The organism is Streptomyces sp. BV286 (genome assembly GCF_019090165.1).
In the GTDB taxonomy this organism is placed as follows: Bacteria; Actinomycetota; Actinomycetes; order Streptomycetales; family Streptomycetaceae; genus Streptomyces.
The window spans coordinates 1-56,728 of sequence record NZ_JAHRIB010000048.1 but is presented as its reverse complement, the minus strand read 5'-3'; the positions used below and the strand labels follow the sequence as shown (position 1 = coordinate 56,728).

53 protein-coding genes and 1 pseudogene (1 of these 54 cut by a window edge) are annotated in these 56,728 nt (G+C 69.6%); 24 read left to right on the top strand and 30 right to left on the bottom strand.

The annotated features are described in order from the left end of the window. The 8 genes from KUF83_RS06775 to KUF83_RS06740 all read right to left on the bottom strand — a co-directional run. Positions 1-180, bottom strand: partial view of a hypothetical protein gene (locus KUF83_RS06775; protein ID WP_217453643.1) — the start only. It extends 450 nt beyond the left edge of the window; only the first 180 of its 630 coding nucleotides appear in the window; it begins with the start codon at positions 178-180; the stop codon falls past the left edge of the window. Positions 181-379: 199 nt separating this feature from the next. Continuing rightward, positions 380-1,780 (bottom strand): S41 family peptidase, encoded by a 1,401-nt coding sequence (locus tag KUF83_RS06770; protein ID WP_217453642.1) that lies wholly within the window; start codon positions 1,778-1,780, stop codon positions 380-382. 298 nt (positions 1,781-2,078) lie between these two features. Then, positions 2,079-3,644: an alpha/beta hydrolase gene (locus KUF83_RS06765; RefSeq protein WP_254643467.1), complete on the bottom strand. Its 1,566-nt coding sequence runs from the start codon at positions 3,642-3,644 to the stop codon at positions 2,079-2,081. Positions 3,645-4,001: 357 nt separating this feature from the next. Then, positions 4,002-4,709, bottom strand: a complete 708-nt coding sequence (locus KUF83_RS06760) for a cation transporter (protein WP_217453641.1) — start codon at positions 4,707-4,709, stop codon at positions 4,002-4,004. Then, entirely contained in the window at positions 4,710-5,045 is a 336-nt protein-coding gene (locus KUF83_RS06755; protein WP_217453640.1) for a helix-turn-helix transcriptional regulator, read from the bottom strand. 412 nt (positions 5,046-5,457) lie between these two features. Beyond that, positions 5,458-7,098, bottom strand: a complete 1,641-nt coding sequence (pgm, locus tag KUF83_RS06750; RefSeq protein WP_217453639.1) for a phosphoglucomutase (alpha-D-glucose-1,6-bisphosphate-dependent) — start codon at positions 7,096-7,098, stop codon at positions 5,458-5,460. Positions 7,099-7,378: 280 nt separating this feature from the next. Beyond that, positions 7,379-9,019 (bottom strand): cellulase family glycosylhydrolase, encoded by a 1,641-nt coding sequence (locus tag KUF83_RS06745; protein ID WP_217453638.1) that lies wholly within the window; start codon positions 9,017-9,019, stop codon positions 7,379-7,381. Positions 9,020-9,052: 33 nt separating this feature from the next. Next, positions 9,053-10,135: a GDSL-type esterase/lipase family protein gene (locus KUF83_RS06740; protein WP_217453637.1), complete on the bottom strand. Its 1,083-nt coding sequence runs from the start codon at positions 10,133-10,135 to the stop codon at positions 9,053-9,055. Positions 10,136-10,514: 379 nt separating this feature from the next. Between KUF83_RS06740 and KUF83_RS06735 the strand changes: the two genes are divergently transcribed. The 5 genes from KUF83_RS06735 to KUF83_RS42545 all read left to right on the top strand — a co-directional run bounded on the left by KUF83_RS06735 (position 10,515) and on the right by KUF83_RS42545 (position 13,186). Next, positions 10,515-10,889 (top strand): WhiB family transcriptional regulator, encoded by a 375-nt coding sequence (locus tag KUF83_RS06735; protein ID WP_302828499.1) that lies wholly within the window; start codon positions 10,515-10,517, stop codon positions 10,887-10,889. A gap of 682 nt (positions 10,890-11,571) precedes the next feature. Beyond that, positions 11,572-12,201: an RNA polymerase sigma factor gene (locus KUF83_RS06730; protein WP_217453635.1), complete on the top strand. Its 630-nt coding sequence runs from the start codon at positions 11,572-11,574 to the stop codon at positions 12,199-12,201. Continuing rightward, positions 12,198-12,761: a hypothetical protein gene (locus tag KUF83_RS06725; protein ID WP_217453634.1), complete on the top strand. Its 564-nt coding sequence runs from the start codon at positions 12,198-12,200 to the stop codon at positions 12,759-12,761. Before KUF83_RS06730 ends, KUF83_RS06725 begins: the two co-directional genes overlap by 4 nt. Positions 12,762-12,882: 121 nt before the next feature. Then, positions 12,883-13,005 (top strand): hypothetical protein, encoded by a 123-nt coding sequence (locus KUF83_RS42550; RefSeq protein ID WP_302828498.1) that lies wholly within the window; start codon positions 12,883-12,885, stop codon positions 13,003-13,005. Between the two features lie 58 nt (positions 13,006-13,063). Continuing rightward, positions 13,064-13,186, top strand: coding sequence for a hypothetical protein (locus KUF83_RS42545; protein WP_302828497.1), 123 nt, complete (start codon positions 13,064-13,066; stop codon positions 13,184-13,186). Positions 13,187-13,387: 201 nt separating this feature from the next. On the opposite strand, the pseudogene KUF83_RS42940 reads toward KUF83_RS42545, so the two are convergent. Further along, positions 13,388-13,573, bottom strand: a pseudogene (locus KUF83_RS42940) (transposase); the annotation flags it as partial. Between KUF83_RS42940 and KUF83_RS06715 the strand changes: the two are divergent. Further along, positions 13,572-13,907 (top strand): NIPSNAP family protein, encoded by a 336-nt coding sequence (locus KUF83_RS06715; protein ID WP_217453633.1) that lies wholly within the window; start codon positions 13,572-13,574, stop codon positions 13,905-13,907. The pseudogene KUF83_RS42940 and the gene KUF83_RS06715 overlap by 2 nt on opposite strands. A gap of 78 nt (positions 13,908-13,985) precedes the next feature. Here KUF83_RS06715 and KUF83_RS06710 read toward each other — a convergent pair whose 3' ends face one another. Then, the gene (locus tag KUF83_RS06710) at positions 13,986-14,846 is read right to left on the bottom strand and encodes a helix-turn-helix transcriptional regulator (protein WP_217453632.1); all 861 of its coding nucleotides are present in this window, start codon (positions 14,844-14,846) and stop codon (positions 13,986-13,988) included. A 171-nt stretch (positions 14,847-15,017) separates the two neighbouring features. On the opposite strand from KUF83_RS06710, the gene KUF83_RS06705 reads away from it, so the two are divergent. Next, positions 15,018-15,800 carry an SDR family oxidoreductase gene (locus tag KUF83_RS06705; RefSeq protein WP_217453631.1) on the top strand — a complete coding sequence of 261 codons (783 nt, stop codon included), beginning with the start codon at positions 15,018-15,020 and terminating at the stop codon, positions 15,798-15,800. 52 nt (positions 15,801-15,852) lie between these two features. Then, on the top strand, positions 15,853-16,068 hold the full coding sequence (locus KUF83_RS06700; RefSeq protein ID WP_217453630.1) for a tautomerase family protein: 216 nt from the start codon (positions 15,853-15,855) through the stop codon (positions 16,066-16,068). A gap of 61 nt (positions 16,069-16,129) precedes the next feature. On the opposite strand, the gene KUF83_RS06695 is transcribed toward KUF83_RS06700, so the two are convergent. The 4 genes from KUF83_RS06695 to KUF83_RS06680 all read right to left on the bottom strand — a co-directional run bounded on the left by KUF83_RS06695 (position 16,130) and on the right by KUF83_RS06680 (position 20,316). Beyond that, the gene (locus tag KUF83_RS06695; protein ID WP_254643465.1) at positions 16,130-16,465 is read right to left on the bottom strand and encodes an inner-membrane translocator; all 336 of its coding nucleotides are present in this window, start codon (positions 16,463-16,465) and stop codon (positions 16,130-16,132) included. A gap of 158 nt (positions 16,466-16,623) precedes the next feature. After that, positions 16,624-17,505: a PaaX family transcriptional regulator C-terminal domain-containing protein gene (locus KUF83_RS06690; protein WP_374105998.1), complete on the bottom strand. Its 882-nt coding sequence runs from the start codon at positions 17,503-17,505 to the stop codon at positions 16,624-16,626. A 52-nt stretch (positions 17,506-17,557) separates the two neighbouring features. Then, positions 17,558-18,967 carry an alpha/beta fold hydrolase gene (locus KUF83_RS06685; protein WP_217453629.1) on the bottom strand — a complete coding sequence of 470 codons (1,410 nt, stop codon included), beginning with the start codon at positions 18,965-18,967 and terminating at the stop codon, positions 17,558-17,560. Then, complete coding sequence (locus KUF83_RS06680; RefSeq protein ID WP_217453628.1) at positions 18,964-20,316, bottom strand: MFS transporter; 1,353 nt, start codon at positions 20,314-20,316, stop codon at positions 18,964-18,966. The genes KUF83_RS06685 and KUF83_RS06680 overlap by 4 nt, the downstream gene beginning before the upstream one ends. 160 nt (positions 20,317-20,476) lie before the next feature. Between KUF83_RS06680 and KUF83_RS06675 the strand changes: the two genes are divergently transcribed. Then, positions 20,477-20,911 carry a VOC family protein gene (locus tag KUF83_RS06675; RefSeq protein ID WP_217453627.1) on the top strand — a complete coding sequence of 145 codons (435 nt, stop codon included), beginning with the start codon at positions 20,477-20,479 and terminating at the stop codon, positions 20,909-20,911. A gap of 80 nt (positions 20,912-20,991) precedes the next feature. On the opposite strand, the gene KUF83_RS06670 is transcribed toward KUF83_RS06675, so the two are convergent. Beyond that, the gene (locus KUF83_RS06670) at positions 20,992-22,113 is read right to left on the bottom strand and encodes a HAMP domain-containing sensor histidine kinase (RefSeq protein WP_217453626.1); all 1,122 of its coding nucleotides are present in this window, start codon (positions 22,111-22,113) and stop codon (positions 20,992-20,994) included. Next, entirely contained in the window at positions 22,106-22,837 is a 732-nt protein-coding gene (locus tag KUF83_RS06665) for a response regulator transcription factor (RefSeq protein ID WP_217453625.1), read from the bottom strand. The genes KUF83_RS06670 and KUF83_RS06665 overlap by 8 nt, the downstream gene beginning before the upstream one ends. 87 nt (positions 22,838-22,924) lie before the next feature. On the opposite strand from KUF83_RS06665, the gene KUF83_RS06660 reads away from it, so the two are divergent. After that, positions 22,925-23,611 (top strand): M15 family metallopeptidase, encoded by a 687-nt coding sequence (locus KUF83_RS06660; RefSeq protein WP_217453624.1) that lies wholly within the window; start codon positions 22,925-22,927, stop codon positions 23,609-23,611. A 23-nt stretch (positions 23,612-23,634) separates the two neighbouring features. Further along, positions 23,635-24,714, top strand: a complete 1,080-nt coding sequence (locus tag KUF83_RS06655) for an endonuclease/exonuclease/phosphatase family protein (RefSeq protein WP_217453623.1) — start codon at positions 23,635-23,637, stop codon at positions 24,712-24,714. Between the two features lie 28 nt (positions 24,715-24,742). On the opposite strand, the gene KUF83_RS06650 is transcribed toward KUF83_RS06655, so the two are convergent. Next, positions 24,743-25,900 carry a nuclear transport factor 2 family protein gene (locus tag KUF83_RS06650; RefSeq protein WP_217453622.1) on the bottom strand — a complete coding sequence of 386 codons (1,158 nt, stop codon included), beginning with the start codon at positions 25,898-25,900 and terminating at the stop codon, positions 24,743-24,745. Positions 25,901-25,995: 95 nt separating this feature from the next. Here KUF83_RS06650 and KUF83_RS06645 point away from each other — a divergent pair, with 95 nt between their 5' ends. Beyond that, positions 25,996-26,916, top strand: a complete 921-nt coding sequence (locus tag KUF83_RS06645; protein ID WP_217453621.1) for a LysR family transcriptional regulator — start codon at positions 25,996-25,998, stop codon at positions 26,914-26,916. 198 nt (positions 26,917-27,114) lie between these two features. Further along, positions 27,115-29,052, top strand: a complete 1,938-nt coding sequence (locus tag KUF83_RS06640) for a glycoside hydrolase family 5 protein (RefSeq protein WP_217453620.1) — start codon at positions 27,115-27,117, stop codon at positions 29,050-29,052. Between the two features lie 180 nt (positions 29,053-29,232). Here KUF83_RS06640 and KUF83_RS06635 read toward each other — a convergent pair whose 3' ends face one another. The 5 genes from KUF83_RS06635 to KUF83_RS06615 all read right to left on the bottom strand — a co-directional run bounded on the left by KUF83_RS06635 (position 29,233) and on the right by KUF83_RS06615 (position 34,512). Next, a complete protein-coding gene (locus KUF83_RS06635; RefSeq protein ID WP_217453619.1) occupies positions 29,233-30,396 on the bottom strand; it encodes an oxygenase MpaB family protein in 1,164 nt (387 codons plus the stop codon). Between the two features lie 25 nt (positions 30,397-30,421). Next, positions 30,422-31,474 (bottom strand): polyprenyl synthetase family protein, encoded by a 1,053-nt coding sequence (locus KUF83_RS06630; protein ID WP_217453618.1) that lies wholly within the window; start codon positions 31,472-31,474, stop codon positions 30,422-30,424. Then, the gene (locus KUF83_RS06625) at positions 31,467-31,751 is read right to left on the bottom strand and encodes a polyprenyl synthetase (protein ID WP_217453617.1); all 285 of its coding nucleotides are present in this window, start codon (positions 31,749-31,751) and stop codon (positions 31,467-31,469) included. Before KUF83_RS06625 ends, KUF83_RS06630 begins: the two co-directional genes overlap by 8 nt. Positions 31,752-31,964: 213 nt before the next feature. Continuing rightward, positions 31,965-32,708: a spermidine synthase gene (locus tag KUF83_RS06620; protein WP_217453616.1), complete on the bottom strand. Its 744-nt coding sequence runs from the start codon at positions 32,706-32,708 to the stop codon at positions 31,965-31,967. A 118-nt stretch (positions 32,709-32,826) separates the two neighbouring features. Beyond that, positions 32,827-34,512 (bottom strand): ribonuclease J, encoded by a 1,686-nt coding sequence (locus tag KUF83_RS06615; protein WP_217453615.1) that lies wholly within the window; start codon positions 34,510-34,512, stop codon positions 32,827-32,829. Positions 34,513-34,760: 248 nt separating this feature from the next. Here KUF83_RS06615 and KUF83_RS06610 point away from each other — a divergent pair, with 248 nt between their 5' ends. After that, complete coding sequence (locus KUF83_RS06610) at positions 34,761-35,522, top strand: ZIP family metal transporter (RefSeq protein WP_217453614.1); 762 nt, start codon at positions 34,761-34,763, stop codon at positions 35,520-35,522. A 33-nt stretch (positions 35,523-35,555) separates the two neighbouring features. On the opposite strand, the gene KUF83_RS06605 is transcribed toward KUF83_RS06610, so the two are convergent. Genes KUF83_RS06605 through KUF83_RS06595 form a run of 3 tightly spaced genes read right to left on the bottom strand, consistent with a single transcriptional unit; the run spans position 35,556 to position 38,019 of the window. Next, positions 35,556-36,326: a class I SAM-dependent methyltransferase gene (locus KUF83_RS06605; protein WP_254643464.1), complete on the bottom strand. Its 771-nt coding sequence runs from the start codon at positions 36,324-36,326 to the stop codon at positions 35,556-35,558. Positions 36,327-36,331: 5 nt separating this feature from the next. Then, positions 36,332-37,168, bottom strand: a complete 837-nt coding sequence (locus KUF83_RS06600) for an LLM class flavin-dependent oxidoreductase (RefSeq protein ID WP_217453612.1) — start codon at positions 37,166-37,168, stop codon at positions 36,332-36,334. After that, the gene (locus tag KUF83_RS06595) at positions 37,165-38,019 is read right to left on the bottom strand and encodes an alpha/beta fold hydrolase (RefSeq protein WP_217453611.1); all 855 of its coding nucleotides are present in this window, start codon (positions 38,017-38,019) and stop codon (positions 37,165-37,167) included. Before KUF83_RS06595 ends, KUF83_RS06600 begins: the two co-directional genes overlap by 4 nt. A gap of 94 nt (positions 38,020-38,113) precedes the next feature. Here KUF83_RS06595 and KUF83_RS06590 point away from each other — a divergent pair, with 94 nt between their 5' ends. After that, positions 38,114-39,010, top strand: coding sequence for a LysR family transcriptional regulator (locus tag KUF83_RS06590; RefSeq protein ID WP_217453610.1), 897 nt, complete (start codon positions 38,114-38,116; stop codon positions 39,008-39,010). Positions 39,011-39,135: 125 nt separating this feature from the next. Next, positions 39,136-40,158 (top strand): D-erythronate dehydrogenase, encoded by a 1,023-nt coding sequence (gene denD, locus KUF83_RS06585; protein ID WP_217453609.1) that lies wholly within the window; start codon positions 39,136-39,138, stop codon positions 40,156-40,158. A 191-nt stretch (positions 40,159-40,349) separates the two neighbouring features. Here the strand turns inward: denD and KUF83_RS06580 are convergent, their stop codons facing one another. After that, a complete protein-coding gene (locus KUF83_RS06580) occupies positions 40,350-41,984 on the bottom strand; it encodes an alpha/beta hydrolase (protein ID WP_217453608.1) in 1,635 nt (544 codons plus the stop codon). A 610-nt stretch (positions 41,985-42,594) separates the two neighbouring features. On the opposite strand from KUF83_RS06580, the gene KUF83_RS06575 reads away from it, so the two are divergent. Further along, positions 42,595-43,266, top strand: coding sequence for a glycoside hydrolase family 11 protein (locus KUF83_RS06575; RefSeq protein WP_217453607.1), 672 nt, complete (start codon positions 42,595-42,597; stop codon positions 43,264-43,266). Next, positions 43,263-43,949, top strand: a complete 687-nt coding sequence (locus KUF83_RS06570; protein WP_217453606.1) for a polysaccharide deacetylase family protein — start codon at positions 43,263-43,265, stop codon at positions 43,947-43,949. Before KUF83_RS06575 ends, KUF83_RS06570 begins: the two co-directional genes overlap by 4 nt. Positions 43,950-44,009: 60 nt before the next feature. Here the strand turns inward: KUF83_RS06570 and KUF83_RS06565 are convergent, their stop codons facing one another. Together KUF83_RS06565 and KUF83_RS06560 are read right to left on the bottom strand one after the other, a co-directional pair. Beyond that, positions 44,010-44,429, bottom strand: a complete 420-nt coding sequence (locus KUF83_RS06565; RefSeq protein ID WP_217453605.1) for a VOC family protein — start codon at positions 44,427-44,429, stop codon at positions 44,010-44,012. Positions 44,430-44,715: 286 nt separating this feature from the next. Further along, positions 44,716-45,000 carry a DUF4190 domain-containing protein gene (locus KUF83_RS06560; RefSeq protein ID WP_217453604.1) on the bottom strand — a complete coding sequence of 95 codons (285 nt, stop codon included), beginning with the start codon at positions 44,998-45,000 and terminating at the stop codon, positions 44,716-44,718. A gap of 560 nt (positions 45,001-45,560) precedes the next feature. Here KUF83_RS06560 and KUF83_RS06555 point away from each other — a divergent pair. Continuing rightward, positions 45,561-45,764 carry a cold-shock protein gene (locus KUF83_RS06555; RefSeq protein WP_217453603.1) on the top strand — a complete coding sequence of 68 codons (204 nt, stop codon included), beginning with the start codon at positions 45,561-45,563 and terminating at the stop codon, positions 45,762-45,764. Between the two features lie 494 nt (positions 45,765-46,258). Continuing rightward, positions 46,259-47,410, top strand: a complete 1,152-nt coding sequence (locus KUF83_RS42540; RefSeq protein WP_217453602.1) for an amidase domain-containing protein — start codon at positions 46,259-46,261, stop codon at positions 47,408-47,410. Between the two features lie 51 nt (positions 47,411-47,461). On the opposite strand, the gene KUF83_RS06545 is transcribed toward KUF83_RS42540, so the two are convergent. Then, positions 47,462-48,112 (bottom strand): hypothetical protein, encoded by a 651-nt coding sequence (locus KUF83_RS06545; protein ID WP_217453601.1) that lies wholly within the window; start codon positions 48,110-48,112, stop codon positions 47,462-47,464. Next, positions 48,105-48,608: a SigE family RNA polymerase sigma factor gene (locus KUF83_RS06540; RefSeq protein ID WP_217453600.1), complete on the bottom strand. Its 504-nt coding sequence runs from the start codon at positions 48,606-48,608 to the stop codon at positions 48,105-48,107. Before KUF83_RS06540 ends, KUF83_RS06545 begins: the two co-directional genes overlap by 8 nt. Positions 48,609-49,240: 632 nt before the next feature. Between KUF83_RS06540 and KUF83_RS06535 the strand changes: the two genes are divergently transcribed. The 4 genes from KUF83_RS06535 to KUF83_RS06520 form a co-directional block, all read left to right on the top strand. Further along, complete coding sequence (locus KUF83_RS06535; protein ID WP_217453599.1) at positions 49,241-51,478, top strand: MMPL family transporter; 2,238 nt, start codon at positions 49,241-49,243, stop codon at positions 51,476-51,478. Between the two features lie 262 nt (positions 51,479-51,740). Beyond that, the gene (locus KUF83_RS06530; RefSeq protein ID WP_374105995.1) at positions 51,741-53,513 is read left to right on the top strand and encodes a SpoIIE family protein phosphatase; all 1,773 of its coding nucleotides are present in this window, start codon (positions 51,741-51,743) and stop codon (positions 53,511-53,513) included. Positions 53,514-53,745: 232 nt separating this feature from the next. Further along, complete coding sequence (locus KUF83_RS06525) at positions 53,746-56,361, top strand: Tat pathway signal protein (protein WP_217453598.1); 2,616 nt, start codon at positions 53,746-53,748, stop codon at positions 56,359-56,361. Between the two features lie 228 nt (positions 56,362-56,589). Beyond that, a partial coding sequence (locus tag KUF83_RS06520) for a GlsB/YeaQ/YmgE family stress response membrane protein (protein WP_374105978.1) occupies positions 56,590-56,728 on the top strand: 139 nt, incomplete at its 3' end.

Below are 56,728 nucleotides of genomic sequence, written 5' to 3'. Positions count from 1 at the left end.
CGACGCGTCCTTCTCCTTCTCGTCCGCCGGCTTGTCCGCGCCGGCCGCGGGCGAGTTGCTCGCCGACGGCTCCTTGTCCGCGCCCGAGTCCGTATCGCTGGAGCATCCCGTGAGGCCGAAGACCGCCACTGCCAGCGCGCCCCCTGCGACCCGGCCGATGCTCTTCCTGCTGTGACTCACTAACACCGTTCCCGGAGTCCTTCCATAGACATCCATGCGCGTGATGACACTTCGAGGCGTCCCGCGTCGAAGTGCCGCTTCGACCTTGGAGACGGGAGGGACCACGGAACGGTTCCTTGCGAAGCGAACGTGCGTGTGAATCCATCAATTACCGTACGAGTAGCGGTAGTTGTGGCTTTTCGACGTGCTTGCCCCGTGGTCAGCCGGTGCTGCCGCGCCGCAGGAGTTCGCGTGCCTTCTTCAGCGCGCTGTCGTGGCCCTGTGAGAGTTCCTCCTCGGTGAAGACCGGGGTGCGGTGGTGCGGTGGGATGCCCGGGCCGTCGAAGGTGGTGCCCTCGGCCGTCCGGAACTCCTCGTTGGGCAGGCTGAAGGTCCAGCCGTTCGGCAGCGCCCGTTCCAGGGTGTCGGAGAAGACGCCCTGGGTGTTCTGTCCGATCCGCACTGGTGCCGGGGTGCGTGCCATCAGCGCCTGGGTGAAGGTCTCGGCCGCGCTGACCGACAGCGGGCCGGTGAGGACGGCGACCGGTCCGTCGAAGCGCGGCCCGTGGTGCGGACGTACGGTGCTGGGCTGCCCCTGGGTGAACCGGGTCGGGTCCGTGGGGTCGTTGCGGGCGTACTTGGAGTACGCGGTGTACGGACGGTCCGTCAGCCGTGCGGCGACGCGCAGGCCCAGCGGGTCGGCCCCGCCGCCGTTCACCCGTACGTCCAGGACGAGACCGGTCAGACTCCTCCACGGGATGCTGGCGAGTGCGGCCTCCAGTTCCGCCTCCCACTTCGCGTACGACGCCTCGGCCGTGTACCCCACGAAGCGGGTGATGCGCAGGTAGCCGGTGCCCTCCGGGAGCCGGGCGAACGACAGCGCCCCGCTCGCGTACTGCCGCAGCGGCACACCGACGGCCCGGCCGACCGCCGTGTCGATCCGGGCCAGGTCCTCGGGGCTGTGCGGTGGGGTGTCGGGGCGCAGTCCGCCGTACTCCCGCTCCTTTCCGTCGGACAGGCCGGTGTGCGCGTCGTGGAGGGGCTCGATCATCTCCCGCAGGACGGCGAAGAGTTCGTCGTCGCCGGTGTCCTTGCCGAGGCGCGGCCGGAAGCGGTCGCGGACCTTTTCCCAGTCGACGTGCTTGGCCGCGAAGAAGGGGTAGTTCTCGGCGTAGGTCTGCCAGAAGACGTCGAAGACCGCCCGTGGATCGGCGGTCGGCTTCTTCGCACACGCGGTGGGGAGCGCGGCGATGCGGTGCAGGATGCGGGTTCCGGTGCTGGAGGCGATGTGCAGACGTGCGCTGCCGCTCTTCCGTGGAGTGACCGTGACGCGGACCGCTCCCCCGTGGACGAGGAAGCGGCGGCTGCCGTCCGGACCGGTGCGCCCTTGCTGTTCTCCCTTCAGACTGCCCGGCAGACAGCTGACCGCCGTGGTGTCGTACGTCGTCATGCGGCGCCCGCTCACGGTGACCGCGGTGCCGTAACCATCCATCTGCCACAGCCCTTCCACCGACGCGTCGGTCCTCCCTGCGGAGGTACCGCTCGCGGGCGCGGCGAGCCCGGTCAGGGTGAGCACGGCGGACGCCGTGACGGCGGCGGACAGGATGATGCGTGAGTGCATGGTCGTTCGGCCCCCTGCTTGTATGGGTCGTACCTGCGCGGCTGCGGTGGAAGCGCGGGTCACACACACGGTCCTGCCCCCGTCCCGCCGCCCTGCCGTTCCAGGATGTCGGCGGCGTGGCGTCCGTCGCGATGGGGCGGGCTGCCGGGCCGGTGGTGGGGTCAGCCCCCGCACACGACACGGTCGGGGCCGGCGTGGCGTCCGGGCGCAGGGTGAGGGGTACGCGCCGTCCCGGAAGTCGACGAAGGCGCCGGGCCTCGAAGGGCCCGGCGCCTCAGGTGCCGTTGGTGCGGGTGGGTCAGCGCGTGACTGTCCCGATACGGTCGAGGCGTTCGTTGACGCCGTTGCGCAGTTCTTCGAGCGTCGTGCCGGGCGGGGCCACCTTCGGCGTCACGGACGGCGGCTGGGCCTCGTCGGCGCAGGTCGTGCCCGAGGCGGGGGTCTTCAGGTCCACCAGGTAGGCCGTCACGGCGTCCGTCGCGCAGGCACTGCGGCCGAAGGCGGTGTGCCCCTCGGCCTTGAACGTGAGCAGCCTGCCGTTCTGGAGCTGACGGGTCAGGGCCACCGCGTCCTGGTAGGGGGTGTCCGGGTCGCCGGTGGTGCCGACGACGAGGATGGGCGCCGAGCCCTTCGCACGGAAGGAACCGTCGTAGCGGCTGACCCGCTCGACGGGCCACTGGGTGCAGGCCGTGGCGTGCTGGTGGTCGTAGGTCGGCGGTCCGAAGGCCATCGCCGGGCCGAGCAGCGGCGCCGCCTCGGCGAAGGACTTGACGTTCCGCTCGAGCCGGCGCGGGTCGCGCGGGTAGTCCTTGTCCACGCACTCGACGACCACGTTCGGGCCCAGGAAGTCGAAGCTGGCCGGGGACGGCGGCCGGAGCAGGAAGGAGGTGGTGTCGCGCTGCTGCGCCTTGCGCAGGGCCTCGCCGAACGAGGGCCAGATGACCTTGCCCGAGTTGATGTTGAACATCAGGCGGTAGACGAGGGTGTAGCCGTTCGCCTGGCCGCCGTTGGCGGTCGGCACGGGGTTGGCGTCCAGATCGCGCTTGAGCTTCTCGAACGCGGCCCGGGGGTCACCGTCACCGAACCCGCAGGTGGCCTGGTCGGCCTTGCACCAGTCGAGGAAGCGGCTCATCGCGCCGTCCAGGGCCAGGTACTGGGACTTGTCGTAGGCGTACGGCTGGTTGGCGTAGTGCTCCGGGTCGTACGCGCCGTCGAGCGCCAGGGCACGCACCCGCTTCGGGAACATGGCGGCGTAGACGGTACCGATGTACGAGCCGAACGACCGGCCGTAGTAGGTCAGTTGGTTCTCGCCCAGCGCCTGGCGCAGCAGGTCGATGTCGCGGGCGACGTACTCGGTGCCCACGTACGGCAGCAGGTCGCCCGAGTTGTCCAGACAGGCCTGGTTGAACTCCGCGGCCTCGCGCACGGCCGGGCCGAACGCCTCCGGGCCCGGGGCGCCCTTGGCGTCGGTGACGGCCTTGGTGTACCGCTGGTCGTCGAAGCACTGGAGCGGTGAGCTGCGTCCGACGCCGCGGACGTCGTAGCCGAAGACGTCGAACGAGTCGCGCAGGGCGGCCGGCAGGTCCGCGTAGTTGCCGCGGACGAAGTCCACGCCGGAGTTGCCGGGGCCGCCGGGCTGCAGGAAGAGGGTGCCCTTGCGCTTCGTCTGGTCCGCGGCCTTCTTGCGGATCACCGCCAGGGTGATGGTGCGGCCCTGCGGGTCACGGTAGTCGAGCGGCACGTCGGCGTTCGCGCACTCGAAGCCGCCCTGGCAGTCGGACCAGGCGAGCGAGGGCACCGGCGGAGCTTCCTCCCGCGAAGCCGCCGGGTTCGCCCGGGACGCGCCGGTCGTCTGGACCGCCATCGCCTGGGAACCTGTCCCGGCGACGACGAGAGCGGTCAGCGCGGCTCCGACGATCCTCAGACGCGTAAGGCCTCCGCGCGCCGGCGAACCGGACCGGCGCCCGAACCGGCGCGTCGGTCTGTTGCCCTGGTCGGGCGAGTCATGTTGTGACGTTGTCACTGAGTGTTTTCCCCTCAGGCTGATGTGCCGCCAAGAACTCACTGGTCAAGGTGAGTCGAGGAATGTTTAGCTCACCCGGCATGCAAATGACAAAAACCGGGGTGGGTCGTGACGGTCCGCGGATGATGCCGCGGCACGGGTTCTCCGTCGGTACCGGTACCGGTCCTGGGGGTCTGCCGTCTGCCGTCGGCGGTCGGGTCAGCAGCAGGTGCAGCCCGCAGCGCAACCACAGGTGTCCGCTTCGACGTGGACAGGTGCGTGGCCGACGGATGGGACGCAGCAGCCCTTGCCCTGCCACGCGTCGCGCCCCTCCTTGGCGGCGATGGCGGCGATGACGAGAGCGGCGATCGGATCGGCCCAGGACCAGCCGAACAGCAGGTTGGCGAGCAGGCCGATGAGGAGGACCGCGGAGAGGTAGGTGCAGAGCAGGGTCTGCTTGGAGTCGGCGACGGCGGAGGCCGAGCCGAGTTCACGCCCGGCCCTTCGTTGGGCGGCGGACAGGAAGGGCATCACGGCCAGCGAGAGAGCGGCGAGGACGATGCCGGTCACCGACTGCCCGGCTTCACCGGCACCGCCCGTCAGCGCGCGTACCGAGTCAATGGTGACGTAGAGCGCGAGGGCGAAGAAGGAGACGGCGATGATCCGCAGCGTCCGCTTCTCCCGGGCTTCGCGCACCGCGTGCTCACCGGCTGAGAACTGCCAGGCGACCGCCGCGGCGGAGGAGACCTCGATCACGGAGTCGAGGCCGAAGCCGACCAGCGCGGTGGAGGAGGCGATGGTTCCCGCGGTGATGGCAACGATCGCCTCGACGACGTTGTAGGTGATGGTCACTGCGACCAACAGGCGTATGCGTCGGGTCAGTTCGTCACGGCGGGCCGGGCTGGGGCCGAGGGATGTCGCGGCCACTCAGCAGCACCCCTTCTCCCCGGCGTCGGGGCAGTTGCGGTCCGCGTCCACGGCGACCACCGCGTTGCGCAAGTCGTCCAGAGCGTGTCCGAGCCGCTCGTCAGCGAGCTCGTAGCGGGTGCGTCGGCCGTCGGGGACGGTGACGACCAGTCCACAGTCACGCAGACACGCGAGGTGGTTGGACAGCCGGGTGCGGGAGATCTGCAGGGTGTCCGCGAGGGCGGCGGGATACGCCGGGGCCTCGCTCAGGGCGAGAAGGATGCGGCAGCGGATCGGGTCGGCGAGCGCGCGGCCGAACCGCGCCAGCACCTCGATGTCGGCAGCGAGAGTCAGCACGGCACGAGAGTACATCGAATCCTGAATTCACGAAATCGTGAACCCTCAGGTGCGACGTCAGTGAGCATCCGGCCCGGCCCGGTGGCGCGCAGGTCGCGGCCGGTCGACACCCGTGCTCTCAGGACGTGCAGCGACAACAGCGAAGGAGGGTAAATCTGCGGCTGCGCGCATATGGACCGCGCCGTGCCCGGGGCCGATCCGAAGTGCGCCGCTCGGGGCCGCCCGCCGAGGTGCACGGCTGCGGCCCCGGTTTCGGTCTCACCTTCCTTCACCCCGGGCGCCCGGTCCGGTGCGCGAGAAGCGGCAGATGACGCCGGGCGGGAGTCCGGGCACCTTCCGCTCCGCCGTCACCTGAATCCCGACCGTCGTCTTCATCCCGACCGTCGCCCGAATCCCGCTCGCGTCCCGGCGGTCAGCCGCCGAGGGCGGCCGTCACCACGTCCTTGGCCTCTTCCTGGACCCGCCGCAGGTGGTCGGGCCCCTGGAACGACTCGGCGTAGATCTTGTAGACGTCCTCGGTGCCCGAAGGGCGGGCAGCGAACCAGGCGTTCTCGGTGGTCACCTTGATGCCCCCGATGGCCGCGCCGTTGCCGGGGGCCTCGGTGAGGACACCGGTGACCGCCTCGCCGGCCAGCGTGTCCGCGGTGACCTGCGCGGGCGAGAGCTTGGCGAGCAGCGCCTTCTCCTCGCGGGTCGCCGGGGCGTCGATGCGGGCATAGGCGGGATCGCCGAAGCGTGTGGTCAGGGCCGCGTAGTGCTCGGAGGGCGTCTTCCCGGTGACGGCGGTGATCTCGGAGGCGAGCAGCGCCAGGATGATGCCGTCCTTGTCGGTGGTCCACACCGAGCCGTCGTGACGCAGGAAGGAAGCGCCTGCCGATTCCTCGCCGCCGAAGCCGAGCGAGCCGTCGACCAGCCCGTCCACGAACCACTTGAAGCCGACGGGCACCTCGACGAGGCGCCGGCCGAGGTCGGCGGCGACACGGTCGATCATGGAGGACGACACCAGTGTCTTGCCGATGCCCGTGTGGGAGGACCACTGCTCGCGGTGCGCGTACAGGTAGGCGATGGCGGCGGCCAGGTAGTGGTTGGGGTTCATCAGACCCCCGTCCGGGGTGACGATGCCGTGCCGGTCGGCGTCGGCGTCATTGCCCGTGGCGATCTGGAAGCGGTCGCGCTGCTCGATGAGGGAGGCCATCGCGTACGGCGACGAGCAGTCCATGCGGATCTTGCCGTCCCAGTCCAGCGTCATGAAACGCCAGGTGGGGTCGGCGAGCGGGTTGACCACGGTCAGGTCGAGCCGGTGCTCCTCGGCGATCCGGCCCCAGTAGGCGACGGAGGCCCCGCCGAGCGGGTCGGCGCCGATGCGCACGCCGGCGGATCGGATGGCGTCCAGGTCCAGGACGGCGGGCAGGTCGGCGACATAGCTTCCGAGGAAGTCGTGACGGCCGGTGCCAGGGGCGTTGAGGGCCCGGGCGTGGGGGATGCGGCGTACGTCCTTGAGTCCCGCCGCGATGATCTCGTTGGCGCGGTCCTGGATCCAGGAGGTCGCATCGGAGCCGGCGGGACCGCCGTTGGGCGGGTTGTACTTGAAGCCGCCGTCCGCGGGCGGATTGTGCGACGGGGTGACGACCACCCCGTCCGCCAGGCCGGTCGTGCGGCCGCGGTTGTGGGCGAGGATGGCGTGCGAGACGGCCGGGGTGGGCGTGTAACCGTCGGCGGCATCGATGAGCACGCTCACGTCGTTGGCGGCGAACACCTCCAGCGCGGTGACGCGGGCGGGTTCGGACAGGGCGTGGGTGTCGGCGCCGAGGAAGAGGGGCCCGTCGGTGCCCTGCCCGCTGCGGTACTCGCAGATCGCCTGGCTGGTCGCGGCGATGTGGTCCTCGTTGAACGCCGTGTTCAGGGACGATCCCCGGTGCCCTGACGTCCCGAACGCCACGCGCTGCGCCGGATCGGCCGGGTCGGGGTGCAGCGAGTAGTACGCGGTGACAAGCCGCGCGATGTCGACGAGGTCTTCCGGATCGGCTGGCCGACCCGCTCGTTCATGCTGCATGTCCGTTCCTCCGCATGGCTCGGTCCGACGCTCAACACCCCATCTTTCCTCGTCGTGGCGCAGACATGCGAGGGACCTCGGCGCTCGGGGCCGGCGGACCGGCCCCGAGCCGGGTGACGGCGTGCGCCGGACCAGAGCGGCCTGCTGCGTTCGGTCGACCAGGCGGATGACGCCGCCGCTGGTGAGCGTGAGGTCGTCGGCGAGCCGGCGCTGCGAGACCCGGCTGTTCCCGCGGACGCGGCGCCCGTCGGCTGCACGCACCACCTTCCCGGCTCAGTGGTCAGGCCACGGAGCAGTTCGCCGCGTTGAGGGTGAAAGCGGTGGGACTTGGGTTCGTCGTCCCGCTGGAAGCCGTGAAGCCGAGGGTGACCGAGCCCGCCGCGGGGATCGCCGCCGTGTACGACACGGAGGTCACGGTGGCCTCGGCTCCGCTCTGCGCCGCCGTTCCACCCCAGAGGTTGCTGATGCGCTGGCTGTCGGGGAAGGTCCAGCGCAGCGTCCAGCCGTTGATCGCCGAGGTGCCGGTGTTGCGGATCACGATCTCGCCCTGGAAGCCGCCGGCCCACTGGCTCGTCACCTTGTACCCGATGCCGCAGGACGCCGGGGAGCCGCCGGAGGACGTCGTGACCGTCACCGTGCCGGAGCGCGGCGATCGGTTGCCGGCGGCGTCGCGGGCGTAGACGGCCCAGGTGTAGGCCGTCGCCGGTGCGAGTCCGGTGAGGGTGACGGAGGTGCCGGTCGTGGAGGTCACGACGGTCTCCGTGCCGCCGGTCCGCACCACGTCATAGCCCGTGACCCCGGTCGTGTCGGTGGCGGCCGCCCAGGTCAGCCTGGCCGACGACGAGGTCACGTCCGAGGCGGTCGGTGTTCCCGGAGCGGTCGGGGGTGTGGTGTCCCCTCCGCCGCCGCCGGAGTAGACCGCGGCCTCCTTGGAAGTGGCGGCGATGCCGTTCGCGCCGTCGAAGAGGCGCCGCCCCCAACTGGTGAGCTGGTTGGGGTCGAAGCCGGTGACCATGTCCAGGTATCCGACATCGCTGCTGTTGCCGCTCCACGACCAGCCGAGATAGCCGAGGCCCAACTGCTGCGTGGTGGCCAGGATGGCATCCTCGTCAGGATTTCCGTCGGAGTGGTCGTGACCGAACTCGCCCACCACGATGGGGAGTTTCGCGGCGACGAACCGGTTCAGGTAGTCGTTGACCTTCGCGGCCGTGTTGAAGACGCCGTACATGTGGACGGAGAAGACCGTGTTGCGGTCCGGGTCGGCGGCGAACACCGAGGCCGCGTTGTCCCGCATGGTGAACGCCCAGTCCTGGCCCCAGTTGGGCGCGTCCACCATGAGCGTGTGGTTGAACCCGCCGTTGCGCAGCTTCTGGATGGCGGCCTTGGTGTCGGCCGTCCACGCCGCGTAGTTGGAGTTTCCGTACGGCTCGTTGCCGATGTTGACGATGACGTGGTTCTCCTGGCCGGTCAGGGCACTCTTCACGCTGATCCAGTAGTCGGCCGCGCGGGCGAGGGTGGCCGCGCCGCTCTGCTCGCCGTAGCCCGTGGTGTCGTGGACCTCCAGCACGCAGATGAGCCGGTTCTGCTTGCACTGGGAGACGACGTTCGCCACGTCGGCGGTGTCGTTGCGGGTCCAGCGGTCACCGCTGGCGAGCACCACACGGACGGTGTTGGCCCCCTTGGCCTTGATGTGGGCGAAGGAGCTGATGCGGTCCGGGTACCAGGTGTGGGCGTGGTTGACGCCCCGCATCACGAAGTCGTTCCCGGAGGCCTCCAGCAGGCGGCCGTTCTGGACGCGGAAGCCGGTGGGCGCGGCCTGGGCCGGGGTGCTGAGGCCGAGCAGGGGGACGAGGAGGCCCAGCAGGGCGGCCACCACGGCTGCCACGCGCAAGTTGGTGCGGGTGCGGGTGCGGGATCTCATGGCGACTCCAGGAGGTGGGGGGTGCCGAAGCGTTCAGGAGGCCGTGGCCCGCGCCGTGCAGGTGACGGTGGCCGCGGGGGCGCCGGCCGAGGCGGGGCTCGTGGCGATGTAGCCGAAGGTGGCGCTCGCGCCGGGGGCCAGGGTGGCGTTCCACGCCGCGTTGGTGACGGTGGCCCTGCCGTCGGCGGCCGTGGTGAGGCTGCCGTTCCAGACCTGGGTGAGGCGTACGCCCTCGGGCGGTACGACGGTCGCGGTCCAGCCCGAGACACGGGAGGCGGAGGCGTTGGTCACCGTCACCTCGCCCTGGTGACCACCCTGCCAGGACGAGACGGCCCGGAAGGTGGCCACGCAGGCAGGGTCCTCGCCACCCGGGTCACCCGGGTCGCCGGGCCCACTCTGGTCGAGAGCAGCGGTCAGGGCCGGGTACCAGCGGGCGGCGATCTTCTCGTCACCGGTGGCGGAGGGGTGCACGCCGTCGTAGGTGTCGGCGGCTGTGCTGAAGCCGGTCCACTGGTCGACGACTGTCACGGGAGAGCGGCTCGTGTTCGTCGCCCGGGCCCAGTCGGGGATCCGTGCGTTGAAGTCGACGACCCGCTGGGTGCAGCCGGTGCAGTTGGTGGGGTTCATCGGGATGAGCTGCGCGACGAGGATCTTCATGTCCGGTTTGGACGCCCGCATCTGCTGCACCAGTGTGGTGTAGGCGGCGAGGATGCGGTCGGGCGCGATGCTGCTCCACACATCGTTTGTGCCGAAGTGCATGACAACGATGTCCGGACGCGTCGCCGAGAGCCGGGCGGGGAGCAGGTTCTGATCCGCCACATTGGTCACCAACTCGCCGCCGTGGCCTTCGTTGTCGCCGTCGTGCGCCTGGGCGCAGCCCTGATGACCGAGGGTGCCCACGAAGTCGGTGTTCGTGTAGCCGGTGCTCTGTAGCCGGTTCCACAACAGGGCCCGCCAGCAGCCCGGCGAGCCGGTGATCGAGTCACCCAGCGGCATGACGCGTACAGGGGCCGCCGCGGAGGCCGATGCGGCAGGCGGTGCGAGTGCCACGCCGAGAGCCAGCAGAAGTGCGGCCAGAAGGATACGTAAGGACGACACGTGCCGGGTGCTGCGCATGATGATCCCTTCTCGAGTAGGTGGGAGCGCTCCCATAACATCAGGCCAGCTTGTCAGTAGCACGTCAAGAGTGGGTCGAGGGCTTTCTGGAACTCCCAGGTCAACGGCGTGTTCTGGGCAAGGAAATCCGGTACGCCGCCTCGTCTGCTGCGATCGCACGCAGGACTACTCAACTCCGTATGCCGGTCCCGGGTCCCGAACGCGCTCGTCGGTCGCCGTGCACGACAAGCACTTGCCCTTGCTCCCCGGCTCGACCAGTAGCGCCTTGTCTCCCCCGTGGCAAGCCCGAGCCACTCGAAGGTGTGGCAGATCAGTCTGCTGCTGAACGCGCCGGGTTCCGCTGCCGTACTGTCAGATGCCTGCCATATGGAGCCAATGCTTGGCAGCAGGCCGGATCTGGGGAGAGGACGGCACCGAGGTGATATCGGAAACCGCCTGGAGCGAGCGCGGACTGTGCAGGAGTGCCGAGCCGGAAGAGCTGTTCGTCGAGGGCGCCGCGCAGAATCGCGCGAAGATCGTGTGCAACGGCTGCGTCGTACGCACGGAATGCCTGGCCTACGCTCTGGACAACCGTATCGAGCACGGCGTCTGGGGCGGGACGACCGAGCGCGAGCGTCGCGCACTCCTGCGCCGCCGTCCGACCGTGACGTCGTGGCATCGCCTTCTGGAAACCGCCCGCCTTGAGCACGAGCAGCAGGCCCGCGCTGCTATCGAGGCCAGTGGTGCGGCCCGGGTGCTGCACGAGGCCTGCTGACCTGTGGTCACGACCGCCTGGCCTTGCGGCCAGGCGGTGTCCTCTCCTTGGCGCGACGTAACGCCCACGCACCCGGTCGACGCATTCATTCCCGCAGGTCGGCCGTACTCTCCGGCGGGCGGCGACGCGCTCTTCCCTGAAGGTGTCCGAACAGGCGATCAAGGAAGTCCACGACACCGGCCGGCGCGATCTCGTCGTCCGGTTCGGAGGCAGTCCCGGCCCCCGCGACAGGCGTGGCTCGGAGCCGATTCCCTATCCTCGTGGTCGCCGTCCGCCTCGGTCTCATGGCCCGGAGGCAACTCGCCCCTTTGCTCGTAGTGACCACCGTGCCGATGACGCTGCTCGGCCGCTACGAAGCGCCGAGCTGCCTCACGTACCGGGAACGCTTCGCACTCCACGTCGCCCAAGCCCGCCCGCCCCGCATCGTGACGCAGGGCGGGTCCACACGCTCGTCCACACCCATTTCGCACCCGCCGTCGCCCCGGGGCAGCCGTCGGCCACTCCGTCAGTCCGTCAGGACCGTGCTCGGACAACTGACAAGTACCCCACGAACACCACCCGTCGAGCCCGTCCTGTAACGCTTTCCCCGTGCCTGACCAAGTAGGAGTGACAGCACGACCGACGACGAGAGGTGCGCACCTTGGAACCGGACAGGACAAGCCGGGGCGGTCCGCCGGGAGGAATGTACGATCCCGCGGCGTTCGAGATCTTCTATCGCCGCCATGTCGACGCCGTCACACGGTTCATGGCCCGGCGGGTCACCGATCCGCACACCGTCGCGGATCTGACCGCCGAGACCTTTCTCTCCGTGATCGACTCGGCCCGTGCCTATCGACCCGAGCTCGGGACCGAGACGGCCTGGCTGTACGGCATCGCACGCAACGTGGTGGCGGCGGAGGCCCGGCGAAGTGCGCGCCAGAACATGCTCGGCAGCCGTGTCGCCGGCCGACGGCTGCTGGACGGCGACGACATCGACCGGCTGGAGGAGAAGCTCGACGCCGAGCAGGCGGGCCGTCGAGCCCTGGCCGCCCTCGACGGCCTTGCCGACGGTGAGCGCGCGGTGATCGAACTCGTCGCCGTCGACCAGCTCACCGTCGCCGAGGCCGCCGAGGCGCTGGGGATACGCCGGGTCACCGCCCGGGTGCGGCTGCACAGGGCACGCAGGGCACTGCGCCCCGCGGCCGCCGACGCGGGGAGCACCGGCCGGGAACCGGCTGCCTCCCGCACGTCCGCCGTGTCCCGCACCTCAGGGTCGACGGCACCGTCGACGCCCGATCAGGCAGGCCTCACCTACGCAGGGGGAGAAGCATGAGCACCAAGACCTTCGAAGACCGTCTCCTGGACGAGCTCAAGCACGAGATCACCCTCAGGGCCGACGAGCGGCCTGAGCCCGCACCCCGCCGCAGGGTCACTCCGCGGCGTGCCCTCGTCACCGTCGCCGCGTGCGCCGTCGCGGCAGGTGCGGCGGTCGCCCTGCCGTCAGCGACGGGCGGATCCTCGGCCTACGCCATCGAGCGAAACCCGGACGGCAGCGTCACACTCACCATGAGCGAATCCGTGACGAGCACGGACCAGCAGGAGAAGCTGGCCGAGCACCTGCGCGCCGAAGGCATCCACGTGATCATCGGCAAATCCGGGGACGGATTCACCTGCTCGAAGTCGCACACCAAGGGCCTGCTCCCGAAGGAGCTGTATCTTCCGCACGGCAAAGGGAAGGTGAAGGTCACGTTCCGCCCCGGAGACTCCCTGGCCCTGGAGAATCCGACGCCGCCGAAGGACGGGGTGGGTTCTGTCGTGACCTTGAGGATGTTCAACGGGAAGATCCCGCCCTGCAAAGAGGTGCGCTTCAAGGTGCCCGCAGAGCTCCGGTAGCGGTCGCGCAGCCCCGCTCCCGCAGGAGCCACAACTTCCGTACAACCAGGCCCCTAGTGCGCGCATCTGACTCAGTGGCTGCTAAAAACAGCACCGGATTCCGGCACATCAGGAGGAGAAAATGCGTAAAGCCGTACTCGGCTTGTTCGTGGCACTGGCAGCGATGCTTGCGGTGGTACCGCTCGCCGACGCCGGCCAGAGCGAGACCGTCGCCTGCTGCGGCGGCACGCCCGGCTTCCCGTAAAGGGGGCTCGCCAGCAGTGAAACGACTGGACCAGGTTCCCCCTCGGCAAGGAGATGTGATGCGTAGAGCTGTACTCGGTTTGTTCGTCGCACTGGCGGCGGTGCTCGCGGTGGTACCGCTCGCCGACGCCGACCAGAGCGAGACCGTCGCCTGCTGCGGCGGCGGGCCCGGCTTCCCGTAGAGGGCGCTCGTTGCTGCATGAGGGTCCGTCAGTTCGTTGGCGGGCCCTCGCTCTCGTTCGAAACGGTCACCGGAGGGATGCCCGTCTTCCGCGACGTTCTCCGGTCCGCCGGCGCCGGGTTGTCATCCGGTGGCCGGCGTCTTGCGTGTCCACTGGCTAATGTGAGGGTTCTTGCGGGTCAGGCGTGACCTCGCGGGCGGCGGGCGGGAAATCCGCAGGCAGGGCCCGCCATCTCGCGCCGTTGCCGACGATGTAGCGGATGCCGTGGACGATCTCCCGCCGGGGCCATTTCTCCGGATGTCCGCACGTCCTCGCTGGCTTGCGCCCCGTAGGTCCGGGCCGGGGTCGGGCAGGGCCGTCGCCCGCCCCCGGCGACAATGCAGACATGATCACCATTCATCTCACGTACGAGATCGACGCCGACAAGCTTGCGGACTTCGAGGAATACGGTCGGCGCTGGATCGGGCTCGTCAACCGATTCGGCGGAACGCACCACGGCTACTTCCTGCCGAGTGAGGGCGACAGCGACATCGCGTACGCCCTCTTCTCGTTCCCCAGCCTCGCCACGTACGAGCAGTACCGCACGGACAGCATGTCCGATCCGGAATGCCTGGCGGCGTTCGAGCTGGCTCGGAGCACCCGGTGCATCAAGCGGTACGAGCGTCGTTTCCTCCGGCCGCTCGACCAGGTGGCCCAGGCCGGGGAGAGGCCTCCGGGGTGATCGTGCCGGGCAGCTGTGCGCAGGCGAGCGGTCGCTCGGCGGCGCGGTCCTCCGCCGTGTCGGGCGCTCGACGGCCCTCTACCGGGACGTGCTCTCGTCGGCCGCCATGTCCTGGGTTCCTATGACCCGGAGCAGCTCCAGTTGGGCGGCGCCTTCGGTACCGGGTGGGGCGCTGAACCACAGCAGGCGCTGGCGTCCGTCCTCGCTGAACAGGTTGTGGCAGTCGAGTTCGATGACGCCGAGCGTGGGGTGGACGATGCGTTTGTGGTCGGTCCGCCGCAGGGCGACATCGCCCGTGTCCCACAAGGCGGCGAACTCGTCACTGCGCCTGCGTAGCTCGGCCACCGTCCCGGCGACTTCCGGATCGCCCCCGCACCGGGCGGCGACGGCCCGGAGGTCGGCCACGAAGGCCCGGGAATGCTGCGGGTGGTCCTCGGCCGGGTACAGCGCGCGGGAGGTGGGGTCGGTGAACCAGCGGTGGAGGAAGCTCCTCGCCGCTCCTCGGCGCGCGGGCGCGCGGCCGACCAGTGCGGCCGCGAGTTCGTTCTGCGCGAGGGTCTCGTGCAGGTCGGTGATGATCTGCGCGGGCGTCGTGGTGAGCCGGTCGAGGAGGCCGAGGAGAGCCGGCTGCGCATGCACGTTCGGGGCATGGGCCGCAGAAGGGACGGGCCGGTCGGCGAGGTGGAACAGGTGGTCGCGTTCGTCGCCGCCGAGGCGCAGAGCGCGTGCCAGCGCGGCCAGCACCTGCGCCGAGGGCTGGACATCGCCTCCGCGTTCGAGCTCGGTGTAGTAGTCCGCCGACAGGCCGGCCAGCTGCGCGACCTCCTCGCGTCGCAGACCGGGGACCCGGCGGCGTGGTCCGGTGGGCAGTCCGACATCGGAGGGCCGCACGCGGTCGCGCCGGGACCTCAGGAACGCGGCGAGTTCGGGAAGGTTCACCCCCTCATCATCACTCGCCTCGCGGTGGCGGAGCCAGGGGACGGCAACCCCAGGGTGCGCAGAGCCCTGGCTGGTTGCCCCGCATCGGGCGAACGTGGTGTGCACGGCGGGCCGCTCCGACGGATCGGGGCCCGCTGTCTCCTCCACTCATTCCTCGCATCCGGAGTCACCATGCCCACCTCGAATCCCGTGGCAAGCGAAACCACATCCGACCACGAGCCCGTCCGTGCGCGCGTCGCCGTCGTCACCGGCGGCTCCCGGGGCATCGGCCGCCAGAGCGTGACCCGGCTGGCCGCCGACGGCTTCGCGGTCGTGGTCGGCTACGCGAACGACCGGCACGAGGCCGAGTCCGCCGTCGAAGAGGTCGTAGCTGCCGGCGGCCGGGCCATCGCCGTACGCGCCGATGTCGCCGACGAGCAGGCGGTGGCGGCACTGTTCGCCACCGCCGCATCGGAGTACGGCGGTGTCGATGTCGTCGTCCACGCGGCCGGCCGCGCCCATACGGCGCTCATCGCCGACCTGGACCTGGCGGATCTGGACGCGCTGCACCGCACCAACATCCGCGGCACCTTCGTCGTCGCCCAGCAGGCGGCCCGCACGGTGCGCCGGGGCGGGGCGATCGTCACGTTCTCCACGTCCGTGGTGGGCCTGGCGTTCCCCGGTTACGGCGCCTACAGCGCGAGCAAGGGCGCGGTCGAGGCGGTGACGCTCATCCTGGCCCGGGAGTTGCGCGGGCGGGACGTGACCGTGAACGCCGTCGCGCCCGGCCCCACCGCGACCGACCTGTTCCTCGACGGCAAGGACGAGGAGACGGTCGCCCGGCTGGCCGCGCAGCCGCCACTGGAACGGCTCGGTACGCCGGCCGACATCGCCGAGACGGTCGCGTTCCTCGTGTCGCCCGCCGGCCACTGGATCAACGGCCAGGTCGTCCGGGCCAACGGCGGCATCATCTGACCCCCTGCCCACCGCAGGCAGCACACCCCACAGCGCATTGGAGAGAACCCTCATGCCGTTCGCGAACTTCAAGGTCCCCGCCGACACCCTCACCGAGAAGCAGAAGGAGGAGATCATCACCCGAGCCACCGACCTGTACGTCGACATCTACGGCGAGCGCGCCCGGGCCACCACCCTCGTTCTTGTCGAGGAGGTCACCGACGGCGGCTGGGGAATCGGCGGGAACGTACTGACCCTCGCCAAGCTGCAGCGGACGCCGGAGAGCTGATCGCGGCGCCGTCATGAACTGCCGTCGCCTCCCCGGGGTGCGCCACTGGCCACGCCCTGGGTCAGGGCCAGAGCCGCAGCGCGTTGCCCGCCAGGGCGACGCCGATCATCAACTGGACCACGCCCACCACCCGTTGCTCGAGCCGCAGCATCACGACGCCCGTCGCGGCGATCACCAGTGCCAGGCCGCCGAAGCCCAGTACCGGCGTCCAGTCCGCGGCCGGCGGACCTGCCCCTGGAACGAGGCCGGCGTCCAGCCAACCCAGCGCCCGGACCGCGAGCACCACGACCACCGCGAGCACGGCCACCGCATCCGCCACGAGCGCGAGCAGAAGGATGCAGCCCGAGATGAGCGCGTCTTTCCAGTCGAAGGAGCGCTTGTCGGCGAGTGGTGGCATGTCCGTACGGTCGTGCGGAACGCATGCCTCCAAACGGTCCGTCGCCAATCCGCAACCCGGGTGTACTCCGGGCTTGATGTCCCTTCCCCGTGTCGGGTGGCCCCGGCGCTCGCGTCCCGGAGCCCGTGACCGCCTCGGCGGTCGTGGCGGCGCCATGCCTACCGCGGCGGGACGGTGTCCAGCAGTTCACGGGCCATGCGCAGTGCGGGCGCCTCGGTCTGTTGCGCGATGCGCCGGAAGGTCACCTGGGCGGCGCGGGCCGGCCAGTCGGGGGGAAGGTGCTGAGCGGGCAGTCCGGGGTCCGTGCGGATGGTGCCGAGCCATTCGCTGACCAGCCGCAGCCGGATCCCGATCGGGTCGTCCGCGGCCCCCGCGTCCAGGTGGGCGGCCCAGCGTTCGTCGAAGGCGACGTAGCGGGCGGCGATGCTCTCCAGGTCCCAGGTGTCGCGGATCATCAGTCCGATGTCGGTGGCCGCGTCGGCGCGGGCGTGGAAGATCTTGACATGGTCGGTGAGTCCGAGGTCCGCGACGACGGCGGAGACGTCGACGTCCCCCGGGGCGATCCACAGCCCGCTGTAGAGCGCGCCGAACCCGGACCAGGCGAGCCGTGAGCGCAGGTCGTGGCGCTGGCGTTTCCAGGAGTCGGGGAGCGAGAAGGCCAGCTGCGTCCAGGTGCCGTCCCAGTCGTCGTCGACCGCACCCTGCTTCCAGATACGCGTGCGGCCGTCCTCCAGGACGCGGGTCACCTGCGGGGTGAGGCCGAAGTACATCCTGCGGCCCTCCCGCCGGCGCCGCAGCAGGCCCCGGTTGGCCATGCGGGTCAGGGTGGAGCGCACTGCGTGCTCGCCGACGCCGACGCGGGCGAGAACGTCGATGATGCTGCCCGAGTAGACACACAGGTCGCCCTCCTCCAGCACGTGGTTGCCGAAGAAGGTGAGCATGAGGGACTGGGGGCGCAGCTGTGGACCGGCCGAGACGTCGCTCTCCGGGCTGTCACCGTCCGGGCTGTCCGGGTTGTACGGGATGTCGTCGTCCGCCACGGTGGCAAGCGTACGGCCGCCCGCCGACGACGCGGCGGGCGGCCGTACCGCGTCACTGGCCGTCGGCGGGGTGGGCAAGGTCGTAGGGCCGCAGGTACGCGGTGGGCCGGTACGCGACGTAGCGGGCGGGGGTCGTGGAATCGGCCGCCGCCGCACGGGAGTTGAGGGTATTGGGGTCGGTTCCCCGCCACTTTCCTGTGCTGATGCGGTCCTCCAGGGTGTGCAGGGCGGCGAGTTGCTCGGCGGAGCTGAAGGTGCAGTGCCCGGCGTTGTCGACGTATGCCTGGCGCAGCAGGGACGCCGAGCCGGCGGCGGTGGTGGCCCTGCGCTGGGCGCTCTCGGTCTGGACGGGCACGAGGGCGTCGCCGATGGTGTGGACGGAGAGCTGCGGCTTGGCCAGTTTGCCGGTGAAGGAACTGGTGCTGCTCATCCACGCGACGGCGTCCGGGTCGGCACTGACCCGCGGGGCGCGGTTGACGGTGGCGATGTCGGTCTTCAGCGAGAGGCCGGCCTTCTTGTACAGCTCGGTGACCTCCTTGCGGACCGAGGACCGGTCGAGCAGCTTCGCGTAGTCGACGCCGGTGTTCCAGGACATGTTGCCGCCCGCCCGGGTCTCGGCCTCCTGGCGACGGTTGAAGGCGGCGATCTGCAGCAGGCCCTTGACCGCGTCGTACTGGTTGGCCTGTTGTGCGTCCCAGTCGGTCGCGGCGGGCCGGGTCTGGGCCGGCTGGTTCCAGACCGGGATGTTGTGCAGCGCCGCGGCGAGCGCGATCCTGGCCCGTCCTTCGGGCGTCGACTGGGCCGAGTCGACGACGGACGTCAGGGCGTTCGCCGCCCTGGTGGCCGCCGCCTGGTCCGGCAGATCGGTCAGTGGTACGTCGGAGCCGGGCGCGAGAAGCGCCTTGAGGGCGAAGACGGGGTCGAGGGTGTTGTTCCAGTTGGCGACACCGCCCTGTACGAGGCCGCACAGGGACAGCGAACCGTCGATCCGCTCCGGGTGCCGCTCGGCGATGGCGGTGGTGACCAGGCCGCCGTACGACCTGCCCCACGCGAGGGTGCGGCCGGCCGTGCCGAAGCGGTCGGTGAAGGCGGACAGCGTGGCGAGCTGGTCGGGTATGGCGTCGGTCACCGCCCAGCCCGTCGTGGCGTACGACGAGCCGATGAGCGCGTACCCCTTCTGGAGCAGGAGTGCCTTCGTGGTGTTGTCCGGGGCGTTCTGCGCGGGGTTGGCCGGACCGGTCGCGTATCCGTGGCTGAAGAGCAGGACGGTGCCGTTCCAGGAGGCGGGCACATCCATCACGTACGTCGCGCCGGAGGCGAGCCGGCCCTCGATGTGGCTGGTGTCCGCGGCGGCGGCCACCGACGAGGCGGGCAGCGCGGTGACGGCGAGCAGCAGCGCCGCTGCGCAGGCGGTACGACGGGCCGTACGGGGCGTGGTGCGGACGCGGGCGCCGGTCGTCATACGGAGATCTCCTGGGCGTGGGAGGCGGTGGGGTGTTCGCGGGCTTCGGCGAGTGATGTCCTGCTGGTCTCGCGTACGAAGCAGACGGTCAGCGCGGTGATGAGGGAGCCGCCGCAGAGCAGCAGTGCGACGGGCGTGCCGTTGCCGCTTCCGGCCACCAGGCTTGTGGCGATCATCGGGGAGAAGCCGGCGCCGATGAGGGTGGCGCCCTGGTAGCCGAGGGAAGCGCCGGTGTAGCGCACCCGGGTGCCGAACATCTCGCTGAACAGGGCGCCCAGGGGGCCGTACATCATCGACTGGGCGACTCCGTGGCCGAGGACGACGGCGAGGATCAGCAGTCCCGGCGACTTCGAGTCGACCAGCGCGAGGACCGGGAAGGCGAGCGCGGCCGAGGCGAGGGCGCCGGCGAGGACGACCGGGCGGCGGCCGACCCGGTCGGAGAGGGCGGAGGCGCAGGGCAGCACGACCAGGGCGACTGCGGCGGAGACCGCGAGGGCGGTGAGCACCTGGGGGCGGGCGTATCCGATGTCGGTGGCGTACGAGATCAGGTAGCTGGTCAGGAGCGACTGGGCGGTGAAGGCGCCGATGCCGACGCAGCAGGCCAGCAGCACGGGACGGGGATGCCGCAGCACGTCGAGGATCGGCAGCCGCGACTCGGCGTGCTCCTTCTTCACCTCGGCGAAGAGAGGGCTTTCGACGACCTTGAGCCGTACGAAGAGGCCGACACCGAGCAGCACCACGCTCAGCAGAAACGGCACGCGCCAGCCCCACGCCGCGAACTCGTCCTCGGGCAGCATGACGACGAGAGCGACGACGCCGGCGGAGATCAGGGAGCCGAGCGGAGCTCCCATCTGCGTGAAGCTGGACCACAGGCCGCGCCGTCGTTCTCCGGCGTGCTCGACGACCATCAGGGTGGCACCGCCCCACTCACCGCCGATGGCGATGCCCTGCACGACGCGCAGGATGATCAGCAGCACCGGCGCCCAGACGCCGATGGTGTCGTAGGTGGGCAGCAGACCGATGAGGAAACTGGCGGCGCCCATCAGGCCCATGGTGAGCAGCAGCATCGACTTGCGGCCGAGCCGGTCGCCGAAGTGGCCGAAGAGGACGCCTCCGAGGGGGCGGGCGACGTAGCCGGCGGCGAAGGTGCCGAACGCGGCGATGGTGCCGACGGCGGGGTCGGCGCCCGGGAAGAACAGTTCGCCGAAGACCAGGGCGGCGACGGTTCCGTACACGAGGAAGTCGTAGAACTCGACGGCGGTGCCGAGCAGGCCTGAGAGGGCGACCCGGCGCAGTTGCCGGTTTCGTTCGCTGGCCGTGGACGGTGATGCGAGGGGGGACGGGGGCATCGCGGTCTCCCTTGACCGGGGGAAGGACACCGGCGAACTTAGGCCGATCCCCTACCGGCGTCAAGAAAGTGCACAACATAGCCAGGCGGAATCCCGCGTTCTGCCCCGAAATCTGGCTCCGCCGGGCAGCGGAGGAAGATCCTCCCTCTACGGTGGGCGCATGGCATCGATCAAGAAGTTCCAAGTCACCTTCGACTGCGCGGAACCCGAACGCGTCGCCCGCTTCTGGTGCGAGGTGCTGGGGTACGTCGTACCGCCGCCACCGGAGGGGTTCGCCACTTGGGACGAGTACACGCGCTCGCTGCCCGCCGAGGAGCAGGACGCGTGGTTCGCCTGCAGTGATCCCTCAGGTGTGGGGCCGCGGCTCTACTTCCAGCGCGTTCCCGAAGGGAAAGCCGCCAAGAACCGGCTGCATCTGGACGTGCGGGTCGGGACCGGACTCGTGGGCGACGAGCGCCTCGCCGTGCTGGAGGCCGAGTGCGCTCGACTGGTCGCGCTCGGCGCGGTGCACGTGCGGACGTTGCTCGCCGATGGCGAGAACGAGTCGTGCATTCCGATGCTGGACGTCGAGGGCAACGAATTCTGTATCGACTGAGGAGCCGGGGACGGGACGCGCGCGGGCCGACCGGTGCAGTTCGCCGGCACGAGGATCGCCGTCCCGTCCCGGGCGGTCCCTCAAGCCGGAGACGTGTCGAGGGACGGGGCCGTCGCGGGTAGTTCCACGCAGATGCGGATCCCGCCGTCGGAACGCGGGGTGAGGGTGAGCGTTCCGTCGTGTGCCTGCGTGATGGTCTTGACGATGGCCAGTCCGAGGCCCACGCCCGCGTGATCGGCGTGGATGCGCTCGGTGCCGCGCTGGAACGGTTCGGTGAGCCTTGAGGCCGACTCGGGAGTGAGCTTCTCGCCGGTGTTCTCGACGGTGAGCACCACACTCTGCGGACGGACCCCGGTAGTGACCCACACGGCGCCCCGGTCAGGCAGGTTGTGGACGATCGCGTTGTGGACGAGGTTGGTGGTCAACTGCAGCAGGAGCGCCTGCGATCCGGTCGTGCGGGTGATGTCGCCGGAGCTCTCGATGGTGACGCCGTGCTTCTCCGCGAGGGCGAACAGCGTCTCGGTGGCTTCTTCCACGAGCAGGGACAGATCGACGGGCTCTCGGGTGAAGGACCTCTGGTTGGCACGGCTGAGCAGGAGCAGTGCTTCGGTGAGGTTGATCGCCCGGGTGTTGACGGCATGGAGGCGGTCGATGACCTCGCCGGCGTCGTGGCTCGGATCGGTGCGGGCCACGTCGAGGAGCGCCTTCGAGATCGCCAGCGGAGTGCGCAACTCGTGCGAGGCGTTGGCTGCGAATCTCTGCTGTTCGGCGACATGCGCTTCGAGCCGTTCGAGCATCGCGTCGAAGGCGTCGGCGAGTTCACGGAACTCGTCCTTGCGGCCAGGTAGTTGGACCCGGTGGGAGAGCGATCCGTTCGTGGCCATGCGGGTGGCGCCTGTGATGCGGGTCAGCGGGGCAAGCATGCGGCCTGCGAGGATCCACCCACCCACGAGGCCGAACACCAGCAGGAAAGCCAGCACCGCGGCCGCTCTCGGAGCGAACACGTCCAGCAGGACGGACCGGACGGGAAAAACGCCATTCGTGGGCTTGTCGTCGGGGTTCTTGAGCATCGCGCGATCGGGGACGTAACGCAGGAGGAACACCCACACCGCCGCGAGCAGCAGACCGCCGGCAAGCATGAGGAAACCGGCGTAGCTGAGGGTGAGCTTGAAGCGCACACTCAGCCCCGCCTGCCTATCCACGTGCTCCGCCCACTTTCTCGTCCTCGTGCCCGGCCCGGTCCCCGGCTTCGGGTCCTGCCACCGGTTGCGTGTCGATGCGGTACCCGGCGCCTGGCACGGTGGCGATGGCCCAGGGTTCACCGAGCCGTTTGCGCAGTGCCGAGACGGTGATGCGCACGGCATTGGTGAACGGGTCGGCGTTCTCGTCCCACGCCCGTTCGAGGAGCTCCTCGGCGCTGACGACACCGCCCTCCGCGGCGACGAGCACCTCGAGCACGGCGAACTGCTTCCTCGTCAGCGCCACGTAGCGGCCGTCCCGGTAGACCTCCCTGCGGAACGGGTCCAGCCGAAGACCTGCGATCTCCCGCACCGGGGGCCGATGGTGCGCGCGTCTGCGGTCGAGTGCTCTGAGCCTGAGCGCGAGTTCTCGGAGTTCGAAGGGTTTCGTGAGGTAGTCGTCGGCTCCTGCCTCGAACCCGGAGGCCTTGTCGTCGAGACGGTCGGCCGCGGTGAGCATGAGGATCGGCATGCCGCTGCCGGAGGCGACGATGCGCTCGGCGATCTCGTCACCGGACGGTCCCGGAACGTCCCGGTCGAGGACGGCGATGTCGTACGTGTTGACGCCCAGCAGTTCCAGAGCGGTGTCGCCGTCACCTGCGATGTCGGCCGCGATCGCCTCCAGGCGCAGGCCGTCGCGGATGGCTTCTGCCAGAAAGGGCTCGTCCTCGACGATCAGCACACGCATGCCGTCGATGCTACGAGTCGCCGCATATCGTCGGCGTATCCAAAACCGCATACGTGTCGGCAACACCGCGCTGCCTTGACTGGCACCATGACTCAAGCCCAGCCGTCGGCACGGACAACGACCCGCCGGATCCACCGGCTCCTTCTCATCGGCCTGGCAGTCGTCGTCGCAACGATCACCGCAGCCTTTGGCCATCAGTGGCACGGCTCGTCGGACTCCTCCGACGCACCACCCGCGACACCGTTCTCGGCCGCACCACCTCCGAAGTCCCGGTCCGCCCCGTCGCCGAACGTGCATCGCAATGAGCACGGCAGTGCGCCCGTCGAGGCCGGCGGTGCCGTGCCCGACGGCGTGACCGTCTTCGACGACGAGATCGCGGCGGTCGCCGGACTCGATCCAGCTCTGCTCGCAGCCCTCCGCGAGGCTGCCACGGACGCCGAAAAGGACCGAGTCGAGTTCTACGTCAACAGCGGGCGGCGTTCCCCGGAGTACCAGGAGCAGCTGCTGCGCGAGGCGGTCGCCAGGTACGGCTCCGAAGCTGAGGCCGCCCGGTGGGTGGCCACCGCGGCGACGTCACCTCATGTGTCGGGGGACGCGGTCGACATCGGGGAGTCCGATGCGACGGCGTGGCTGTCCCGGCACGGCGCCGAGTACGGGCTCTGCCAGATCTACGAGAACGAACCCTGGCACTACGAACTGCGCCCCGACGCCGTCGACGACGGTTGCCCGCGCACGTATGCCGACCCCACCCAGGACCCGAGGATGCAGCAGTGACCGGCGGCGAGCGAGAACAGACGATGACACAGGTCGACACGGCACCCACCGGACAGCACGACTCCGACGCCGAAGACTCCGGCCCGGGCACCCGGCGTGCGGACATCCGCCGGGCGATCCGCGTCGCGTTCCGGCCGGAGCTCTGGAAGCGCGGCCCGGTGCTCACGGCGCTGGCCCTGCTGCTCGGCCTGCTCATGCTGCTGCACGCGAAGATCCCGAACCGGATCTGGAATCTCGGCAGCCTGGCGGAGACCGTCCTGCCGTGGTTCGGCCTGTTCGTCCCGCTGCTGCTGGCGGGGGCGCTGTGGCGCCGCTCCCCCGCCGTGGTGGCCGCTCTGCTGCTGCCGGTCACGGTGTGGCTGAACCTCTTCGGCGGCCTGCTCGCTGACAAGTCCCACCCGGGCAGCGACCTCACCGTGGCCAGCCACAACGTCGGCGCCGAGAACCGCGACCCGGCCGGCACCGCCCGCGAACTCGCCGCCTCCGGAGCGGACGTACTGGCCCTGGAGGAGATCACCCAGCAGGCGAAGCCGGTGTACGAGAAGGGTCTGGCGAAGGCATATCCGTACCACACGGTGCAGGGCACGGTCGGGTTGTGGAGCAAGCTGCCTCTGTCCGACACCCGGCCTGTCGACACCGAGATGGACTACGGGCCGCTGGGGGACACCAAGCCGCTCGCCGTCAAGATGACCTACAACCGGGCGCTGCGCACCACGGTGACCACGGACCAGGGGCCACTGGCGGTGTACGTGGCCCACCTGGGATCCGCACGCGTGAATCCCAGGGAAGGCTTCTCGACGGACTCTCGGGACAGAGGCGCGCGGGCACTCGGCAAGGCCGTCGCCGACGAGCGGAACGAGCGGGTGGTGCTGCTCGGCGACCTCAACGGCACCATGGACGACCGTGCGTTCACCGACATCACCTCGCAGCTGCGCTCGGCACAGGTCGCGGCCGGAGACGGCTTCGGCTTCACCTGGCCGGCGAAGTTCCCGATGGTGCGGATCGACCAGATCCTGGTCCGTGGCGTGAAGCCGGAGAGCTCCTGGTCCCTGCCCCCCACGGGCAGCGACCACCTGCCGGTGGCGGCCGGCATCAGCTGGTGAACCCCGCGCCGTCCCTGCGCCCGCCCCCTCAAGAGAGCCGGTGATAGGCCTTGTTGGCGATGCGCCAGCCACCGTCCGAACGGATCAGCAGAAAGACGTCGGTGAAGGTGTCCGCGCCATGCCGGAGTGTCATGGTCGCGGTCGCGACAGTGCCGTGGACATCGACGGCGTCGATACGGCGGGAACGAGTCGGTTCGTCCGGGGCAGGCCGACCGGCGAAGAGCGCGCAGTATGCGTCCAAGGGCCACGACACGAACACACCGTCCCGGATTCCCTCGATGTGAGCGGTGGGCAGGAACGCGTCGCGGAAGTGGGCGGGATCGCCGGTGGCGTGGCCGCGGACGTAGGCACGGAGCGGCTCGAGCACGGCGTCCCCCACGGCGGGGTCCGTGGCGGCAACGGCGATGTCGGCCTCGGGGCCCGCAGAGGTGTCACCCAGACCGGCGGCGCTGCGCAGAGGCGTGTCCGACGCATCGGCAAGCAGCGTCATGTCCTTGGCCAACGCACCGATCGTGAAGTCGGCCGTACCCACGGGCGACTCACTGTCGAGGAAGGGGCGTTTGCGCACCACGAGGCCGCCGAGCTGTCCGAGTTCGAGGACGTCCAATGCCTGGGAACGCGACAGGCCGAGGGCGTCGGCCTGTCGCAGCGCGTCACGCAGCGCGAGGACGGCGCCGGCGAGGCTGTTGTTGGCGATCAACTTGAGCGCGGCGGCCGTGGCGGCGCCGTCGACGAGCCGCACGGTGCCGAGTGTCTCCAGAACCGGTCGAACTCGATCAAGCGTGTCCTGGCTTCCGGCGGTGAGAATCTGCAGTGCTCCCGCGGCGACGGCGGGCACGGAGCCGAGTACGGGTGCGTGAATGTAGGACGGACCGAGCCGCCGGGCCAGCCGCGCCGCTTCGGCAGGGGCGATGGTGCTGGTGTTCAGCACGATCGTGTCCGCTCGCAGCGAGTCCCGGACGGTGTCGAGGACCTGACGGCAGGCGGGGCCGTCGAACAGCGCCAGGAGCACGACGTCGGCCTTCGCCACGGCGTCGTTCGGATCGCTCGTCGTGTCGAAGTCGCCCGATGTGCGCCCGGAGCGTGTCCAGCCGACGACGTCCCGGCCCTGCGTGGTGAGTCGTGTCGCGAGGGCGGCGCCCATGCGTCCCAGACCGAGGACGGCGATCGTGTGCGGTGTGGTCATGCCTGCCACCGTGATGCACCACAACCTCTGCGACAAGCGCAGACCTTGCAGAGCACTCCTGCGATTACCGCATACCAGCAGGTCATACTGGATGTATGGAACTGACGGTGTGGCGGACTTTCGTGACCGTGTGTCGACTCGGGTCGCTGTCGGCGGCGGCCGCCGAGCTCAGTCACACACAGTCGGCCGTCTCCCGGCAGATCGCCGGGCTGGAACGGCAACTCGGTGTGCCTCTGGTGGAACGCCACGCGCGCGGTGTGCGCCCGACGCCCGCCGGCGAGGCGTTCCGGCGCCACGCCCTGGCCACTCTCGACGAAGCCGAGCGCGCGGTGCGCACCGCACGAGACTTTCGTGACGGGACGCCGGATCGGCCACTGGCGATCGGTGCGACACCCTCCCTTGCCGCAGGGATCGTCCCCGAGGCCGTCCGGGGCCTGCTGGAGCAGACCGGATCCATCCGGTGGAGCCTGCTGCCCGGCCTCAGCGCGCCGCTGCACCACCGCGTGCTCACCGGCGATCTGGACATCGCCGTCGTCACCGACGCACCACCGGGCCTCCCCCACGCCCCGCAGATCGACCGGCGGTTCCTCGGGCTGGACGACATGGTCGTCGTACTGCCCGTCGGCCATCCGCAGGCCGGGCACAGCCCCGTGCACATCCAGACACTCGCCGACCAGACATGGGTCGAGGACAACGACGGTTCGGCCGCGCTCCTGCGCCAGCACGCCGCCCGCTCCGGAGTCACCGCCCGCATCGACCTCGCCGCGGCCGACCTGCTCGGCAAGCTGGCCCTGGTCGCGACCGGCCATGCCATCGCGCTGATACCCGGGGTGCTGACGTGCGCACTCCGGACGGACGTCACCACCGTGGGCCTCGTCGATCCACCGACCCGCGGCATCTTCACGATCACACCACGCCGCGACCCACATCCCTCCGCGGCACCCCTCCGGGACCAGCTCTCCGCAGCGTTCACCTCGGTCCGCCGGACCCGAGCACGGACGGCGGACACCGGGTGATGCGCGACGGACGCTGCATCCGTTCCAGGGAGCCGCGTACGGCACAATTCAGGGCCCTCCCGGCCCAGTTGAGCACGAACGCCCTGACGTGCACGTCAACAGATGGACGGCCGCCGGGCCCGGCGAAGGCCTGGACCAATGCCACGCAACCCACCATGATGACGACGCCATGACAACACATGCCTCGGGACGGTGACCGTGCGCGGAATCTTCAGCAGGGCCAGGGCCACGCTGGCCGCCGTACTCCTCGTAGTGGCCCTCGCGCCCATCGCCGAGGCAGCGACCGGACGGCAAACTGCCCCTGAGGCCGACGTCCGCCCCGGGATCACCGCAGCCGCGCCGGACTGGACGCCGCCGCTCAGCACCCGGGGGCGCTGGATAGTCGACGCCGACGGCGACCGCTTCAAGCTGCGCTCCGGCAACTGGCACGGAGCCAGCGGCACCTGGAACGGCTCGGGAAGCCCGGACGAGGACTCGGACCACCACGCGGGCGAGAACTCGGGCAGGATGCCGCTCGGTCTGGACCGCGCCTCCATGGCCGAGATCATCACCGCCTTCCAGGAGATCGGAATCAACAGCATCCGGCTGCCCTTCTCCAACGAGATGATCCACGACAGCCGCCCGGTCACCGACGATTCCGTGGCCGCCAATCCCTCCCTGCGCGGCAGGACACCGCTGCAGGTGTACGACGCCGTGGTGCGGGAACTCACGGCAGCCGGGCTCGCCGTGATCCTCAACAACCACACCAACACCACACGGTGGTGCTGCGGGGTCGACGGCAACGAACGCTGGAACGCGAGCCGGTCCGCCGAGACCTGGCAGACCGACTGGCTCTTCATGGCCCGCCGCTACCGGGACAACCAACGCGTCGTCGGCGCCGACCTCTACAACGAGGTGCGCCGCAATGTCCTGGACGATCCCAACTGGGGGCTCGGCGACAACCACGACTGGTTCGCCGCCTCGCAGCGCGTAGGTGACCGCATCCTCACGGAGGCCGACCCCGATCTCCTGATCATCGTTGAGGGCATCAACTGGACCGGCATCCCCGTCGACGGCCTCCCTCACGAACGCCCCACACTGGAGCCCGTACGCCGCCTCTCGCACACCTTGGTCGACTCCGGCAAGCTCGTGTACTCCGCTCACTTCTACGACTACACGGGCCCCAACCACAGCGGCGCCACCGGCACGGGCGAGACCAGCGACCCCCGCTACCGCGACCTCAGCCCCGCCGAACTCGTCAAGGTGCTGGACCGCCAGGCCTTCTTCGTGACCGCCGAGACGGACCGGCACTTCACCGCGCCTGTCTGGATCAGCGAGTTCGGAGTCGGTGGCCGGGACGAGACCGGGCCCAGACAGCGTGCGTGGTTCGAGAACTTCGTCGACCATCTCATCCGCACCGACGCAGACTTCGCGTACTGGCCGCTCGTCGGCTGGCACGAGAACCGCAAGGGCAACGGCTGGGCCCTGCTCCACTGGAACGCCGAGGGCCACCGTATGGGCCTCTACGACGGCGACGACTGGAGGGCCGCAGCCTGGACCAGGCTCGTCACCGCCCAGGGTCGCACCGGCCTGGTGAAGCCCGGGGCTCAGTGGTCGATGCTCAGCCCCGATCACGGTGACTTCGTCCAGTCGCGGCGGATGCGGGCCCTGCCGGACTGGAACTCCGGCGCCCGCAAAGCCGTGTGCCCCGACGGACAGCGCCTGCTCGGCCTCAGCCACACCGGCAACCGGGGCCTGTGCTCGGACGTGTCCACCGGCCCCTTGTGGGCTCCGGCCGGCGGGCATGCGGTGGTCACCGACGAGCGGCATGTCGAACCCGGCCAGGACTGGGCATCCGGATACACCAAACTCCAGTGCCTCAACGGCCACTTCCTCATCGGATACAGCGTCCGCGGCCCCGCCGTCTCCGCCGCCCTGTGCGCGGCCGCTCCGGCCGGCAGGCTCGGCACCAGCAGCCGTACCGTCTGGTTCGACCGGGGCGACAACCGGGGCTCGGCTGCCAAGGGCGGCGACTTCGCACAGACCCACTACAAGGGCCAGTGCGCGGACGACGAGTACGCGGCCGGGATCGCGTACACGGGCCGGGTGGGCTCGGCACGGACTCCGGACGCCCTGTACTGCCGAAAACTGAGCTGACCGGCGGCGCCCGTCGGACGGCGTCGCCGTGGGGCGACGAGGAGGCGTGAGACGCGCGTGACGAGTTCTGCGGTGTGCTCAGGACATTTGTGAGCCTGCCGAATCAGTCGGGTGGTGCACGGCCGTGGGGAGTGGGTGATCAGCCTTGCGTGGTCGCCCGGAGCTCGGCCGCAGCAGTCCCTAGTGACCGATGGTTGCCGGTGGCGGTGTCCAGCGGGACTTGGGCGGGATGGTGCTGCTGACTCCGAAGTCGTTCTTGAGCTGTTCGGGGATGGCGTAGTGCATGACGCGACCGCGGGTGAGGGAGGACAGTTCCAGGACGCTGGTCAGGTGGCCGAGTCGGTCCAGGGCCCAGCCGGCCAGGGGTGAGCGGTCCTCGATGGTTTCCAGCACTCCCAGCAGAGCCGGAGCGGCCTTGACGACGGTGTCCCAGTTGGTGCGGGGGACCTCCAGCCAGTCGGCGCAGGTGTCGCCCATCAGGAAGCGGATCAGGGCGGAGACGACCGGGTCGAAGAACGTGCCGGGCACGACTTCTTCGTACAGGTCGATGAGCTGGCGGGTGAGTTGGGCACCTTCCTCGCTGGGGCCCATGTGGCGGGTCATGTACAGGTCGGAGAACTCGCGGGCCGCCCGCAGGTCCTTGGGGACGTGGTCCTGGTCGATGCCGAGGATGGCGCCGACCACCCGCCAGGCGTAGTAGTAGGCCTCGGCGCCTTCGTTGCTCATGTGGATGCCGAGTCGGTGCAGGGCGTCGAGGACCTGGATGGAGAACATCATCTGCCCGCCGATCATGTCCTCCTGACAGATCGGCGTGCCCAGGGCCTCGGTGTCCCAGCGGTTCTCCCGCTTGAGGTGGTGGCGGATGGAGGCGTGCAGCAGCCGCACCTTCTGGGCGGCAGGGATGAAACGGCTGCCGGCTTCGAACGCTCCGGGCTGCATGAGGTAGACCGTGAACTGGCCCGTCTCGGCCATCCGCTTGGAGGGGTACTTGAGTGAATGCGTGGACGACAGCAGCCTGGCCACGTGGGGCAGGACGTAGCAGGCGGGCATCGATGCGAAGGACAGCGCGGTGGAGATGTGCACGTTGTTGTCGATGAAGAACAGCCGTGCTTTCTCCATCTCGGCCCAGTCCACCCAGTCGGGCGGCGTGCTGGTTACGTTCAGGTACTCGCGGGCGACGTCCGGCAGGCCCTCGGGAAGGTCCTGCCCGACGGTGGAGACGTAACGCATGAGCGTGTTGAACTTGCCGACCTCGCCGCGCTCGAACAGCGTCGCCACCGTCGCGTCGGCGAGCTCGTCCCCTTCGGTGCGCAGGGCGTCCATGGACGCTCGGGTGTAGGTCATGGTGCTCCTCCTGCGGGGGTGGCGGTCAGTGGGTGCGGGTGGCTGAGACGGTCGCCAGGGACTCCAGCGCACGGCGTGCGTCGGCAGTCACATCGGCGTCGGCCAGGACGTCGTGCGCCTCCCGCAGCCGTGCGGTGATCATGCCTTCGACGCGGGCTACGGCGCCGGTGCGGTGGGCGATCTCCCGGGCCCGTTCCACCTGTTGCTCGCTGATGTTCGCCTGCCCGAGCAGGTGGCGCAGCTCTCCGCGTTCCGCCTTGGTGGCGGACGAGAGCGTGTGGGCCATCAGCGCGGTCGGCCTGTTCCCGGCGAGGTCGTCGGCCGGGTCCTTGCCGGTCTGTTCTGGATCCCCGAACAGGCCCAGCAGGTCGTCGCGCAGCTGGAACGCCTCGCCCAGCGGCACGCCGAAGTCGCTGTAAGACTCCAGCAGCCGCCGTGGTGCGCCGGCGAGGAGGCCGCCGATCTGCAAAGGGTGTTCGACGGTGTACTTCGCGGTCTTGTAGCGGATCACCTTCACGGACGCGTCCGGATCCGGCGCGGCTCCGGTGCGCAGGATTTCCAGGCACTCACCGGCCACCAGTTCGCGGGCCAGGACCGCCCACAGAGGCCGGGCCCGGCTCAGGAAGGCGCCGGGAAGGCCGGAGTCGGTGAACAGCTGCCCGGCCATCGACATCAGCAGGTCACCCACCAGCATGGCCAGGGCCCTGGCCCCGGCCTTCGGCCGTGCGTGATCGGTGAGGACCTCGCGCAGGGCGATGTGCCCGGTCGGCCTGCCGTGCCGGGTACGGCTGTGGTCGATCAGGTCGTCGTGCACAGCGGCTGCCGCATGGACCAGTTCGATCGCGCCGGCGGCACGGACCAGCGCGTCGCTGTCGGGCTGACCTGCCCCGCGCCAGCCCCAGTAGCAGAACGCCGCCCTGAGTCGTTTGCCGTGCCCGGTCGCGGCGTGAAGCTGCTCCGCGACCGGCGCCAGATTGGCATCGATGTCGGCCAGCGCCTGTGCTTCGGCCGTGACGAATCCGCTGAGGACCTGGTCGACGCGCTTCTTCAGTAAGGCGTGCTCTTCCCGCTCACTCACCGCGGCTTCCCGCCTGGGTGCGGGCGGTGACGGTGCGGGCGAGGACTTCCATATGAGCCGGCGCGGTGGCCGCGTGCCGGTCCAGGAGCAGGCGGCCGCGGGCCTTCGTGTCCTCGTGGCCGTCCGCCAGGAGGTCCCCGAGATCCGCGCGACGCAGCAGACTGCTGACGCCGCCCATCGCACTGCTCAGCCCGCTGACCGCCAGATCGGCGAGGCCTGCCATCAGGGCCACCGCGTCTTCGGTCAGGCCCGGCCTCCGGCCGTCGTGGTGTGTCACAGCATGTCCCCCTGCGGCAAGACCCGCCCCGGCTCCGACCGACGGCACGGAGCAGCACGTGCCGGTGTTCGGCACCACATGATCCGAGTCTGACCACCGGACGCACCCGAGACGGCCGCAATGCACCATTGAGTGATCTTCTTCGGAGATCACCTCGTGCGGAGGGCGACACCTGTTACAGCCCTGGCACCTGCTTACGGCTCAGGGCACCCGTTACGGCACAGGTGCCCCGTCCGTGTCGGCGGCTTTCCGTGCCACGTAGACGGTGTTGGTCGCGGTGCCGCCCTGCAGGGGGTTGTCGAAGTCGACGACGTGAGCTTCCGACGTGGCGAAGACACCCGCGAGGACGGCGTTGAACTGTTCGTCCGGCGGATCGTTGGACCAGAGAGCGAAGACGCCGTCGGGGAGGAGACGGTCGGCGAGGGCGCGCATGCCGGCGGGCTCGTAGAGCGCCGCGTGACGTGGATGCAGCACATGGCGTGGCGAATGGTCCACGTCCAGCAGGACGGCGTGGAAGCGCCGTCCCGGCTCCTGGGGGTCCAGACCGTCGGCGCCCTGGACCAGCGCGAAGAAGTCGCCCTGGACCAGGCGGCAGCGGGGGTCCGATGCCAGGGAGGCGCCCAGCGGGACCAGGTGGCGCTGGTGCCACTCGATGACCTCGGCGAGTGCGTCGATGACGACCAGGGAGCGGAGCCGTGGGTCGTCCAGGGCTGCCTGGGCGGTGTAACCGAGGCCGAGGCCGCCCACCGCGACATCGAGAGGGGTGTCGGGGAGGTCCGCCAGGCCGAGCCGGGTCAGGGCGATCTCGCCCGCGGTGAAGAGGCTGGACATCAGGAACTCGTCGCCGAGCTTCACCTCGTACACGTCGTCGCCGGATGCCGGGTCCCGTCGGCGCCGAAGGCTGATGTCGCCCATCGGTGTCGGGCGCCAGTCGATCTCCTCGAAACGCGCGCTCATCCGTTCGCCTTTCTGATGCCGACGATGTGTACGTCCGGGGCCCGGCTCTGCGGGCTCAGATCCGTGCGCCTCCCTGCCGTCGGCCATGGCAGGGAGGCGAGCGCCGGTGCGGGACGTGTCAGGCGTCGATGATGACGGGGATGATCAGGGGCCTGCGACGGTAGGTGCGGAACGCCCAGTTCGCCACGGCGCGGGCGATGAGCTGTTCCAGCTGGTGGGCGTCGCCGACGCCCTCGGCGGCCGCGGTGGCCAGCGTCTTCTCGATCACCGGGATGACGGGTTCGAACGTGGCGTCGTCGTGGACGAACCCGCGGGCCAGGAAGTCGGGGGCCTCGGCGAGGCTGCCGGTGTCGGCGTCGACGATCGCCACGACCGTGACCACGCCTTCCTCCGCGAGGGTGAGGCGGTCCTTGAGGGAGGCCTCGGTGGCTCCGCCGACCTCCATACCGTCCACGTAGACGTTGCCCGCGGGCACCTTGCCGGTGATCGACACGCGCCCGTCGACGAGGTCGACGACGACGCCGTCCTCGGCGATGACCACTCGCTCGGGGTCGACACCGGTACGGATGGCCAGATCGGCGTTGGCCCGCAGATGGCGCCACTCGCCGTGCACCGGCATGACGTTGCGCGGCTTGACGATGTTGTAGCAGTAGACGAGTTCACCGGCGCTGGCGTGCCCGGAGACGTGCACCTTGGCATTGCCCTTGTGGACGACATGGGCGCCCCACCGGGTCAGTCCGTTGATCACCCGGTAGATGGCGTTCTCGTTGCCGGGGATCAGGGAACTGGCGAGCAGGACGGTGTCGCCCTTGCCGATGCGGATCACATGGTCGCGGTTGGCCATCCGGGAGAGCGCGGCCATCGGCTCGCCCTGGGATCCGGTGCACACCAGGGTGATCTTGTGGTCGGGGAGCTTCTCCAGCTCCTTCATGCTGACCACGAGACCGCGGGGCACCTTCAGATAGCCCAGGTCGCGGGCGATGCCCATGTTGCGGACCATGGAGCGGCCCACGAAGGCGACCTTGCGGCCGTGCTGGTGGGCGGCGTCCAGGACCTGCTGGATGCGGTGCACATGGCTGGCGAAGCTGGAGACGATCACCCGTCGCGGCGCGGTGCGCAGGACCTGCTCGATCGCGGGGTTCAGCTCGCGCTCGGAGACGGTGAAGCCGGGCACTTCGGCGTTGGTGGAGTCGGTGAGGAACAGGTCGACGCCCTCCTCGCCGAGGCGGGCGAAGGCGCGCAGGTCGGTGATGCGCTCGTCCAGCGGGAACTGGTCCATCTTGAAGTCGCCGGTGTGCAGGACCATCCCGGCACCGGTACGGATCGCGACCGCCAGGGCGTCCGGGATGGAGTGGTTGACCGCAACGAACTCGCAGTTGAAGGGCCCGAGGTCGCGCCGGTCGCCCTCCCGCACCCGCACCGTGCGCGGCCGGATGCCGTGCTCCTTGAGCTTGGCCTCCAGGAACGCCAGGGTCAGTTTCGAGCCGACGACGGGGATGTCGGACCGCTCGCGCAGCAGGTACGGGACACCGCCGATGTGGTCCTCGTGACCGTGGGTGAGTACCACGGCCACGATGTCGTCCAGGCGCTCCCGGATCGAGGTGAAGTCCGGCAGGATCACGTCCACGCCGGGCTGGGTCTCCTCGGGGAACAGCACGCCACAGTCGACGATGAGCAGCTTGCCGGCGTACTCGAAGACGGTCATGTTGCGGCCGATCTCGCCGAGGCCGCCCAGGGCGACGACCCGCAGCCCTCCCTCGGGCAGGGGCGGGGCGGCTTGCAACTCTGGATGCGGATGGCTCATACCGTGACGGTACCGGAGAGTCGGAACGGATGATCCACTGCCTGCGCGGTCTCTCCTTCCCGAGGTCCGCATCCACACCTGCGGGGGTGCCGTGGATCACCCGGGCCACGCGGGCAGGGGCGACGGCCGTTCTCGTCGGCCGCGGCGTGTCGGCGGTGTGAAGGACGTGCGGGCGTGTCATCCGGGCGCCGACGAGGTCGCAGTGGGTCGCTTGTTGATCCACTTCCTCAGCGGGTAGGCGGTTCGGCATGGCTGAAGTGGTGGAGGCTGGACTGTGGGGGTTGGTGGCGGGCTCGGCGCTCCTGCTCGGTGCCGCTCTGGGGTACGGGCTGCGGGTGCCGCAGAAGGTCATCGCGACCGTGATGGCGTTCGGGGCCGGGGTGCTGATCTCCGCGGTGTCCTTCGAGCTGGTGGGGAAGGCGTACGAGCAGGCGGGGCTTGCTCCCGCGGTCGTCGGCACCCTCATCGGCGCCGTGGCCTACACCGGGGGCAACGTGTGGTTGGCCCGCCGGGGTGCGCGCCACCGCAAGCGTTCCGGTCACGAGCAGGCGAGGGCGCAACCCTCTGAGGGCGAGCAGGGCGGGTCCGGGACGGCGCTCGCGCTCGGCGCCCTGCTCGACGGGGTTCCGGAGTCCGCCGTCATCGGCGTGAGTCTGCTCAACGGCGGCGCGGTCAGTCTGGTGACGGTGGCCGCCGTGTTCATCAGCAACGTCCCCGAGGGCCTGTCCAGTTCGGCGGGGATGAAGAAGGCCGGTCGCACCAAGGGATACGTCTTCGGTACCTGGGCGGCCATCGCCGCGGCCTCCACGGTGTCGGCCGTCCTCGGTTACACGGTGGTCGGCTCCTTCTCCCCCGCCGTGATCGCCGCCGTGACCGCGGTCGCGGCCGGAGCGATCCTCGCCATGATCGCCGACACCATGATCCCCGAGGCCTTCGACGACGCCCACCTGGCGATCGGGCTGATCACCGTCAGCGGGTTCCTCGTCTCGTTCGCCCTGTCCCACGCCTGATCGCCGGGGTCGGCGTCGGATTCCGGGACGCGGTCACCGACGGCGGTGCGCTGTGACGATCCAGGCACGCGAGTCGAAGTACACGCCCCCGTCGGTGGTGTGGGCGTCGAGGGTGGTGCGCAGCCGCGCGCGTACCTGCTCGGCGGCCGCGGTGTCGAGGGTGGCGAGCAGTTCCCTGACCTCCCAGAGGCGGAGCACGGCGTCGAAGGCGGTGGCGCTGTCCGGGCCGTAGTAGACGGGCTCGTGCACGTCGGTGAAGGTGACGTCCGCGAAGCCGGCAGCCGTCAGGACGCCCTCCGTGACGACCGGGTCGGCGAGTGAGAACGCGTCCGGGCCGTGGGGTGCGGCCGATGCGGCGGTGAGGGTGCGGCGGATCGCGGTGGCCCACTCGTTGCGGTCGCGTTCCTGCCAGACCAGCATCACCAGGCGCCCCGCGGGCCGCAGCGCGCGCCCGACGTTGGTGAAGGCGGCGACGGGGTCGGCGAAGAACATCGTTCCGAACCTGCTGATACAGAGGTCGAAACGCTCAGGCGGAAAGGCGTGGACCTGGGCGTCCGCCTGCTGGAAGGTGATGTTGGTCAGTCCCTGGTCGTCGCTGAGCCGGCGGGCCCGTTCGAGCATGGGTTCGGAAAGGTCGAGGCCTACCGCGCTTCCGTCGGCGGCGGCGCGGGCGGCCTCGCGGGTGGACTGGCCCGTGCCGCAGCCGATGTCGAGGACACGGTCGCGTGAGCCGACGCGGGCAGCGGTGCGGAAGAGATCGTTGTGCAGACGCAGTTCCGCGTCGTAGTCGAACAGGTCGGACATCACCGTCACCGGATCCTTTCGTTGTCGAATGCGACGGGGCCGTCGCGGAGTACGCCTCGCACCTGGTCCACGGACACTGTCTCCGGTGCGAACTCCGCCAGCCACCACGTGGCGCCCGCCTCGGCGTAGGGCGCCGGGTCACTGCCGGGTGGGAGGGGAACGGCGATGTCGTACGGGGTCGTCCTTGACCCACGGAGACCGGTGAGGGTGGTGACGATGTCGGCGAGCTGGTCCGGGTGTTCGAGATTGACCGGGACCAACCCGTCGTGCCGGGCGGCACGGCGCAGGGGTCTGACGTTGCCGGGAAGTCCCGCGGCCCACACCGGCACGCCGGGGCGCTGAACCGGACGGGGAAGGAAGGTGACGTCGTCGACGGTGTAGTGGCTGCCGTGATGGTGCACCGGCCTACCGGACCACGCGGCGGTGAGGATCTCCAGTGACTCGTCGAGCATCCGGCCCCGCCGTCGGTCGTCGAGTTCCTCGCCCGTCGCGCTCAGTTCGCCGGCGAAGCGATCGCTGCCGAGACCGACGCCGAGCGTGAGGCGGCCGCCGCTCAGCCGGTCCAGCGTGGCGGTCTCCCGGGCGACCTTGGTCGGCCGACGCCGGGCAAGGGCTGTGACCATGGGGCCGAACCGGAGGCGTTCGGTGGCGGTGGCGATCGCGGCCAGCGTGATCCACGGGTCGGCCACCTGCCGGACCGGCGCCCGCCAGCGCAGGTGGTCCCATACGAAGACGCCGTGCCAGCCGGTCTCCTCCGCCTCGGCGGCCAGACGTGCGACCGCCGCGGGGTCGCAGAGCTCGTCGAAGAGCGGCAGCCAGAGTGCCGATCGCAAGGGGGTCATCGCCGGCCGCCGGTGTGCTGGAGCAGGGCGGGGACGAACACGTCCCAGAGCGCTTTCGGCAGGTCGTGCCCGGCGCCTTCCAGGGTCAGCAGTGTCGCGCCGGGGATCGCGTCGCGCAGCGCGTGCCCGTGCGGGAGCGGGCAGACCGGGTCGTGGTCACCGTGCACCACCAGGGTCGGCGCCTTGACGGAGGCGAAATCGCGGGACGACCCGTCGAAGCTCATCGCGTAGTGGTTGACGAGGGTGGACGCGATGTCGCGGGTGCGGGCCACGTCCCTCTCGACGAGCGCGCGCGTGGCCCTCTCGTCGAAGTAGGGCGAGCCGCCCGAGCACGCCTTCGCCGAGGCGACGACGAAGTCCACCACCGCGCCAGCATCGGCGGGGTCCGGGTCGGCGGGAATACCGCTGGTGACCTCGTCCGAGGACGGCGGGAGTCCGTTCTCCCCGGTGGAGGTGGAGACGAACGTCAGTGACTCCACCCGGTCGGAGTGGTCCACGCCCATGATCAGCCCGATGCCGCCGGACATGGACCGGCAGACGATGTGTGCGCGGTCGATCTCCAGGGCGTCCAGGATGCCGAGGGCGTCCCCGGCCAGGTCGGTGTACGTGTAACCCGGCCGCCCCGGCGGGTAACCGGTGGACCTGCCGGTGTCCCGGTTGTCGTAGCGGATCACGAACCGGCCGTCGCGGGCGATCCGTTCGCACAGCTCTGTCTCCCACCACAGCATCGAGGCGGTCGCGCCGTCGATGAGCAGGATCACCGGGTTCGCGGGGTTTCCGAAGGTCTCGATGCACAGCTCGACGTCGTTGATCTCGACGAGCTTCTCTCCGTGCGAAAGGGGTTCGGTCATGAACGTCACGCTAGACCCGGCGGTCGATCGGCAAAAGCGATAGTTTCCGATCACTTCGATCGCCATCAGCGATGGCCTTGGTTATGGTGGTCTCATGTCCGATGTTGAACTGCGGCATCTCGCCGCGATGGCCGCGGTGGCCGACGAGGGCTCGTTCGGGCGGGCGGCCGCGCGGCTCGGGTACACCCAGTCGACGGTGAGTCAGCAGATCGCCGCTTTGGAGAAGTCGGTCGGCGGTGCCGTGTTCGACCGGCCGGGCGGCCCGAAACCGGTGCGGATCACCCCGCTCGGCGCGGTGGTCCTGGCACACGGACGCGAACTGCTGGCGAAGGCCCAGGCGATGGCGACAGCCGTCGACCGGTTCAAGGCCGGCGACGGCCGGATCGACATCGGCACCTTCCAGAGCGTGTCCAACGTGATCCTGCCGCTGGTCGTCCGCGCGCTTCGGGACGAGCACCCCGGCTGCGACATCAGACTGTTCGAGGAGGAGACCGACAAACCAGAGGTCCACGAACTCGATCTGATGTTCTTCGACGGCCGCGTCGACGGCGATGTCGAACACCGCAAACTGCTCGACGACCCCTACGTGTTGGTGGCCCGCCGCGGCGCCTTCCCCGACGGACCGGTGCGCACGGCCCGTCTTGACGGCGCACCGATGGTGGCGCACCCGCCGATCTGCGACCAGGCCCGGATGGAACAGGCGCTCGCACGCCGTGGCGTGCGGCCGCACATCGTGTGCCGCACGGCGGGGAACGAGACCGTGCTGTCGATGGTGCGCGCCGGCATGGGTTCGGCGATCGTGCCGCAACTCACCGTCCACGGTGCCGACCTCGGCTCCGACGCGTCGCTGTGCGTCCACGAACTCGAACCGGGGCTCCCACCACGCGAGATCTTCCTGCTGTGGCAGGCGCATCGCACGCACTCCCCGCTCGCGGCCCGGGCGATCGAGATCGCGGTGGACATCGCAGGGAAGATCGTCGAGCGCGCCTGACCCGATCGAGTGCGCTGCAGGGCGGAGACGGCCCGGGCCACGACGGGTAGGTCGGCTTCGAGTACGCCCCCGGGCCAGTACGTGGAAGGGCTCGGCCGGCTCGCAGACTACCGAGGGGAACGCCCATGAGGATCGTCATCACCGGTGGATTCGGCTTCCTGGGGAGGCTGGTCGCCGACGCCCTGCTCACGCGGCGGACCCTGTGCGGTGTGCCCGTCGACCGACTGGTACTCGCCGACCGGTTCGTACCCCCGGATGCGCCGGTGGTGGAAGACCCGCTGGTGGACGTCGTCCAGGGTGACCTGAGCGAGCGCCTCGACACGATCTTCGCGCAGCCCGTGCACGTCCTCATCCATCTCGCGTCGGCCGTCTCGGCCGAGTGCGAGACCGACTTCGACCTCGGCATGAGCGCCAACCTGGACACCACCCGTGCGCTGCTCGACGCCGCCCGCTCCCAGTCGCGTGGCGGCGGGCCGACACCCCGGCTGGTGTTCTCCAGCAGCATCGCGGTCTACGGCTCCGACCCGGAACTGCAACTGCCGCCCCTCATCAGCGAGTCCACGCTCCCCACCCCGCAGTCCAGCTACGGGGCGCAGAAGCGCGTCTGCGAGCAGTTGATCGCCGAATTCACGCGCCGGGGCTTCGTCGACGGACGCGTGGCGCGCCTCATGACCGTCTCGGTGCGGTCGGGCAAGCCGAACGCGGCTGCCTCCGGCTTCCTGTCCGGCATCGTCCGCGAGCCCCTCTCCGGACTGCCGGCCGTGTGCCCGGTCGACCCGGGCCTCCAAGTCGCCCTGGCCTCACCGCGGCGCACCGTCGAGGGCATCCTCCGCATCACCGAAGCCGAGCGCGGCAGCGGCCCCGGCAGGCTGGAGGGCACGCTTCCGGTCAACCTGCCGGCGCTGACGGTCACGGTCGCCGAGATGCTGGACACACTGCGCCGGGTGGCCGGCGAGGCCGTCGCCGACCTCGTGGCCGTCGCGCCCGACCCCGTCGTCGAGGCCATCGTCGGCTCGTGGCCCGCGGTTTTCGACGACTCGCGCGCCAGGGCGCTCGGCCTCCGCCCCGACGACAGCTTCGAGTCCGTCCTCAGGGCATACGTCGAGGACCACCCCGCAGCCGTCACAGCCGAGGTGACCGCGCCCTGACGTGCGCCGGATCCGAGTCCCGCCCATGAGGGTATGGCTGGAGGCGCCCCCCACCCGGACCACGGTGACGTGGGGAAGTCCCTGGTGAATCCTGAGTGGAAGCCGGGGCCCGACGCGACGGCGCGGAACCTCTGCAGGAGATTCCGCGCCGCCTTCATCGGGTCATGCGGCAACGTGCCGTGCTACCGGGCTCAGAAGCGGTCCGGGGCACGCTCGGGGAGCGGAGAGCCGGGGAGCACGTCCCGCCTCTGGTCCTTCCGCGCCTCCGCGTTCGACTCGGCCGTCGCTGCGCAGGTCACGTCCTTCGCCGGGAGCTTGCCGGTGAGCAGGTAGCCGGTGACCGTGTCGTCCGTACACGCGTTGCCGTTCGGGTAGACGCCATGGCCCTCGCCGCCGAGGACGGTGACCATTTTCGAGCCCTTCAGGTCGGCGTGCAGCGCCTGACCGCTGGGCAGCGGGGTCTGCGAGTCCCACTCGTTCTGGACGACCAGGGATCCGACCCTGTTGTTCACCTTGGTCGCCGGCTCCACCGATTCGCCCCAGAAAGCACAGGGCTTGATGCTGGAGGTGAAGTCACCGAAGAGCGGGTAACGGCCCTTGTCCTCGATGGCATCCCGCCGGTAACTCTCGGGATCGCGGGACCACGCGGCCGAGTTGTCACCGCACACGACGGCCCAGAAGCTCGCCGTCCCGTTGTCGGACGGCACCTCGACGGCACCTGAGGTTCCGGTCCCCTCGGATCGGGCGAACGCGGCGAGCTTCCTCGTGGAGGCGGGCTTGCCGGCCGCGGCCTTCTTCAGCTCCACCATCCCCTCGGTCGCGTACTCCGGGCTGAAGACCGCCCCGCGCATACCGCTGCGGATGTCGTCACCGGTGGTCGGCTGCCCCTCCACTTCGATGGGCGTGTCGTCGGCCTGCGCGACCAGATCCCAGAAGGTCCGTTCGACCTCCTTCGAGGTGTCACCAAGGGCGTACTTCTCCGAACGGGCGGCGGCCCACGCGGTCCACCGGTCGAACGCGGGCTCGGCGCCCTCGGCCCACCACTGGATCATCCCTCGCCAGGCGCGCGCCGGATCGACTGCGCTGTCCAGCACGAAGCGGTCCGCCCGGCCCGGGAAGAGCTGGGCGTACACGGCACCCAGGTAGGTGCCGTACGAGTAGCCGAGGTACGAGATCTTCTTCTCACCGAGGACGGCCCGGATCAGGTCCATGTCGCGCGCGGTGTTGCGCGTGGTGATGTGCTGAAGCGTCTCGCCTGCCTTCTCCTTGCACTTGTTCGCGATGCCGCTCACCCAGGCGACGTCCTTGGCGAACGTCTCCTCCTTGTAGGGCCGCAGCCAGTTGTCGTCCTCCGGTTCCAGGTCGCAGGTGACCGGGCTGCTCTGTCCCACACCGCGCGGGTCGAAGCCGATGAGGTCGAACTTCCGCTGTGCGGACTCGGGGAGCTTCTCCTGCATCCCCAGCGGCATGTAGAGACCCCGCCCGCCCGGGCCGCCGGGATTGGAGAACAGGACACCGTGCCGCTTGTCGGGAGAGGTGCTCTTGATCCGGGATATGGCCAAGCCGATCTGCTTGCCCTCTGGAACCCGGTAGTCCAGCGGCACCTTGATCACGGCACACTGGAACTCGGCCGGGGAGTCGGCTTCGCACCGCTTCCACCGCGGCTTCTGCTGCACATACCGGTCCAGCGCACCCTTGGCGGTGGACAAGGAGGCAGTTGACGGGGCGACGGCCGGAGCGGCGGTGGCCGTCGAGGCGGGAAGCGCGGGAGTCAGCGTTGCCGCGACACCTACAGCCACCAAGGGCGCGAGACGTCGTCTGCGCACGATATCGATCCTTCCGGTCGTATGTTCGGACAGGAAAGATCTTGCAGGGAGCGGTCAGGCACGCGGATCCCCCACTGGGTCGCACCTCCCGTCAGCCTCGGGGATGACACAACAGCCCTACGTGATACCCGAGTTGTACGGGAGCCCGTCCCCGTCGGGACCCGCACGGGCAAGGTCGCCGAGGAGCCCTCGGCCGGGGCGCCGGGGCGGCCGGCGCCTTCGAGGTGGTCACCTGGACCCACCCGGAAGAGCCGGAAACCCTCCACGCCACCCTCTCGGGCTTCCTGGACGAGCTCAGCTGACACCTTCCGTCAGAGGTCTCGGCCAACCGGGCTTGCGGCTACGCAACCCCGCCCGCCAGCCATTCCGGAAGCCCTTCGAAACATTCGAAGACTTACTCCCGCATTAATTGATCTCTGATGAGCGAGAGATACAGGAACCGCTTCGCAAGCCGGATCAACGTGGGCTCTGGCCAGGCACTTTTACTCGCCCGAAGATTCAATCCTCGACGAATGTTTCGCAATGGATGCCGAAACTCTTGACGCTTGACGGGTGCAGGTCAAAACTGTTCGACCACACACCACCCGTGGATGAGGGAGGAAACCCGCACATGAACCTCACACCTGCACAGCCGAGCCGCAGGCAGACCTGCGCCATGCTGCTGGGTGCCACGACCGCGCTGGCTCTGCCAGGTACGGCCCATGCCGACACGGTCGTCACCACGAACCAGACCGGCACCAACAACGGCTACTACTACTCGTTCTGGACGGACGCGCAGGGCACGGTCTCCATGAACCTGGCCTCCGGCGGCAGCTACAGCACCAGCTGGAGGAACACCGGAAACTTCGTCGCCGGCAAGGGCTGGAGCAACGGCGGACGCAGGGCCGTGACCTACTCGGGCTCCTTCAGCCCGTCCGGCAACGCCTACCTGACCCTCTACGGGTGGACGTCCAACCCCCTCGTGGAGTACTACGTCGTCGACAACTGGGGCACCTACCGCCCCACGGGAACGTACAAGGGCGCTGTCACCAGTGACGGCGGCACGTACGACATCTACCAGACAACGCGCTACAACGCGCCGTCCGTCGAAGGCACGAAGACCTTCAACCAGTACTGGAGTGTCCGGCAGTCGAAGCGGACCGGCGGCACCATCACCACCGGCAACCACTTCGACGCCTGGGCACGGGCCGGAATGCGTCTCGGCAGCTTCAGCTACTACATGATCCTCGCGACCGAGGGATACCGGAGCAGCGGCAACTCCAACATCACGGTGTCGGCATGACCACCGGAGCACGTCTCGCGTCACGCCCCCTGCCGACGGCACTCGCCGCCGTCGCGCTGGTCGCCGCGGGCACCCTCACCGTCAACGCCAACCCGGCGCAAGCCGCCGCCTGCAACGGGTACGTCGGACTCACCTTCGACGACGGCCCGTCCGGCAGCACACCGGCCCTGCTGAGCGCGCTGACCCAGAACGGGCTGCGGGCCACCATGTTCAACCAGGGCCAGTACGCCGCCGCCAACCCCTCCCAGGTGCGGGCCCAGGTCAGTGCCGGCATGTGGGTCGGCAACCACAGTTACACCCATCCGCACCTGCCGCAGCTCAACCAGTCGCAGATCGACTCGGAGATCTCCCGGACCCAGCAGGCGATCGCGGCCGCGGGCGGCGGTACGCCGAAACTGTTCCGGCCGCCGTACGGCGAGACCAACTCGACGGTGAAGGCCGTCGAGGCCAGGTACGGTCTGACCGAGATCCTCTGGAACGTGGACTCGCAGGACTGGAACGGCGTCGGCACGGATGCCATCGTGCAGGCCGCCGGACGACTCGGCAACGGCCAGGTCATCCTCATGCACGACTGGTCCGCCAACGCGCGTGCGGCGATCCCACGTATCGCACAGGGGCTGGCATCCCGCGGTCTGTGCGCCGGCAGGATCTCCCCGCAGACCGGCCGCGCGATTGCCCCCTGACACAGGGACCGGCGTCACCTGCACCGCCTCGGCAGACCTCACAGCCGCACGGGGTGGCCGTCAGGCGGCAGGTGGCGGCGGCCCGGTGCGGGGACGATGGGCCCTGACGTCGACCGGGCGTCCATCGGGATCGCGAACTGTCATCGTCCACTGCGTGGGCAGCGTCTCGATCTCTCCGGCCGGCCATCCGGCATCGAGGATCTGTTCACGGAGCTCGCAGAGCTGCGCATGCGTTCCCACACGCAGCCCCCAGCCCGCCTTGCCGAGGGGGTCGAGTTCAGTGGTGGGGGCAGCGGCCGTTTCGACGATCATCAGATGGTCGTTCCCGCCCACGTCGATGACCGCGATCCGAGGATCGGTCACGGTCGCAGCGCGCTCGAATGCGAGCACCGCTCCCAGCAGCTCCGTGTAGTACGGCAGGAGTCGGTCGAGGTGGGTCGTGGACAGGGTCAGATGGTTGATTCCGAAGAGATCAGGCATGGTCCGCCCACTGTAGGACAATCACGGGACGGCCCCTGGCGCGCGGGGAGTTGTGGTCGCCGCACCGACATGGAAAAGCGAGTTGGGAAGTCAGTCTGTCTGTCTCAACCTGTCTCAACCGCAAAACGCCGTGGACGGCTCGGCCAGAGCCGAGCCGTCCACATGTGCCCGATGCGATGGATACCTGCTTGCTCCAGCGCGGAAATTCCCTGTACACGCCACATCGCGGATATCCCGGGAGAGATTTCCCGCTCGGGCATCCGCCGCGACGGATGTCACTCGTCGATCAGCTTCCGACGTACCAGGTGAAACCGCCGTTGGAAGCGGCGACGGTGATCAGAACGGCGAAGATGATCAGGTCCACAACTCCGAGGATGACGCCGGCTTTCGCCATGCCGCCGCCTCCCTTGACCCCTGCCTGTCGCATGCCCACGGCACCCAGAACAATGGCCAGAGGGCCGAGAATCACATTGAAGAGGAAGACTCCGATGATTCCGCAGACAAGGCTGGCGACCGCCAGACCGTTGGTGCGTGATCCGGAAGTGGCAGAAGAGCCGCCGTAACTCGTCATCACATTCCCCTACTGTAGGCGTATCTGCTGACGGCGCTCCGCTTGTCGGAGCGCTTCGCGCCCTGTGCTTTCCGGTCATCCGGGTGCCCCCGGACATCGGCTCTACTCCACCTTCGAATTACGAGCCGGGCACACCTGGTGACATCAATCGGGTCACTGGGACTGACGCCCCTGGCGCAGCTGTCGGCTCGTTCCATGTCGCACGCCACGGGTCCGGACGTGCTGGGCCGGCAGTCCGCGATCACCTCGGCCAGGGTCCGGACCCAGGTCGGCGAACCGGCGGCGATCGGGGTCATGTCATGCCATCACGCCACCGGTGGACGGTGGATGGCATGACCCTGTTCGGAGGACCACAGGGCGGCACACGTGACTCGTTTCGGATCATGCCCGTTGCTCTCTGGTGGTAGCCCGATTCGCCGTGTAGCGTCACTGCCAGATGTCGTGGTTCGCAGTACCTGCCCGCGCTCCGGTGCGGGCATTTTGCTGTGCAGTGCAGGACCAGGGCGATCACCTCCGGGCCCGCGCGGTGTGGGTCCGTATTCGACTGGGAAGGCACCAGCATGGCCAGGGGAACTGTCAAGTGGTTCAACGCCGAGAAGGGCTTCGGCTTCATCGAGCAGGAGGGTGGCGGACCGGACGTCTTCGCCCACTACTCGAACATCAACGCCTCCGGCTTCCGTGAGCTCCAGGAGGGCCAGGTCGTGAACTTCGACGTCACGCAGGGCCAGAAGGGCCCGCAGGCGGAGAACATCACGCCCGCCTGACGTCACGGTCAGCCGTTGCCGGGCCCCGGAACATGTGTTCCGGGGCCCGGCGCGTGCCGGGACTCCCGACCACGCCGAGGCGGAGTTCACCGTCACGCCCGGCGCGGCCGTCCCGTGAAACACACTCCTGCCACACCGAGCGCGCGCGGCGCTCGACAGCGACGAACAAGAGCATGTGCGAACCTGCCGCCCTGTCCCACGGCCGAGCAAGGTCCGCGCCCACCGCCGCCGTGCGGCGACGGTCTCGTCGGTCGGAACACGGGCAACTTGCGGCACCGATGCGCATGTGCGCTTTCCATGTACATCTCGTGACCTCAACAGGGAAATGGGCACACAGAACCCTCACCGGTACTTTTCGGCCCCATCTGACGAGCACGTGTCAAAGGACTCCTCGCGTCGCTAGCGTCGAACCCGTCCGCCAGAGACGTACGTCTTCATCTCCCGTCACGCAGGCGCCGCCTGACGGGAAGCCAGATGAAACACGGGGAGAATCAGTGATCATCCATACAGGGGCGCGACGGGCCGCGATCGCGGCGACCGTCACGGGATTGACCGCCACACTGCTCACCATCAGTCCGGCGCAGGCCGCGCCGACCGCCGAGGAATCCACCCTTCTCGAAGCCGCACAGACCTATCTCACGGGCGAGAACGCCGTGACGGTGGACGGTGCGGCCGCCACGATCCGCAAGGCCGAGACCATCAGGGTCGCGGAAACCTTCACGGCCGTACGGGACGACCGCATGGAGGCCCGTGAGCAGCTCAAGGGCATCAACAAGCTTGCGGGCGTGCACTATTCGGCCGTCAAGACCGAGCTCACTCCGGTCGGCGAGGCCCGCACCAGGGGCAACACCGCGCAGCTCGCCGTACAGGAGCACACGGAGTACACCTTCGCCGACACCAAGGACGCCCCGTACAGCTACACCGTGCGGCACAAGCTGTCCTACGTACGTTCCGGCGACACCTGGGCACTCGCGAAGATCGACACCCAGGACGGGCCCGCGAACCTCGCGACGCCCGAGAAGCTGGAGCCGGCCGAGCTGGCCGCCGCCGAGAAGGCCGCGAGGGAACTGCGCGCCGCGGACGGTTCGAAGAAGGTCACCGATCCGGCCCTCAAGAAGCGCACCACCCGTGACGGGAACAGCACCCTGGCCGCGTACGACTACCAGGCGATGGTGGCCTTCGCCACGAAGTACGCCGAGCCCGAGCCGGAGGACAACGTCCCCTACGAGCGCGACGAGAACGACTGCACCAACTTCATCTCACAGGCCCTCAGCGCCGGTGGCTGGGAGCGGGTGCTCGGCTGGTACCGGAGCGACTCGGCGTGGTGGTACACGGGCAACTGGTGGCTCGAGCACAGCTACACCTGGGGTGGCGCGCCCAACTGGCAGCGGTTCGCGCGCGACGAGTCGGAGCGCGTGTACGAGTTGGACGGTCCGGCGAGTCTCGCGATCGCGGACGTCGTGCAGTTCGAGATCTTCGGATACAGCGACCCGGGGCAGCCGGGCCACACCATGATGGTCACCGACTTCACGTCGGACCTTCTGCCGAAGATGAGCTACCACACGACGGACACACTCAACCGGCCGCTCAGCGAGATCATCGCCGAGCACAGCACCGGTGAGAAGTTCTGGTACTTCCGTACCTGATCCGACCGCGTCCAAAAAGTGACTCGGCGCCTCGCGTCGCGGTGCGGGGGATCATCTCCCCCGCACCGCGGCGCGCAGGCGTTGCGAGGTGACCGACCCCTGGCTTCCGTCCGCGCACTCCAGTCGTACGCGGCCTTCGGGGTCGAGTGGGAGTGCCTGCTCGGGGGCGAAGTGGAACAGCGCCCCGCCACCGCTGTCGGGACGTTCGGCGTTCTGCAGCAGGAGCAGATGGCGCCCGGGCTCCGGGAGCTGGACCTCGGCCGTCGGATACCAGACGGTGAGGTCGCCGGCCGGCGGGGTCCCGGAGCCGGCGAGGAGCTCACCTTCGGTGGCGAAACGGAAGGCAGAGCTTTGGGTCACTCCGTCGTCGACGTGGATCCGGCCTGCGCGGACCGTCCCGAACACGGGCCGATAGCCCTCGCCCTGCCGCTTCCTGATCTTCTGCGCGGCCTCCCGCACACACTCCGCCGAAGCCGCCGGCTGCGGATCACCCCTCTCGGGCCCCTCGTTGAGACCGTTCATCGCCAGGACCCCCGTGAGCACCACTCCCGCCACCAGCAGCCCGCCCGCGCCGACGGCGAGCCGTCGCCTCCGCAGGGAACGCCGGGCCCGGGCGGTGAACTGCTCGTCCGGTGCACGCTGCGGGCCCTCCGGTTCGGCGGCCATGGCGAGCAGACCACGTACCCGATCCTCGTCAGTCACGGTGACGCCCCCTCTCCGGTGCAAGGACTCCTTCGGCCCGCAGCGCCGAAAGCGCGCGGGCGGCACGGCTCTTGACCGTGCCGGGTGAACAGCCGAGCACGTCGGCGATCTCCTGTTCGGTGAGCTGGTGGTAGTAGCGCAGGACCAGCACGGCACGCTGGGCGGGCGGGATGGCGCACAGCAGTCCGCGGACCGCCACAGCGGTCGCGACCTGTTCCTCATGCCCGTCCGTCCCGGTCTCGGGGAGGTGCGCCGCGGGTACCTCGCCATGCCAGCGCCTGCGCCGGTCCTTGACCAGGAGCCGCACCATGGTGGTGCGGGTGTAGGCCTCGGCGGCCTCCTCCGCGCCGATCCGGTGCCAGGCGCGGTACGTACGCAGCAGCGCCTCCTGCGCCAGGTCCTCGGCCCGTGGACCGCCGGTCAGCAGTCGGGCCGTACGCAGCAGCGATCCGTAGCGCGCGGTCATGAAGGCCGTGAACGCCTCGTCCCTGCGCATGCCCTCGTCCCTCCGTCGCCTCTTCGGCCTTCCACCCTTTCAGAGGACCTGGAGGGCGACGGGGGTTCCCTGCCCGGCCGAGTCCGCTCGCCGGTGAGGCCACGGAGCTGATCGGACCGCTGCGGGTGCCCGCCTTGGACGGCGACCTGCGGCGCTCACGCAGCGCTTCCGGGACGGACACCCCGGAAGGCAGCCCTCCCCCTGTCGAGCGCTCCGCGACGGCTTCCACGATCTGTCCGGTATTCAGCTCGACATGGCCCCGTTCGCACCGGGCTGGGGCCGATATGCGCCCTGAGGACCTCTTGGGTGGCCCGCTGACAGGGCTCCGCGCCCGAACCGGGCGGCGCTCAGCACTCCCTCGGGGTTCCGTTCGTGAAGATGCCGTTACTGGAAATGCCCAGGCTCAGGCCGACCGCGTGCGGCGAGAATGACGCCCTGCAGAAAAATCTGACAGTGTCAGATAAATCTCCTTCTGCCAAAAGCCCGACTGCCTCACTAGCGTCGTTCTCGGCGGCGAAGAGCGCGACACCGCGCCCCCTCTGACGGGGCGAAGGGCTCTGCGACGCATTGCGCCGGCTTCCGCCAGGCCCACTCCGTTGCCTTTCCCAGAAGGACCTGAAGGAGATCACCCCGTGTTCGAACGTATGGCCGACTTGGCGATTCGCCGGTCCCGGCTCGTCCTGATCGTCGCCGCCCTGGCCGTGGCCCTCATGGGCGTGGTGGGCGCGGGCGCCTTCGGCAAACTGAAGGGAGGAGGCTTCGACGACCCGGCTTCCCCGTCCACCCGGGCAGCGGCGGTCATCGACGAGAAGTTCGGCGGCGAGACCAATCTCGTCCTGCTGGTCAGCGCCCCCGACGGCCGCATCGACACCCCCGCCGCCAAGGAGCGCGGCCAAGACCTGGTCGCCGACCTCAAGAAGGACAAGCGGCTCAGCAACATCGTCTCCTACTGGGAGACGAACAGCCCCGACCTGCGTTCCGAGGACGGCCGCGAGGCCCTGGTGCTCGCCCACGTGAGAGGCGACACCACGGAGGAGCGGAAGAACTCCATCGAGATCATCGACGAGTACAGCGGCACCTACAAGAACGCCCTCACCGTCGAGTTCGGCGGTGGCGCCGCCGTAGGCGCCGACCTGTCGAACCAGGTGGTCGAGGACCTGATCCTCGCCGAAGCGATAGCCATTCCGCTGACCCTGATACTGCTCATGATCGTCTTCGGCAGCGTGGTCGCTGCCCTGCTGCCGCTGATCATCGCGGTCATCGCCATCATCGGCTCGTTCGCCCAGCTCTTCCTGTTCGGCAGCATCACCGATGTGGCGGACACCGCGACCAACCTCACTACCGCCCTGGGCCTCGGACTGGCCATCGACTACGCCCTTCTGATGGTCAGCCGCTTCCGGGAGCAGCTCTCGGCCGGGGCGAGCGTGGACGACGCCGTCCGGCGAACGGTGCACACCGCGGGCCGCACCGTCGCCTTCTCCGCCGCGACCGTCGCGGCAGCCCTGGCGGCGCTGTTGGTGTTCCCGCACTACTTCCTGCGCTCGATGGGCTTCACCGGAGTCGGTGTGGTCGCCATCGCGGCCCTCAGCACCCTGTTCGTGATGCCGGCCCTGCTGAAGGTTCTGGGGCACCGGGTCAACAGCGGGCGGCTGCCGTGGGCGAAGTCGCAGCGCTCCGACACCCGCACACCTCTGTGGGGACGGCTGGCGCGCACCGTCATGCGGCGGCCCGTACTGACGGCGCTGCCCGTCGTCGCCGTGCTGCTGTTCGCGGCGAGCCCGCTGCTCAACATCTCCTTCGGCACGCCGGACGAACGCGTGTTGCCCGAGGACGCCGGGAGCCGCCAGGTCTCGCAGGTGCTGCGAGAGGATTTCGGCGGCAGTGAGGACTCGGCCCTCCAGATCGTCATCGGACAGTCCGTGGACAAGGCCCCACTGGCGTCGTACGCGGGCCAACTGGCCGCGCTCAAGGGTGTCGAGCGGGTCGAGACCAGCGCGGGCGTCCACACCCCGGGACAGTCCGCGGCGGCAGGCCCGGCCAACCCCGCTCTCGGCCGGCCCGACGCACAGCGGATCAGCGTGGTGAGCAGCCTGACACCGAAGTCGGAAGCCGCCGAAACCCTGGTCAAGCAGGTGCGCTCGGTCACCCCGCCCCCTGGGGCCAACCCCCTGGTGGGCGGAAACGACGCCGTACTCGTCGACGCCAAGGAATCCATCGCCGACAAGCTCCCCCTGGCCGGGTCCCTGATCGTCCTCACCACCTTCCTGCTGCTCTTCCTGTTCACCGGCAGCATCGTGCAGCCGCTGCGCGCGCTGATCCTCAACCTGATCAGCCTGGCAGCCACCCTCGGCGTCATGACCTGGATCTTCGACGACGGCCATCTCTCCTCCTTCCTCGGCTTCACCCCGCAGCCGATGGAGATGACGATGGCCGTGCTGATGTTCTGCATCGCCTTCGGCCTCTCGATGGACTACGAGGTCTTCGTCACCAGCCGGATCAAGGAACTCCACGACCAGGGAGCGGACAACGAGACCGCCGTGGTCGACGGCCTCGGCCACACCGGGCGCATCGTCAGCGCGGCCGCCGTGCTGCTCGCGGTGAGCTTCTTCGCCTTCGGCACCGCCAAGCTCAGCTTCATGCAGATGTTCGGCCTCGGCAGCGGACTGGCCATCCTCATCGACGCCATCGCCGTACGCGGCGTCCTCGTCCCCGCCGCAATGCGCCTCCTCGGGCAGAAGGCCTGGTACGCACCCGGCTTCCTGCGCCGGTTCCACGGACGCTACGGCCTCAGTGAAGGCGGCCCCGGACCGGTGTCCGTACCCGGGCCTGCAGCGGATCCGACACAGGTGAAGGACTCCACCAGGGTCTGACCCCGCGTCCGCGCCCCCGATACCTGAATACCTGTGCCGGTGCAGCCAGAGGAAGAGGCTGCACCGGCACAGGTCATGCCCGCCCCGGGGCCCGGTCGCGGGCTGGCGGTGGGCCCCGTGATCATCCGAGGCGCGGTCGGCGCTGGAGGCCGGTGCCGCGGGAATGCGTCCGGTGGAAGGTCTGCAAAAACTGTGGGCTCATGTGCGTGTAATGATCCTGCCGGGGTACTCCACCAGATTCGCGTCCAGACCAAGGAGAACCATGGACAGTAATGCCGCTTCCGGCACGGGAGACAGACCCATGCCCGGGCAGCAGGCGCTGTCCTCGGTCTCACCGGAAAAGACTCTGGAAGCCCTGGCGGCGTCCGCCATCGTCGTGGACGGCGACGGCCGCATCGTCGCGGCCAACAGCGCGGCCCAGATCCAGCTCGGCAGAAAGGCCGCGGAGCTGATCGGTCATGACCCCCACGACCTGCTGCACCGGGACAGCCACGGGCACTCGCTGCCCCGCACCCGTTGCCGGATGAGGAAGGCGCTCCTCACCAAGGACACCCGGCACGGCAGCGACGAATGGTTCGTCCGCGGGGACGACACCCTCGTCCAGCTGTCCTGGCTGATCACTCCCTACACAACGGACGCAGGCTTCACGGGTGCGCTCGCGCTGCTGTACGAGCAGGAGTCGCAGCAGAGCGACGACGGACACTCCGCGCCGCTGACGGAACTCGATCGCCTGGCCCTGCTGGCGGAGACCACCACGCAGCTCACGTCCACCCTGGACGTGGACGAGGCACTGCACCGGCTGGCGGCCCTGACCGTGCCACGGCTGGCGGACTGGGCGGTGTTCGACCTCCTCACCGAACGCGACGAAGTACGACGAGTACTGGTGATGGAGCACAAGGACGGCATCCTGGTCGAGCGGGAGGATCTGCAAGGCCCCATGCCCCCCGTGCCGGCGGAGTCGCCGATGCCCCTGTCACGGGCTCTGCGTGGCGCCGCCTCCTCCCTCGCCGGCCCCGCCACCTACCAGGGCCCGCCCGACTCGGGCATCGCAGTGGAGCAGCAGCGACTGTTCACCGCGACGGGCATGCACTCCGCCGCCATCGCACCCATTCGAGGCCTGCGCGACGTGCTCGGCGCCCTGACCCTGGGCCGAGGACGGCGTCACGACGCCTTCACGCCTGCCGACCTGCCGCTGCTGGAGGACCTCACCCGCCGGACGGGCCTGGCGCTGGACAACGCCCGCCTGTACCAGCGCCAGCGCAAGGTCGCCGAGACCATGCAACGCCATCTGCTGCCGCAGCTCCCCTCCTTGCCGGGACTGGAGATGACCGCGCGGTACGTGCCCGCGCCGGACGCGTCGTCCGTGGGCGGTGACTGGTACGACGCCTTCGCTCTGGCCACGCATGCCCACGCCCTGGCCATCGGCGATGTCGTCGGACACGATCTCGATGCCGCGGCGGGTATGGCGCAGCTCCGCAACATGCTGCGTGCCTTCGCCTGGTCCCATCCGCAGGCCGCCCCCAGCGACGTCGTCACCCGGCTGGACGAGGCCGTGATGCACATAGCCGAAGTCCCCATGGCAACCATGATCCTCGCCAGGCTCACACTGGGCGAGGACAGCCTGTGGCGCCTGCGCTGGACGAACGCCGGTCACCCGCCGCCCCTGCTCGTCAGCCACGACGGTCAGGCGCAGTACCTCGACGGAGCTCACGGCATCCTGCTCGGGACCGGACTCGACAGAGCCCGCCCCGATGCCGTCGTCGTCCTGCCGCCCCGGGCGACGCTCCTGCTCTACACGGACGGGCTGGTGGAATCACCGCACCACTCCATCGACCACGGGCTGGACCGGCTGCGCCGCAACGCGGCCTCCCTCGCCCACCGCCCTCTGGACTCCCTCTGTGACTCCCTGCTGGAACAGGTCCGCCCCAGCGACAACGACGACGACGTGGCCTTGATCGCCCTGCGTACACCCCCTGCCACGCAGGAGCAACAGCATGGGCCGCCCCACGCCGGTGTCACGGGCACGGAGGCCTGAGGGCTTTCCCGATCGAACCAGCCAGGAGAAAGCGGCTTCTTCGCGCCTGGATACTCACCGGTGCCATGTCGTACCCGTGTGCGACCATCCCCTCAACGACCAATGATCCAGAGGGGATTGCATGTTGGACGACAACTCCTGTCCGCCTGCGAGACGCAGGCGGACGGCCGCGGTGCCGGCCGTGTTCGCCGCTCTCGCCGCCTTGTTCGCCTCACTGTTGACCCTGACCGGGGTGAGCCCCGCAGTCGCCGCCGACGAGGAGTGCGCGCCGCTCGCACTCGCGCCCTTCGGCGATCCGGGCGAAGCCGTCGGCAAGGCGCGCGTCGCGCCCGAGTCGAGCGTCTGCTATTCCGTCACCGTCGAGACGCCGGGTCTGTATCTGGCCCCGGCCCTGGACGGTGGCGGCAACGCGGTGACCAGGAAGCTCCTGGCCTCCGACGGCAGCGAGGTGGACTGCTACGGCGATGCGTACTCCACGCACGGCATGTGCGCGGTGCCGGCGGCCGGCACCTACACCCTGAAGGTGTTCAACAGCGGCTGGGAGGACAAGGACACGTCGGTCACCGTGGTGCCGCTCGGCTCGTCCCGAGGGTGCGCGGACACCAGCGGCACGAACTGGGACCAGCCCGAGGTCAGTCGTTCGGCCGTGAGCCCGGTCCAGGTCGACTGCCAGCCCTTCGAGGGCGAGCGCGGCGACCGGGTCCGGCTCACCCACGGCTCCAAGGCGTACGGCGACTCCCTCGCGTGGATCACCGATGCGACCGGCGCCCGGATCTGTGAGCGGTTCCCCGACGACGACGAGGACAGCTGCGTCCTGCCGGGCGACGGCCCCTACCGGGTGATCTCCACCGTCTCGCGCGCGGAGAACGGCTTCCCCGCCGAGTTCGCGGTGAAGGTGCGCCGTCTCAGCGACCCGCAGGGTTGCACCGCCGCCCCGGCCCGCCCCTACGGCCCGCTGGAGCAGCAGGACCTCGTCACCAACCCGTGCTTCACCTTCACCGCCGGCTCGGCAGGTCCGTACACCGTGCACTCCGTCAGCGAGAACCGCGAGGTCGGGGTGGCCCGGGTGTACGACGAGGCCGGACTGAGCGTGTGCCGGTACGGGGCCGACCCGTGCCGGATAAAGGCGCCGGGCACCTACACGGCCGTCATCGACGGCACCTACCCCTTCCGTGGCACCCGCGCCGGTCTGGTCGTCCTCGACCGTGCCTCCGACGCCGGATGTGTGGCGACCCGAACCGGCTTGCACGAGGGCGAGTTGCGTACGGTCGGACAGTACGACTGCCTGACGCTGGACGCGCCGCAGGGCGCCAGGATCGCCGCGCTCACCCCGCTCTCCACCTCCGGCGTGGACACCGACGTGGAGGTCCTCGACCGGGACGGCACACCCCAGTGCAGTTCGACCGAACTGTCAGGCGGCAACTGCGCGTTGAGCGGTACGGCTCCCTACCGCACGCTGGTACACGCCGAGGACGGCGGAGAGGACGCCACCGGACCGTACTCCGTCGCCCTGCACCGCACCGACGCCTTGAGCGACTGCCCCGTCCTGCCCGCGGGCAGCTTCACGGCCGAGGGCGCCAAGGCCACCTTGACCACCGGTGACGGCCTCTTCTCGCACTGCCTCAGTGTTCCGGCCGACGCCCACACCGCCAACGAGGTCTTCCAGCTGACCGCCACGTCCGGCAGTGCGGCCGCGAAGTTCTCGGTGCTGGACACCTCCGGGAAGAAGGTCTGCGAGCGGGCTGCCAGCACCGACGGCTGGACGCTCTGCCCGCTGACCCCCGGCAAGGCCCACACCGTGCTCGTCACCGGAAGCGACCAGGCCGCCACATACACACTGGCCCGGCGTGACGTCACCTCGACCGCCTCCTCGGCAGGCTGTGCGAAGGCCCCCGTCGCGAACGTCGGGGGCCCGTCCCTCCCCGGTGCGTACGGTGATCCCGGCACCCTGAACTGTCATCAGGTCACCACCGACGCGGACACGGACGTCGTCCACCTCGACGTACGGGACAAGCTGGGCACCGCCAACATCGTGGTCTTCGGCGACGACGGCACCGCCGAGTGCTCCTTCCGCAACCGCTCCTGCGCGGCCACCGGATCCACCACGCACCAGGTCCTCGTGCAGACTCCCGCCACGCTGAAGGCCGCGCCCGAGTACCGCCTGGACGCCCTGCGCATCGCCACCGCGGACGGTCCTGCGCCGGAGTGCACCAAGGTCCCGTCCGTGTCGTACGGCTACGGGCCCGTCACCGGCACACTCGACGAGTCGCACACCGCGGTGTGCGCGGTCCTGCCGACCGCCGGTTTCGACCGTTTCGACGCGGAGATCACGGACACCTCCGGAGCCGTCACGACAGCGGTTCCCGCCCTCTACAACGGCGCGTGGAGCAACGGCTGTACAACGTCATCCTCCAGCAGCCGCTGTTCGGTGGGCGGTTCGTCCTCGGCGGCCAGTCCCAGCGTGTTCGTGCTCGGACTGCCGGAGAAGGCGTCCAGCACCGCATACAGCGCCAAGCTGGCCTGCGTCTCGACGCTGTGCGGCACGGACAAGGTGAGCGTCACCGCGGTCGGTCCGGACACCGGGGCCACCGACAGCAACGTCACGCTCATGGTGACCGGCACCGCCCTGCCCGCGAACGCCACCGTACGGCTGAGCAGGAGCGGCAAGACCCTGACCGCCACGACACAGTCGGTCTCCGCGGACAACCGGACCCTGACGGCGGCCCTCGACCTGACCGGCGCGGACACCGGTACCTGGAACGTCAGCGTTCTCACCACCTGCTGCGCGTACACCAGCGGCACCTTCACCGTGACGCCTCGGCAGACCGGCCGGGCGGCCGCGAGGTGACCCGACGCGGCTGACAGGACAAGGGGGTGGCCCGCGGCCGCCCCCTTCTCCCGTTCGGGCCACAACTGCGACGGACGGGAGACTCAGGACGGTCAGGAGGCTCAGACGGCGCGCGGGACCGTACCCGGCTGCGTACGAACATGCGCGCGGCGCCGCGTTTGAAATCACCGGCACGGTAAACCCGCATGCCTTGACACAGTCTTTATACGACCAGCTAGGAGCGCAGTCATGGGCATCATCGCCTGGATACTCATCGGTCTTCTCGCGGGCCTCATTGCCAAGGCGCTCATGCCGGGCAAGGACCCGGGCGGCATCATCATCACGATGCTCATCGGGATCGCCGGAGGCCTCCTGGGCGGCTGGCTCG

Coding starts and splice junctions, on each gene's coding strand:
- KUF83_RS06765 (WP_254643467.1), bottom strand. CDS start 3,644: ATGGCGGTCCAGACGACCGGCGCGTCCCGGGCGAACCCGGCGGCTTCG.
- KUF83_RS06680 (WP_217453628.1), bottom strand. CDS start 20,316: ATGCCCCCGTCCCCCCTCGCATCACCGTCCACGGCCAGCGAACGAAAC.
- KUF83_RS06590 (WP_217453610.1), top strand. CDS start 38,114: ATGTCCGATGTTGAACTGCGGCATCTCGCCGCGATGGCCGCGGTGGCC.
- KUF83_RS06600 (WP_217453612.1), bottom strand. CDS start 37,168: ATGACCCCCTTGCGATCGGCACTCTGGCTGCCGCTCTTCGACGAGCTC.
- KUF83_RS06645 (WP_217453621.1), top strand. CDS start 25,996: ATGGAACTGACGGTGTGGCGGACTTTCGTGACCGTGTGTCGACTCGGG.
- KUF83_RS06565 (WP_217453605.1), bottom strand. CDS start 44,429: ATGCCTGATCTCTTCGGAATCAACCATCTGACCCTGTCCACGACCCAC.
- KUF83_RS06620 (WP_217453616.1), bottom strand. CDS start 32,708: ATGAGCGCGCGTTTCGAGGAGATCGACTGGCGCCCGACACCGATGGGC.
- KUF83_RS06655 (WP_217453623.1), top strand. CDS start 23,635: ATGACACAGGTCGACACGGCACCCACCGGACAGCACGACTCCGACGCC.
- KUF83_RS06715 (WP_217453633.1), top strand. CDS start 13,572: ATGATCACCATTCATCTCACGTACGAGATCGACGCCGACAAGCTTGCG.
- KUF83_RS06685 (WP_217453629.1), bottom strand. CDS start 18,967: ATGACGACCGGCGCCCGCGTCCGCACCACGCCCCGTACGGCCCGTCGT.
- pgm (WP_217453639.1), bottom strand. CDS start 7,098: ATGCAGCATGAACGAGCGGGTCGGCCAGCCGATCCGGAAGACCTCGTC.
- KUF83_RS42545 (WP_302828497.1), top strand. CDS start 13,064: ATGCGTAGAGCTGTACTCGGTTTGTTCGTCGCACTGGCGGCGGTGCTC.
- denD (WP_217453609.1), top strand. CDS start 39,136: ATGAGGATCGTCATCACCGGTGGATTCGGCTTCCTGGGGAGGCTGGTC.
- KUF83_RS06635 (WP_217453619.1), bottom strand. CDS start 30,396: ATGACCTACACCCGAGCGTCCATGGACGCCCTGCGCACCGAAGGGGAC.
- KUF83_RS06575 (WP_217453607.1), top strand. CDS start 42,595: ATGAACCTCACACCTGCACAGCCGAGCCGCAGGCAGACCTGCGCCATG.
- KUF83_RS06665 (WP_217453625.1), bottom strand. CDS start 22,837: ATGCGTGTGCTGATCGTCGAGGACGAGCCCTTTCTGGCAGAAGCCATC.
- KUF83_RS06740 (WP_217453637.1), bottom strand. CDS start 10,135: ATGCGCAGCACCCGGCACGTGTCGTCCTTACGTATCCTTCTGGCCGCA.
- KUF83_RS06610 (WP_217453614.1), top strand. CDS start 34,761: ATGGCTGAAGTGGTGGAGGCTGGACTGTGGGGGTTGGTGGCGGGCTCG.
- KUF83_RS06595 (WP_217453611.1), bottom strand. CDS start 38,019: ATGACCGAACCCCTTTCGCACGGAGAGAAGCTCGTCGAGATCAACGAC.
- KUF83_RS06540 (WP_217453600.1), bottom strand. CDS start 48,608: ATGCGCAGGGACGAGGCGTTCACGGCCTTCATGACCGCGCGCTACGGA.
- KUF83_RS06730 (WP_217453635.1), top strand. CDS start 11,572: ATGTACGATCCCGCGGCGTTCGAGATCTTCTATCGCCGCCATGTCGAC.
- KUF83_RS06745 (WP_217453638.1), bottom strand. CDS start 9,019: ATGAGATCCCGCACCCGCACCCGCACCAACTTGCGCGTGGCAGCCGTG.
- KUF83_RS06555 (WP_217453603.1), top strand. CDS start 45,561: ATGGCCAGGGGAACTGTCAAGTGGTTCAACGCCGAGAAGGGCTTCGGC.
- KUF83_RS06560 (WP_217453604.1), bottom strand. CDS start 45,000: ATGACGAGTTACGGCGGCTCTTCTGCCACTTCCGGATCACGCACCAAC.
- KUF83_RS06605 (WP_254643464.1), bottom strand. CDS start 36,326: ATGTCCGACCTGTTCGACTACGACGCGGAACTGCGTCTGCACAACGAT.
- KUF83_RS06700 (WP_217453630.1), top strand. CDS start 15,853: ATGCCGTTCGCGAACTTCAAGGTCCCCGCCGACACCCTCACCGAGAAG.
- KUF83_RS06705 (WP_217453631.1), top strand. CDS start 15,018: ATGCCCACCTCGAATCCCGTGGCAAGCGAAACCACATCCGACCACGAG.
- KUF83_RS06615 (WP_217453615.1), bottom strand. CDS start 34,512: ATGAGCCATCCGCATCCAGAGTTGCAAGCCGCCCCGCCCCTGCCCGAG.
- KUF83_RS06675 (WP_217453627.1), top strand. CDS start 20,477: ATGGCATCGATCAAGAAGTTCCAAGTCACCTTCGACTGCGCGGAACCC.
- KUF83_RS06650 (WP_217453622.1), bottom strand. CDS start 25,900: ATGACCACACCGCACACGATCGCCGTCCTCGGTCTGGGACGCATGGGC.
- KUF83_RS06695 (WP_254643465.1), bottom strand. CDS start 16,465: ATGCCACCACTCGCCGACAAGCGCTCCTTCGACTGGAAAGACGCGCTC.
- KUF83_RS42550 (WP_302828498.1), top strand. CDS start 12,883: ATGCGTAAAGCCGTACTCGGCTTGTTCGTGGCACTGGCAGCGATGCTT.
- KUF83_RS06570 (WP_217453606.1), top strand. CDS start 43,263: ATGACCACCGGAGCACGTCTCGCGTCACGCCCCCTGCCGACGGCACTC.
- KUF83_RS06530 (WP_374105995.1), top strand. CDS start 51,741: ATGGACAGTAATGCCGCTTCCGGCACGGGAGACAGACCCATGCCCGGG.
- KUF83_RS06725 (WP_217453634.1), top strand. CDS start 12,198: ATGAGCACCAAGACCTTCGAAGACCGTCTCCTGGACGAGCTCAAGCAC.
- KUF83_RS06770 (WP_217453642.1), bottom strand. CDS start 1,780: ATGCACTCACGCATCATCCTGTCCGCCGCCGTCACGGCGTCCGCCGTG.
- KUF83_RS06660 (WP_217453624.1), top strand. CDS start 22,925: ATGACTCAAGCCCAGCCGTCGGCACGGACAACGACCCGCCGGATCCAC.